Here is a 57,671-nt window from a genome sequence, read left to right on the forward strand (position 1 = left end):
CTGACGCTAAAGAATATTACCAGTGATGCCAATCTGAAGGATGCCTGTGCTGATGGAGCCAGTCCGGGCTGTATCAAGGAGATGAAACTGGCGCTTGCTGCCAAAGACAGCTATCTAGGTTATGCCGAGTACCAGACCTATTACGACTTACGTGACCAGTACCCAGATGAAATGGCGAAGTTCGGTGATCTCATTGGTGACTACACGCACGATCTGGTAAAGCTGATTGAGCAAGGCTATACAAAAGAGCAAGCCCAAACTAAGCTGGCGCAAGATGCGGCCTACGCAGCCAAATATCAGAAAGCCATTGATGAGGTACCTGGATGGGCCAAGATAGCGGTGACCATCCAGGATACAGTCGGGATGGTTTATGGTGCCAAGGCTGCAGGGGTTAGTCTTGAGAGGTTGGCTGCGAATGGGGCTGCGGGCAACAAAGCACCTGTACTAACAAAGAATGCAGATGGAATTTATGAAGTCACTGTTAATAAAACTCTACTTGAGGCACATGATCGTCTTAATACCCCTGCTCTTGGAGGAAGTGGCAAATTAAAACCTGCTGAAGCCGCATCTGCCGCACAGTTAGAGCCTACTCTCGGTACAATGGAGCGTTATACACCACCACCTGGGATGATCACTGATAAAACACCTGACTTTGTGATTACGTCAGGCCCCAATAAAGGTAAAACCGTCGATGCCATGTATACGACAGATAGACTGTCACAGAAAGAAATAGACGGATTAAATAAGTTTTATGAGAAAAACATGAGTGCTGGTAGTGGAAGAGATGTTATCCAAAATCATTTGCAAAAAGCTGACTTTGTTCCTGTTGACTTTAGAGTGCTAACGCCTGCTAACCAAAAAATCTTCATGGACTATATAAAAACACTACCTAAAGTACAGCAAGATAAAATTATTATTATGAGGTAATGACATGGGAGCAAGTATTTTTTTTCGTAGAGATGAAACTATCGAAAAACCGGAAGATAGATTGACCTCTGCATTTATTCATAGCAGTTATTGGGATGCCTTGGGCGATCTGCTGGATGCTGTTTTTTTACCAGACTACCCACAGTTACATGAAATAATTAAGTCTGAAGAAGGTGAATATCTAAAGTTTTATTCATTTATTGAGTTAGATAAGGCAGATTTTAACCATGCTGTTAAGCTAATCAGGGATTACATTGCAAAGCAACAAAATCCGACGAAATGGCAACAGATGGCGAATGTTGTGTGGGAAGATGTTGCAAAGCCTTACATTATTCAGGATAAGCGTTATCAGCCTGATTAATGAGTAAATAAAACCCCAGCTTCGGCCGGGGTTACAACATCTAAGCCCTAAATCCGCCCTCTTCCCGCCGCTGCACCCGGATCACCCCCGGTGCAGCGGTAACCTCCAGTTGTTCAGCGTTGGTAATGCCGCTCTCGGTCAGCCAGTCGCCAGCGATCACCAACTCGCCGTTCTCCTGTACCCAACGGGCGGTCTTGGCTGGCTGCGCACAATGCTTGCCAGGTGAGATCATCGGCCACGGTTGGCCCTTGATAAGGCCTAACTGCCTCAGTCATTGATAGTCAGTTACGGCAACGGATTTAGCCTGCCGCTGGTGGTTCTGTCATCCACAATGCTCTTGCGCGTTTGAGGTGTGGCGGGTTGTGATATATCTAAAGACACTAACACTCTCGTACCATGGCTACGTATTGATACATGGCTGAACAATAATTACTGATGGTTTTTGGTGCAACAATTCCTTTCAGCCGAGTTTTGATGCACTCGACATCTTCTACATTTCTGAGCGTTTGGGAGCTAATCTCTATCTCAAGGTGACGAGCTACAGAGTTGAGGGATGACACGTAAGAATCCACCGAACTTGCAACCTCCTGCGGTCAAAATTGGCTCCCGCTCTGTGGCATGCGGGAAAGCGAAATAAACAAATGGATCGCTGAACGTATCAACAAACGCGAGGAGACGCGCAAATGATACATTCTTATTTTTTTCTGGCGGGCCATTTACGATATAATGCTGATGCTGCGGCAAAATCCGCAGCCGGAATTGGCGTTCCGAACAAAAGTCTGGGGCCTGAATATACGCGTCATGCGTATTGTTATTCAGGCAAGCATTGAGTCATGCCTTCAATGGTGGCTCGTGCGGGGCTCCCGAAAGGGAGGCCGGTAGCCAGACTGTCCGGTAACGCCAACCCTGCACGGGCTACCACCCAAGAGGTTGGCGTCTCTGGTGGTAGCTATCTACGAAGCTACAGTCTGGAGGCGGCCCTATGGCTACTACCCTTCCTTTTTTATACCTGCAATTCTTCAGTTCTTCTGCGGGGGTGCATCATGTATGACCCCACACCACTTACGCTGAAAGAACTCGCCGATCAGTGCCGAGCGTTGGCTTATGCCATCATCGAACTGAGTAATCCCCTCGCTAAAGAACTGCTGACATTTATCCTGTGGGAGCGGCTCAACCAGTTGAATCAATCACTGGAAACGGAGGTGCCTAGCGATGAGTAAATTTATCTCGGGTACCCACTCTTCTTCTCTGCTTGACCGCACAACAAAAAATGCGCATCAGCGGCATTACCTTTGATGAGGGGAACCTTCTGTTAACGCTGCATCGTGCTTCCGGTGAGCACATCACACCGTTACCACACCGAAACAAAGTAGGGGATTAACTGGGGGACAAGTGGGGGAATCTGGCTATTGGGTCATGATATTTGGCATGTTCCCCCACTTCCCAGATGTATATATACGCTAAGTGAGGGAAACTTTATGATCGTTTGCCTTGCTCACTCACCATTTGATGACTGCCCTGCCTAGAGGACGAATTGTTTCTCTTATTTACGATGCTATTCCTGTAACCGACCACATTGTTGCCGCATACCATCAAAAATACATTCCGCAAGCTCTAGTGGAAACGACTCTGGTAGCAACGCAGATACACGTTCAATAACCTCAGGTGTTCTGGATATAATTTCATTTATCATGGATTCAACCTGTAATCTGCCCAAGCCGGTTAATGCACCCTGCTTGATCCAATGCCGCCGTTGAATTCTATACAACTGGTAATAATTACTGCTACCACGGACTGCCATTGCCAGTTTGCACTTCTGCCAAGAAATCTGGTTATTATCAGAGCCAATGACTGGCCATGCCGATAAAACATCATACAGAGGCGTAAGGTGATAACGACCTTGTGGCTCAATAGCGATACTGAAATTTTTGGCATGCCCATCCGTGGCCGCTATCAGCCAGAAAATAATTTGCGCCATAAAGAACAACGCTTTGTCCCGTTCAGCCCGGTCTGAATGACTCAGTATATCCATAATATCGGAAATACCCGGCCCACCATCAGACTGGTATTTTCGGAGTGGAGAAACCCCCAGAGCCTGACACATATCCTCTTGTGGCAAGCGAACGATCCATTGCCGATCCCCCGACCATCTCCTGTCAAAACGCTCAACAACCAATGCTTTCTGTTCTTCAAACTGCGCGATCTGCGTTTTTGCTACAGGGAGCCTATATTCCTCAAGGATCAAAGAACATAGCCATTCATTTTCAACCGAGGTACTCATATTCGTTTTCATATTACCAACCAGCCCGAGTGGTAACTTGAAAATATGCGTCGTTGGGGTGCTACCTTCTGGCAAACACCATTGTTCTTCATGCCACAGTAAAGCCGTTTTTTCTTGCGCTCCGGCAATTGATAAGCGCAAATCGTCAGTATCGTCCTGCCGACCGGGTAACAAAGCTTCCGTGGTATTACGCAATCTTGTGGCTATCTTTGCATCAGAAAGCGGACGATAGTTTATGGAGAATAAATCTGTCGGTTCTTCATCAACATTCAATAACTGTATCGCACCAACACAATCTCTTCCCAACTCAGCCAACAGATCAAAAGGATCAAGGCTTGCTGCCTGGTAACGCATGGCTAAACGCCTGCGAATACCTTCGCTGTCAGGCAATAAATTATCAAAATAGTCGCGTACCACGTTGCCGCGCCAAAGCTGATTGCCGGGAGTGAAAAGCAAAGAGAGCGATAAAGGTCTGCCCTGTTCATCAGCAATCCATTCCGGGAGGTATTGCAGACGATCTTCGCCTTTGACCTTTTCCCAGAATCCAACCTGGATCCCATTCATCCATAGAGCTAAACGCTGTTGTGTACGACGCATATCATCACCATTTTTCCCGTCGGGCGGGGGAATCTATTGGTTTTTCTGCCTCTTCCATTGTTGAAGATGACGCAGATAACAGCCCTCTTGGTTCAGAAGAGAGCACCACTTCAACCCCCAGTAAAGTAAGCACCTTAAACAAACGCTCAATACTGGCGCTTCCAGGGTTTGCTTCCAGACGGGCATAGGTTTGCTGTGTGACACCTAACCTTTCAGACACTTCTTTTTGCGTCAGCCCATTCGCCTTGCGAAAGCCAATCAGCAATGGACGCAACTGATTCAAGGTTTTCAACGGATAAACAGTATTCATAATGCAATTACCATTGTTTTAGACGCTTATACATACTATAGGCTGTTTTTGAACAATACACCCTATAAGCTGTAAATAAATAAAACAGCTTATAGGATGTAAAGATGGAGTGACTTAATAAATTTGCTCACGGCTTAACAGATAGTAATTGATTGATAGAAGGCACGGGTTTCATGTTTAGAAGGGGGGTGACAACTATGCTGACACTGAGGGGGACAAGGCCGCATAAGTAATCCAACAGCACAACATCACGTTGCTGGCTACCCATTCGCACGCCACAGACTCAAACGTATGTTCCAGCGTTATCGCAAAAGGAATGGCATTGAATTTTATTTATTATTAAACAATAAGATATGGATGTTAATGGAATATTTCAGCCATAAAAAAAGCCACCCGAAGGTAGCTTGATTTCATACTAATGGTGCGAAGGCCGGACTCGTACCATAAATACAATTTATTGAAATTATTGATTTTAAATTATAGTAAAATTTTTACCGACCCCCATCCTGACCCCTACACAGTTTTTCGATAGAAATTATTGCATAAAAAATAAACTCTACGATTGCAAATCGTATCCTTTGGGATACACTAAAGACCATAAATATACTAATTCGCACCGCCGAGTTTGATACTTGGTTAAGACAGTTGAAAGATGCCAAAGGAAAGGCGCGGATCTTGGCACGTCTGCGTTCTGCTGAGCAGGGTAACTTTGGTGATTGTGAACCTGTTGGGCAAGGCATCAGTGAGATGCGGATCCATACTGGCCCTGGCTACAGGGTTTATTACACGCGGCGTGACAATGTGATTTACTTGCTTCTGAATGGTGGTGATAAATCCGCACAAAGCAAAGATATCAAACATGCCAAACAACTCCTCGTAACTCTGGAGAATAAAGAATGAAAAACCTCAACTTAGCACCATTCGATGCTGCTGATTATCTGGATAGCGAAGAAGTCATTGCTGAATATCTGAGTGCAGCGATGGAAGACCCTAATCCTGATGTTTTTTTGGCTGCGTTAAAAGATGTCATCAAGGCCAAAGGAATGACTAATGTTGCTCGTGAAGCCGGAATCGGACGCGAAAGTCTGTATAAAACACTGACTCCTGGATCACATCCACGTTATGAGACGATCAGCAAACTGCTTGCGGTGATGGGTGTTAAATTACAGGTGGCGTCAATTTGATGCTTTCTTATACAGCACTATCAAACCAATATCTTCAACCCATGCTTCTGCACCACACTAAGCAGTTTCAGTGACAATCCGCTAGGGCGCTTGATACCACTTTCCCATTTCTGCACCGTGGAAACACTGGTATTCAGGTAGCTGGCAAAAACCGGTTGGCTGACGTTCAGCTTCTCACGCAGTGCCTTTATCTCAACGGGTTGAAGATCTTCCACACTATTGAGACATGCTTTGTCAAAGTTGCGCATGGTTTCCTGTCGGATAGCATCAACGCTGAATAATCCAGAAGCCGCGCTGTGGATTGCTTCAAATGCAGGACTCTTGAATTTAGTTTTTGCGGTCATGGCAAATCTCCACCAGTTCTTTATTCTTAATTAGTGCCGTAATCTTTTCGTCAGCAAGAGCTGCATAATGCTTTGCCAACTCTCGGAATCCAGACAGTTCGCCATAATTGGGGGTCAACTCCTAATCGAAGTGGGCTGCCCCTCATCTTGACCCCCAAATCATCTGGCTGTCAATGGACGGGGAAAGACCATGGCGGATAAAACAGACAAATCAGGAAGGAATGCCATAGAATTTTATTTGTTATTAAACAATAAAATATGGATGTCAGCGGAAGATTATGGACATAAAAAAAGCCACCCGAAGGTAGCTTGATTTCATACTAATGGTGCCGAAGGCCGGACTCGAACCGGCACACCCGAAGGCGGTTGATTTTGAATCAACTGCGTCTACCGATTTCGCCACTTCGGCACTGAAGTAGTATGCGGAAAACGTGGGCATTATACCTGCCCGCCTCTCGCACGCAACACTTATCAAGCATTCAATGAATTGAATGTTGAAAAAAACGTCACCCGTCGAATTTTCCCGCTGATCACGTCTATTTTTTGTGCCAAATCACCCGAATTGCCAATAACGCGCATAAAAACTGCAGAAGAGATCACATTTGCCAGAATACGCTCTTTTTAAATGCATATGAAAACAAGTAAGGTGCAAATACAAAATCAAATGAAAGCAAAAGAGAGATATCGATAATGAATGAAACTACAAAACGTATGGCAAGGCTGATCGACCTCAGTGCGGTGCAAGCCACCAATACCGAAGCCGATGTTCGCCACTGTGCCGAGCTGGCTAACCGTTATCGCATCATTTCGGTTCATGTGTTGCCCTGCTGGACGCGCTTTCTAAGCACCCTACTGCCAGAGCAAGGTCGTGCCGATGTGATGATCGGGGGGCCGGTCGGTTTCCCCAGTGGCGGGCATGCGACCGATATTAAAGTGCAAGAGGTTCGCCAACTGATTACTGATGGCGCGCGTGAAGTGGATATGGTGGTGAATATCGGCAAGGTACTGTCTGGCGATTATGACTATGTGCGCCAAGACTTGCGCCGTGTGGTGGAGGCTGCGGCCCCCATTCCTGCCAAGGTGATTCTAGAAACCCACTATCTGAATGAGGAGCAGATCCGCAAGGTGTGTGATATCGCGGTGGAAGTGGGTATGGCCTGGGTAAAAACCTCTACCGGCTGGGCACCTACCGGGGCGACAACCGAAAAAGTCGCCATCATTGCCGATCAGTTGCGTGGCCGCATTCAGATCAAAGGGGCCGGTGGCATCCGTGATCTGGACACCGTGCGGGCACTGTATCGCCTTGGGGTACGCCGTTTCGGTATGAGCGCTGCCGCCACCGAAAAAGTGCTGGAACAGTTGGAACAAGACCCTGGTCTGTTCCCGGAACTGAACGATAACTAACTCCCCATGCGCTATGCGCTGTCTTTAGCGCTCCAGTTTAACGCTTCTCGGGGTGGTTCACGCTGCCCCCACCAGGAGTGATAATAATATGAAAGACTTACTTCTTACCCTTGATATTGGCACCGGCAGTACACGCGCCGGGCTGGTGATGTGCACCGGAGAAATCCTCGGCTTCGCCCAGCGTGAATACGATCAAATTACCCCTCAGGCAGGCTGGGCAGAACAGCCGCCATCACTCTGGTGGCAAAGTGCCTGTGAGTGTACGCAAGAGTTACTGGCCCGCTTTGCCGAGTATCGCCCACGCATTGCTGCCGTAGGGGTTTGTGGTCAAATGCATGGCACCGTGTTGCTGGATGCCGATGGTAACTTGGTGGTTGACCGCGCCCTGTTGTGGAACGACAAACGTTCCCAGCCGCAGGTCGAACACTTTAAGCAGCAGCAAGACTCTGCGCCTTGGCTGGCACTGCTCAATAACCCCCCCACTGCCGCTTGGCCCGCCTTCAAGCTGCGCTGGTTGCAAGAAAACCATCCTGAACTGTGGGCCCGTGTTGCCACCGTTTTAATGCCCAAGGACTACATCAATTTCCAGCTGTGTGGCGTGCGTGCCACTGATTACAGTGAAGCCTCCTGCTACTACCTGATGGATAGCAACACCCTCGACTGGTCAGCCACTGCACTTGAGCAATTCAATGTGCGGCGTGATCAGTTACCCGCCCTGCATCTCTCCAGCGAGGTCATCGGCCAGATCAGTCAGGATGCTTCTGCCGCCACCGGCTTACCGCTGGGGATACCCGTTGTTGTAGGTGCCGCAGATATGGCCGCTACCTTACTAGGGTCCGGGGTTTATCAGCCAGGAACAGCGTCAGACAGTACCGGCACCTCCACTTTATTAACCATGGTCGCCAAGCAACCCTTGCTCGACCCATGGGTAAATAACCTGCACTTGGCCAACCCGGCTTGGGGGGGCTTTACCATTCTGGATGCAGGTGGCGATGCAATGCGCTGGGCACGGATGGCATTGAACGATAGTCGGCTCAACCACCAGCAGATGTTAGAGCTGGCGGCACAGGTCAAACCGGGGGCTGAAGGGTTGTTGTTCCTGCCTTATCTTACCGGCGAACGCCTGGCTGAGCAGACCAATTCCCGGGCGCAATTCTTCGGCCTGCAGCGCAAACACCGGCAGGAACATCTCTATCGCGCAGTACTGGAAGGGGTGGCGCTGGCTTCACTGCGTAACTTGCAACAACTACGGCGCTGTGGTCAGGAACCGGACGCGATGATCGCCTCCGGCGGTGGTGCGCGCAGTGCCCTGTGGCTGCAAATCAAAGCCTCCGCCTATAACCTGCCCATCCTGCAAACCCGTAAGCAGGAAAATGGCACTACCGGTTGCGCCATTATCGCCGGAGTCGGGGTCGGTCTGTTCAGCAGCTTTGCACAAGGGGTGAGCCGTACCGTCAGTGTAGAACGGGAATTTATGCCAGACCCCAGGCTGCATCAACTCTACCTGCAATGTTTTGAGCTTTTTGAACAGCTCTATCGTCAGGCTCAACCCTTATACCAACAGCTTGATGCTATTAGCTCTTTCTCTTTTTCTACGGATAAAGGAACAACACCATTATGAGCGAATCCCTAATCAGTAAAACCACAACGGAACAACAAACCGCAGCGGAACATATTGATCGCAGTGCCTATCTCCCTGCGACCCCTTGGCTGCAACTGATGCTGGTTTGCTGTCTGTTTGCCCTGTGGGGCATGGCAGGCAACCTGAACGATATTCTCATCGCCCAGTTCAAGAAGGGGTTTGACCTGAGCGATACCCAAACAGCACTGGTGCAATCCATCTTCTTTCTTGGTTATTTCCTGGTGGCGCTACCAGCAGCGGCGGTGATCAAGCGTTACTCTTACAAAGTCGCCATTATTATTGGCTTGTGCCTGTATGCCCTCGGTTGTTTCCTGTTTATTCCTGCCGCACAAATCATGACCTATGGCGCTTTTCTGGCCTGTCTGGGGGTGATCGCTTCCGGTTTATCATTCCTGGAAACCTCCGCCAATACTTATTCCAGTTTGTTAGGGCCACTGGAAACCTCTACCCAGCGGATTAACTTCTCGCAGATTTTTAACTCGTTGGGGGTGATCTTTGGTGTGCTCATCGGCCAGCAACTGGTATTTAGCAAAAACGACCCAACGCACGAGCAACTACTGCAAATGCCTGCCGAACTGGCTGAAGCAGCACGTACTCAGATGGTATCGCAAGTCGTCACCCCTTATCTGATCATCGGGTCTGTTTTAGTGGTACTGGCGCTGATCTTTGTCGCCGTGAAATTTCCCGCCTGTAAAACCCAACACTCAGCAGGGGGAACCGGTAAGCCGCTCTCTCAGTCATTACGCATCCTGCTGGCAATGCCACGTTTTCGTCTCGGGGTTCTGTCCCAGTTTTTGTATGTGGGTGCCCAGGTGGGGCTGTGGAGTTTTACCATTCGCTTTGTGCAGATGATTGAGCATGGCACCACCGAGCACTCCGCCACGTATTGGCTGATCGCCACGCTGATTTGCTACTCGGCGGGTAAAGTGGTCACGACGGCATTAATGAAGAAGTTTAATCCGGCGCTGCTGCTGGGTGTGTTCTGCTCTATCTGCGTGCTGTTACTGTTGTTGGCGGTCAATATTCATAGTCTGTTCGCCGTTGTGGCCATTATGGGTGCCAACTTCTGCATGGCGCTGTGCTGGCCCACCAACTTCGGCCTGACCATCAAAGGGCTGGGGGAAGAAACCCAAGTGGCGGGTTCCATTGTGGTGATGTCGATTATTGGTGGTGCGGTAGTGCCGTTGGTCATGGGGATGATTTCCGACGCTAACGGCGGCAATATGCAAATTGCCTTCTCGGTGCCTTTGGTCTGCTTCGCTTATGTCGCCTTTTATGGCTTCTATTGTGTGAAGAAGGGGGTCTAACATGGCGTCGTTGATTTCTGGTCTGGCACATATTGGTTTGCGCAGTGCAGATATTGAACGCGCGACTCGTTTTTATCACTCATTGGGGTTTACCACTCAACAGTCACTGACCTCGGACTCGCCGCAAGGCTGCATTGAAGTGCGTTTTCTGGCATTGGGTGAGTTGGTTCTGGAACTGTATCAGCTGCCTTGGCCGGGTAAGCAACGGGATGCGGCGAGCTTCGGCATCGACCATGTGGCATTGCGGGTGAACGACCTGGCGGCAAGCCAGCAATGGGTGGAACAGCTTGGTTACCCGGTAATCGAAGGGCCCACCCATCAACCCAGCGGGCGCAACGGTGTGCGTTACTTTATGATTGCCGGGCCAGATGGTGAAAGGGTCGAATTTAGCCAACCCTTGTAGGTTATCGCCAGTCTATTCAAGTTGCAGCGCTCTTGCTGCAACTTGAATGATCACGGTTTAGCTGGTTTTACCTCGGCTTTTACCTTTCTGCAGCGGCTTTTTCGCGGCTGGTGCAGCGGGGTTCCGCTGGCGAGTTATATCCGTATGCTTGGTCAATGCCGGGCGGGTGTTGCGCTGCAAACGCTTGGCTTCACGCTGTTCATCAAGCGTCGGCGCGGGCACTAGGCATTCACGGCGGCTGCCAATCAAATGTTTCAGTCCCATCTCTTCCAGCGTGCTGCGGATCAACGGCCAGTTAAGCGGATCATGGTAACGCAGCAGCGCTTTTTGCAAACGGCGTTGGCGCTCACCCCGAGGGATAAACACCTCTTCGCTTTTATACCCCACCTTGCTTAACGGGTTCTTACCGCTGTAATACATGGTGGTGGCGTTAGCCATCGGTGAAGGGTAAAAATTCTGTACCTGGTCGAGCCGGAAACGGTTTTTCTTCAGCCACAGAGCCAAATTCACCATATCTTCATCACGGGTGCCCGGGTGCGCAGAGATAAAGTAAGGAATAAGGTACTGTTCTTTACCCGCCTGCTTGGAAAACTGATCGAACAACTGTTTGAAGCGATCATAGCTGCCCATGCCCGGCTTCATCATTTTAGACAGTGGCCCTGACTCGGTATGCTCCGGGGCAATCTTGAGGTAGCCGCCCACATGATGGGTCGCCAGCTCTTTAATATAACGGGGATCTTCCACCGCCAAGTCGTAACGTACCCCAGATGCAATCAGGATCTTTTTGATCCCTTTAAGCGCACGAGCCCGGCGATAAAGCTTGATGGTGGGCTCATGGTTGGTATCCATATAGGTACAAATTTCTGGATAGACGCAAGATGCTCGGCGACAAGTCTGCTCTGCACGGGGGTTGGTGCAGCGCAACATATACATATTGGCAGTTGGGCCACCCAGATCTGAAATCACCCCAGTAAAGCCCGGTACTTTGTCGCGGATCTCTTCGATCTCACGCACGATCGACTCTTCTGAGCGGCTCTGGATAATGCGCCCTTCGTGCTCGGTAATCGAACAGAACGAACAGCCACCATAGCAACCACGCATGATATTCACCGAAAAACGGATCATATCATAAGCAGGAATACGCTCTTCACCATAAGCAGGGTGCGGCACACGCTGATACGGTAGCCCAAACACGCTGTCCATTTCTGAAGTGCTGAGCGGGATAGCTGGTGGGTTAATCCATACATAGCGATCGCCATGCTTTTGCATCAAGGCACGGGCACAACCTGGGTTAGTTTCGTGGTGCAGAATGCGTGAGGTGTGGGCATAAAGCACTTTGTCTGCTTTCACTTTCTCAAAAGAAGGCAGCAGGACATAGGTTTTTTCCCATGGCTTCGGTTTAGCCGCGCGTACGGTGATGGGCTTGACCTCCGGCTCTGGCGTACTGCCATCAGCACAGGGGAGATTTTCACCATAAGGGTTAAGAATAGGTTCAATGCGCCCCGGCTGGTCAAGGCGGGTTGAATCGACACCCGACCACCCTATCAATGCCTGCTTGCGCATGATCGCCGTGTTGCGAATATCATTGATATCCTCAATTTTTTCACCGGCAGCCAAGCGGTGAGCCAACTCCACCAGCGGGCGTTCACCATTGCCGTAGATCAGCATATCGGCTTTGGAATCTACCAATACCGAACGGCGCACCGTATCAGACCAGTAATCATAGTGGGCAATACGCCGTAAACTGGCTTCAATCCCCCCGAGGATAATCGGCACATCTTTATAGGCTTCGCGGCAGCGCTGGCTATAGACTAAGCTCGCCCGATCCGGACGTTTGCCCCCCACATTGCCAGGGGTGTAAGCATCATCATGGCGCAATTTACGATCAGCGGTATAACGGTTGATCATCGAATCCATATTGCCCGCGGTAACACCAAAGAATAGGTTCGGTTTACCCAAACGCATAAAATCGTCTTTGTTGCTCCAATCAGGTTGGGCAATGATCCCCACTCTGAAACCCTGCGCTTCCAGCATGCGCCCGATGATCGCCATACCAAAGCTCGGGTGGTCAACATAGGCGTCACCGCTGATGATGATCACATCACAGCTATCCCAACCCAGTTGCTCCATCTCTTCGCGCGACATGGGTAAAAATGGCGCAGGGCCGAAACATTCCGCCCAATAAGGCGGGTAGGAAAACAACTCTCGTTCAGGTTGGATCAGGCTTGTGGTGCTCATGACAGGTGCTCTTGTACCGATTAATTTATCGCCGGGCGGCGATTATACGCACTCATGGCAAAAAAGTACGGATATTTATGCTCAAGTTGATTGAAGTTGCGGTCAGTTGACAAGCACGGCCCTGAAGCAAGAACCACAACAATCGTTGGCGACGGTGATTGATGCCATCATTTTTCCTGGGCACGACTGGCAATCACTCCTCATTAATCACCTGATACAGGGGGATCATTGCCGCTCCGTGGGAAGCGCTCAGAGCTCCCATTGAGGAGGCCACTAACCTGACTTTTGGGCGATGTGGATCAAGCTTTATAGCCAGACGTTGATTTATCGCCTGTACCAATCGCGCCAGGACCGGCTGCGGCATTGCACCACCAAGCACAATCAGTTGTGGATCTATCCATTGCAGACAACCCAGTACTGTTTGCTCTACCTGACTACAACAACGGTTAAACCAGGCCTCCAACACCGGATGCTGTTGCTCAATCAATTGAAGTAACTGCGCTTCCATCAACCCTTCGCTTTCGAGAGTGGCCAGCAAATCTTTATACGATGGCCGTGGCAAACCGGATGGGAACGCCATCCCCACTTCTCCCGCATTATAAAAACCACCGTGCAGTAATCGATGACCAACGACCATTCCTGCGCCAATACCATAACCGAGATCAATAAAGGTCAAATCGCTGTAATCGTTCCACTCGCCACTGTATAGCTCGCCAATCGCTGATGCATTGGCATTGTTTTCCACCCAGGTCGGCCACGGCAAATTATCGGAAAACGCCTGCAACAGATCCACGTCACGCCAACTTTCCAACCAAGATACACAATGGCGTTTCTTACCATCGGCCTTCAAGAAACCGGGGACCGCATAGCCAATACCCAAAATACGTGCATGCTGTAACTGTCGTTTCTTCAACGTCTGTTCAACCAACGTTTTGATCTGTATCAGCGTCGTATCCAGTGGCTGGTTTTCTTGATGTACTTCGCGGAGCGATAACAACTGGCGACCACTCAGATCCACCACGGTCATATCAATACAACCAGGGCTGAACGACAACCCGATAGCGCAGCCCCCGCCTGGATTAAGCCGCAACGGCAGCGATGGTTGCCCGCGCTGTCCGGTGTTACGTTCACCCTCTACCACCAAGCCGGAAAAAATCAACTCTCTGCATTGTTGAGTAATGGCCCCGGCGGTCAGCTTCGATAACCGTGCCAACTGCGCACGGGTAACAGGGGCATGACGACGGATCAGCTCTAATAACAGGCGCTGCGAACCGCGCAGATCCAGGGGGTCAGATTGGGGATTCATTGTCGTTATTGTCCTGTCATCAAAATCATTCTCGCCACCGGGGGCAACAAAACAGCGCTCGCTAAGCACATCCTCACACAAGCGACCCTCTACGCGAGAAATCTGCACACCGCAGCCTTATGTGTTATATCCAATGCATCGGCGTAAAATAGCCCACTGCAGCATTAAGTTTACTCGCAACGTAGGCCAGCCTCTTTAATCAACCCTTGTAAATACGGGATATCGTCGTGGCTGAGCATATCAATCAACCCCTCTCGTAACCATCCAAGGATCTCAGGGTGGCTATCATAACCGAATTTATGTTGATACTGGGCCAGCGGGTCCATGTTGTTTTTCACTTCATGTAAATACATACGAGTGCCCAAGCCCGCTTTTTTGTACGCTCGCAAATCATCAACATGAGCAAATTCATATTCAAAGCATACGCAACTGGCGTTTGATTGCTGTACCGCAGCCAATTGATTATTGTAACGCTCCAATGTCACCACCTGTAACGCTAGGGTCGGGATCTGCGCTTTCACCCGGTTAATCAGCACATGGTTAAAACCCAGCAATTGAATATGGCCAATGGCTTCAGGCAACGTCTGTAGTAAGGTTACCAACGCCGCGACAAATTCATCATGACGGCGACGTTGCTTAGCTTCGACAATCAACCCCATGTCATTTTCCACCGCCCAACGCAATACATCAGCCAATAATGGGATGCGAGTTTCAGCAAATTTCGCGTGATACTTCACGCCAAAATCACTGGTCAGCAGCTGTGAATAACTTAGCTGTTCAACGAATCCCTGCCCGGTGGACACCCGATCAATACGATGGTCATGAGTCACAACCAACTGATCATCTGCCGTGAGGTGGATATCAATCTCAATACTGTGAGTTCCCGCTTGGCGGGCCGCTTCAAAAGCGGGAAACGTATTCTCCGGTGAACAGCTGGAATACCCTCGGTGACTATTGGCTAACACAATCCCTTCAGCAGCCCGGTGGAAGTTAAACGCCATTTTCAGTTTCTCCTGATACGATATGAATATTAACTTTAATACCTTAACTTAAATTATGAAGCATTTTTTGCGATCAAGGTACTAGTATTTTGTTTTTATTGGAAAAATAATTATTTTTACCTATTTTTTATTTTAATGACAACTGTCACATAAAGTTAATATTTAGTGTGTAAACTTAATATCCAACTTAAATCAAACAGAAAACAGGCATATGTCAAAACTGGTTCTGGAACAGATCAGCAAAAAATTCGGCGATTTTCATGCCGCCAAAGAGATTTCGTTTTGCGCAGAAGAAGGGGAATTTGTCACTCTGCTCGGGCCCAGTGGTTGCGGCAAAACTACCCTGCTGAAAATGGTTGCTGGCTTTCACCAGCCAGACAGTGGCAACATCCTGATTGGCGGGAAGGTGGTCAATAACATGCCACCAGAAAAACGTAACACCGCCATGTGCTTCCAGTCCTATGCCTTATTTCCACACCTTAATGTGGCACATAACATCTGCTTTGGTCTGAAGCAGAAAAAGGTGAGTTCCAGTGAACAGCAATCCCGGCTGGCTGAAGCACTCAAGCAGGTTGGGATGGAGAGTCAGCGACTGAAAATGCCCGGCGAACTCTCTGGTGGGCAACAGCAACGGGTCGCGCTGGCCCGTGCCATGATCACTCGCCCAGATGTGATCCTATTCGATGAACCACTTTCTAATCTTGATGCCAAGCTGCGTGAAAGCGTGCGTTTTGAAATCAAAGAACTGCAACGGCAATACCAGCTTACCTCGATTTATGTTACCCATGACCAAGCTGAAGCGCTGGCTATGTCGGATAAAATCGTCGTACTTAACGCGGGTAGCGTGGAGCAAATCGGTAAGCCAGATGAGATTTACTACCGTCCAACCAGCCGTTTTGTGGCGGATTTTATCGGTGCAGCCAATATTGATAAGGCACAAGTCACCCCTGCAGAGCAGCCTGGTTATTACCGGGTACGCTGTGGACTAGGCGAATTTTATGTCCATTCTGAGCTGCCACCCCGTGCAGAATACTGCTATATCTGCTGGCGGCCTGAGGACGCGCAGTATGTCGGTTCAGTCGCCACCTGCGATAATCATTTCACTCTCACCATGGATAAAATGGCGTTTATGGGCAATCTCACTGAAGCCTGGGGCCACAATGATGCCGGGCTGTCCGTGAGATTACAGCTGATCAAAAAACCCCCTGTAGCACCGGGTGAACGTGCTGGTTTCCGCCTGGCAGAAAATGCCATTCACTTTCTGGAACCCACATCATGAAGAGCTGGCGCAATGACCTGTTTGCCTGGCTGCTGATGCTCAGCGGACTAGGTACCATTCTGCTGTTGATGGGCTCTACCTTTTATATGGTGGTGGTACAAAGCCTGGGTTGGTTTAATCTTTCGGGAGAGAGTCATTTCTCGTTAGAGCACTGGCGCAATATGCTGCAGGACCCAGTACTACATAGCTCCTTACTCTATTCGATACGTGTTTCATTGTTAGGTGCCTTTGGTTCCGTGCTGTTTGCCTATCCGCTGGCACTGTGGCTACGCCAACCTCTTCCCATGAAGGAAGGTATTATCGCCATATTGCGTGCGCCGATGTTTATCCCTGGGCTGGTAGCGGCGTTTCTATTCGTTAATATCATCGCTTATCACGGCATCATTAACGAATTGCTTATCGCACTGAGGATCATTAACCAACCGCTACGCATGCAGAACGACGATTTCGGCTGGGGTGTGGTGATCCTGCAAATCTGGAAGAACCTGCCTTTCGCGCTCATCTTGGTGGGGGGGGCTGTCAATGCCATTCGCAACGATATCCTTGACGCTGCCAACAATTTAGGTGCAAACCGCTGGCAACGCTTTACCAATGTCATCGTGCCACTGACGCTACCCGCCGTGCAGGTTACTCTGATCCTGGTTTTTATCGGTGCACTCGGTGACTTTGCTTTCTACTCGATAGCCGGGCCGCGCAACACCTACTCACTGGCAAAACTGATGCAAACCACCTCAATGGAATATGGCGAATGGAATAACGCCGCCGTCATTGCCGTGATAATCATGATCACCGCTGCACTCTGCACATTGCTGATCACCTCATTGATTAAGCCATTTAGCACCCGTAAAGGAGACATCAAATGAGCCACACGGCCAATGGGCGACGGATCGTCTCAATTTCGCTGATTTTCTTTGCCATCGCCAACTTGGTCTGGCTAGGGATACCCTTTGGCATGGCGATCCTCTGGTCGCTGGTAGATCCTGACCACCCGTGGAGCTATCCCGATATTTTCCCACCGGTATTGTCTTTCAGCCGCTGGCTACTGATGTGGGAAAAAACCTCGCTCGCCGAAGCATTATTTAATAGTTACACCATTGCCCCGACAGTGGCAGTGCTCAGTCTACTGTTGTCACTGCCCACGGCGTATGCCTTTGGGCGCATGAATTTTCGCGGCAAAGCCATTGCTGAAATGCTAACGCTCATCCCATTAGTGATTCCCGCAATGGTTATCGGTATTTTCTTTAGCGCCATGTTGATAAACCTCAACATCGACAACGCATTTATCAGTATTGTCATCGGCCATACCGTGTTAACCCTACCTTACTCAATCCGCATTATGTCGGCGGGGTTCAAGTCGGTACCGCAAGATCTTATCGATGCCAGCCGTGACCTGGGCTCAGGCCCATGGGGGACTTTCTGCAATGCCTACCTGCCAATGCTAAAACCGAGTTTTCTGGCTGCACTGATCTTTTGTCTGGTGAAAAGCCTGGAGGAATTCAGTATTTCATACGTCTTGGGTGCCCCTGATTTTATCACCGTCCCAACCATTCTTTACTCATTCCTTGGCTATTCCTTTGTGCGTCCTGACGCTGCAGTAGTATCAATGATTTTGGTCATCCCTAACGTCATTCTGATGATCATTATCGAGAGGCTGTTGAAGGGGAACTATCTGTCACAATCAACGGGAAAAGCCTGACGCTTTATAGGAGATAATACGATGAAAAAAGCAGTGATGATATTAGCCGGTGGATTACTGTGCAGCTCGCTCGCCTATGCCGCCAACAACAGTGATTGGGATGCGGTAGTTGCCCAAGCAAAGCAAGAAGGCAGTGTCACCTTTAATGTTTGGTATCTACAGCCGCAATGGCGTAACTTTGTGAAGGATTTTGAGCAACAGTACGGGATTCAAGTGCGCATTCCAGAAGGCACTATGGATGGCAATATGAATAAATTGCTAGCAGAGTCACGCAAGAAAACCGGAAAAATTGATGTTGTTGCCCTGTCCATAGCGCAATTGCCAATCGCTATGGGAGCAAAATCACTGATAAGCTTAAATGAGCTGCCCAATTACGCTCAGGCCTATCACCAAATTCAGAATGTCGATACCCAAGGCTATGCCGTTGCATTCTGGGGGAACCAAACGGGTTTTGCGTATGATCCCCAACAGATAGGTGATCAAGCACTCCCGCAGACCTTAGAACAATTACAACATTTCATTGATGCCAACCCGAAGAAGTTTGGCTATAACGACCCGAATAACGGCGGTGCTGGGGAGGCCTTTATCCAACGTATCGTTACCACGCAAAGTGGTCACTTTGCTAGCCAGACCGATAATATCGACCCTGCTGTAGTAAAAAACTGGCAGAAAGGCTGGCAGTGGTTCAGCGCCAATAACGACAAAATCACTCGCACGGCATCGGGGGCTGACAGCCTAACACGTCTTAATGATGGTGAGCTGATGCTGATCCCCGCTTGGGAAGACCATATGACTGGGTTACAAAAAACCGGGGCGATAACTTCCCGTCTGAAATTTTATGTTCCTGAGTTTGGTATGCCCGGTGGTGGTAATATCGCAGCGATTGCCGCCAACAGCCCTCATCCGGCCGCTTCACAGGTCTTTCTCAACTGGCTGATTACAGCCGACACTCAGAAAGCACTACACAAAACCTTTGGTTCCAGACCATTAAACAAACAGATTACCCCTGAATTACTACATACCGATGACCAAATACAATTTTATGGTAAAGCCTATAGTATGCAGCTTAAGAAAGAGTATGCACGCCAAGTCATGATGAAATAAATCTGTATATATACCCGCCGTCATGCAAACTGCGGTTGATGGTGCAGGTGCTGCGGTTGATAGTGCTGCACTTGGGATGACGCCGGGTATATCAGACCGCTTAGCTATTCACTTCAAATTCATACACATCACTACGGCACAGGGTTTCACAAAACTCCAAGACTTGCCCTTGTGTATTACGGCTGATTTTTACAATGCACAACAGGGGCATGCCACTGGGTATATTGAGCAAGTGGGCATATTCATCATTACAGGCCACCGCCTTCAACAAGAAATGTCGCCCTTGGGGTGTAATGCCTTGCGACTGCCATAAAGCATAGAGCGAATGTTCCAGTTTTTCCGGCTCAGGTAAAAAATGGGGGGGAATATAGGTGGTTTCCAACGAAACCGGGTGACCATCCAGCAACCGCAGGCAGTGTAATTTAACCACGGTGCTACCCATGTCCATTTCCAATGCTTTGGCTACCTCCGTTGTTGCTGGCATATAGGTGCGCAGCAACCATTGATTACTGACACAGCCACCATTACACAGTACCTGGGCGGTAAAACCATGATCTTGATTAAGGCAGTAATCTATCCGCATCGCGACACAGGTCCCCACCCCTTGCTGCCGCCAAACTAATGCCTTTTCTTCCAGTAATTTCATTGCCTTGCTGACTGTCACTCTTGACAACACCAACCCTTCTGCCAGAACACGCTCAGGGGGCAGAAAATCACCCACCACGATCACCCGTTGCTTGATGGCACTTTCAATCAGTGAAGCTAATTGTCTATAACGTGGTGCTGCTGCCGTCTGGGACAAGTGTTGACGTATCCAGGCAATAAAATTATTCATTTATTCGCATCCTCTTATGATTCCATCACTCTAAGCGCCCTCTTATTTTCACCAGAACTGTCACATTCTATACCATGACACCCTAAGGGATTACATTGGAATTCGATTGATATCACAATTCAAAACTATTGGCATTTAATTGGATCACATTAAAGAATAACATTAGCATTATTGATGTTTTTATCAGTAAACAGCGACACCAGGGAATACTCATCCATAAAAAAATCCTCACCACCCATGCTGGGCACACTTTATGGGAAAGCCGTTGACGATGTTATGGGAAGTGATGGGGATGCCGTCAGAATTATGGCCACACCAACAGATAGGTGATTATTTTGGCTGGATCAGCCATTTTCTGCTTGGTCGAGAACCGAATGGTAACGGAAGAAGAGAAGAGTAGCGGAATGGGTTAGCGATAAAATCGCGGTCAGCAGTCACTTTTTGTAGAGTCTGTCTGACCGGATAGGTTTTTCCTGGTGTTGGCTAAATTGGCTACCTGACCATAATGGTCAGTTCTTTACCACTGGCCTAACGTAGATATTATAGACAAAAGCTGGCAATGGGTAAGTTATACTTAAGTCTTGTTTTTACCTGACCTTAAGTACAGCTTATCTGTAGAAGGATGCTTAGCTTCTCAGGGAGTTGATATGCTTTCAGTCCTCGATAAAAATCAGATAATAACCGAAACGCTGCAGGATTATATTGATAGAAAACTCTCTTCTATCGGTAGCCCTAAGTACGCCTATACCGTAATCAACAAGAAAAACCCTTCAGATATACTTGTCATCTCCAACTACCCTGACGAGTGGATTAAATTTTACCGCACTAACAATTTACAGCTTAGCGACCCGGTTATACTGGCGGCATTTAAACGAACCTCACCCTTTGCCTGGGACGAAAATATCACGCTAATGACGGACAAGATATTCTCCTTCGCCAAACGCTACAATATCGTCAACGGCTTCACCTTCGTGTTGCACGACCATATGAACAACTTGGCGCTGTTATCGGTTATTATCCCTGACAATTTGCCCGGAGCATTGGGTTCGCCTGTTTCTGCCGAACGCGGGGCCATGCAAATACTGCTGATCGACATTAATGAACAGATGTATCGCCTGGCGAATTGCATCCTGTCCAGTGGGCAGAGCAAGGCGGCAAACAGCGATAAAGCCATTTTTACCTCGCGGGAAAATGAGGTGCTCTATTGGGCCAGTATGGGGAAAACCTATGCGGAAATTGCATCCATCACCAATATTTCCACCAGCACCGTCAAGTTCCATGTGAATAATGTTGTCGTCAAGCTGGGGGTTAGCAACGTTCGCCAAGCGATACGCTTGGGGGTAGAGCTGGCTCTGATCACCCCAACAGCAGCTCTAGCCAGATAAGCGCCCACCCGCGAGTGGGCCCCTAGAACCTGAGCAGTCCTTCATATTTCGCTCAAAGGTTCACACTATTAACCGTGGCCAGCTTTTATTGGCCAGTTTTTATTGACTACGACAGACCTCACCACCGCTCTCTTCTGGGCGATGCTGATAGTGGAAAGTGAAAGCAAAGATAACCCCCAGCAACAGCGTATAAGATGCAAAAACCAGCCAGATGCTCTGCCAGTCTTTCACCCCTTCATGAGTAAAGAAATCGACGACCTTACCGCTGACAATCGCCCCCACATAAGCACCCACACCGTTAACCATGCTCATAAACAACCCTTGGGCACTGGCACGAATGCGGCTATCCGTCTCTTTCTCCACAAAGATGGCACCCGAGATATTGAAAAAGTCGAAAGCACAGCCGTAAACAATCATCGAAAGCAGCAACAGCAGAAAACCGAACCCGGCGGGAGTACCATAAGCCAGAAACAGGAAGCGTAATGTCCAGGCCGCCATGCTGATCAGCATCACCTGTTTAATGCCATACTTACGTAGGAAAAATGGAATGGTGAGAATGAAAAACACCTCTGATATTTGCGACAGAGAAAGCAGCACCGAAGGATAGCGCACGCTAAAGCTATCTTGATATTGTGGGTTAATAGCAAAATCATGCAGGAACGGGTTACCAAAGGTATTAGTAATCTGTAACGCCGCCCCCAATAGCATGGCAAACAACAAAAACACCGCCATCCGTCTTTGTTTAAACAAGACAAAGGCATCCAACCCCAATATGCTGACCCAACTTTGTGAACGCTTGGCGTTACTGGTGGGGCATTGGGGTAAGGTCAGCGAATAGCCGGCCAATAACAGCGAGACGGCTGACGCCAAGTAGAGTTGCATATTGCTTAGTTCAATCTTGCTGAAGCTGATCAGCCACATTGCCAGAATAAAGCCAATCGTGCCGAACACCCGTACCGGTGGAAAATCCTTCACCGTATCGTACCCGTGCTTCTCCAGGCAGAAGTAAGAAATGGCGTTGGAAAGCGCCATGGTGGGCATATAGACCATCGCGTTAAACAACATCACCCAGAACATCACCATCGGCTGTTCAACCTGGGCAGCATAATAGAGCGCTATTGCCCCCAGTAGATGGCAAAAACCATAGAGGTAATTGGCCCTAACCCAGCGGTCAGCGATAATCCCCGCCAAACTGGGCATAATCAACGCCGCCAAGCCTTTGGAGCTGTAGACCATCCCCACTTGTAGCCCAGTGAAATGCAGGGTGTTAATCATGTAGGAACCCAGGGTAACCAGCCAGGCACCCCAGATAAAGAACTGGAGGAAAATCATTATTTTTAAGCGTGTTTTGATTGCCATTACCATCACCTTTATTATTCTGATCGAAACGATGATTGACGCGGCAAGTCTGGCCTGCCGCGGGCTAGTCTAGTCAGTGAAGTTCCCGGCTCATGCAAGTGTCAGGCAATCCTCCCTCGACTTAAATGGCGACGGGTAGAGGTCGTCACGACAAGGTTTTGAAAAACTCACGGATCAGGCGCATAAAGTCATCTGCCGCCATCGCTGCACAACTCAGCGTCTGTTCATGGGAAAGAGGAGTTTCTGATAACCCTTCGGCATAGTTGGTCATTGCGGAAACCACCAGCACCTTTAGGCCACAATGGCGGGCAGAAAGCACTTCAGGCACGATGGACATCCCCACCACATCGCAACCCAAGGTCTGCATCATGCGAATTTCTGCTGGGGTTTCAAAATTTGGGCCGGTGTAGGCGGCAAATACCCCGTCAGCCAACGGGATGCCCGCTTTGATAGCTACCGCTGCCAGTTGCGCACGCAAGTCACGGTCATAAGCATTGGCTAAACTGAAAAAGCGTGGGCCAAAACGTTCATCGTTTTCCCCCACCAAAGGTGACTCCGGCATAAAGTTGATGTGATCTGTCAGTGCCACCAAGCTACCTGGTGCTACTGATTTACGCAGTGAACCCGCCGCATTGGTCGCCAGCAAGAATTCACAGCCCAGTAGTTTGAAGGTGCGTATCGCGGTGGTCATCACCTGCATACCGCGGCCTTCATAGAAATGCCCGCGCCCTTTCATGCACACCACCGGCACACCTTCTAACCAACCCGCCACCAGTTGCCCAGCATGGCCAACCACACTACTTACCGGGAAGCCGGGCAGTTCGTTGTAATCGATAGTCACGGTGTCTGTCATCACCTCGGCTAACGCCCCTAAGCCAGAGCCTAGAATCAAGGCGGCGCGTGGTTGGAAGCCAGGTAATCGGCTACGTAATATTTCCGCACAGGAAAAAGCATCTTCTTGATTAAACGTATTTTTTTATTAACTCTATCTTTTTGATTAAGCATGACGTTCTCATCTGTAGTAGGGTTATGCCAACGGTCATCCCCTCTGTCACTCGCATCTTGGCAGGATGACCGAGGGGTATAGATAATCTCCATAGTAGGGAGCGGTGACCAATACATTGTTACCCATTGATTTATTCCGTTTGACTATAAATCTCACTTTACAAGGAGGTAGCAAAAGCGATGAAACAACCATTACCCGACCCAGGCAGGATCAACTTTCGCCTACTGCACTATTTCCGCATTGTGGCTGAAGAGATGAACTTCACCCTGGCCGCCCAACGGCTGAATATCTCGCAACCGCCACTGAGCAAACATATTAAAGAGCTGGAAAAGCAGTTAGGGGTGGAACTGTTTAAGCGCACCACGCGTTCCATGGCATTGACACAGGCTGGCCACACGTTGTTTCGTAACGTAGAAAGGTTGTTGGATCAGGCCGGCAATGCACTGCATCAGGTACAGCAGTTAGGCCGTGGTGAAACCGGTCATATGGTGATTGGTATGGTAGGGACTTCTGCCTGGGGCGGGTTGCTCCCGGCACTAAAACGCTTTACCGCACAGGCAGAGAAGATAACCTGGACATTAAACGAACAAACACCGAGCCAGCAAATTATTTCATTGCAAAAGCGTCATATCGATATGGGTGTCTGGCGCGAGGCTCAGCAACAGTCGCTGCCAGGGCTCGCCTGCCAACTGTTGGCACGGGAAAATATTGCGGTGGTGTTGCCAGTCAATCATCCATTAGCGAATGGAAAGGCAGTGGCCTTGCCCGCTTTACAACATGAGCAGTTTATTGTGTTACCCGCCAGCGAAGCCAGTCTGGGGCTGTATCTGCATAATCTGTGCCTGCAACATGGCTTTGCCCCCAATATTGCTCATCAGGTCAATGAGCCACAAACATTGATGGCGCTGGTAGCGGAAGGATTTGGTATTACGCTGTTGCCGGAGAGTTACGGATGCATTCCGTGGCCTGGCGTGAGCTTCTGCCCGCTACAAGCGGCACCTTCAGCCGACCTGTATGCGATTTACCAGGCAGAAAGCGCCACCCCAGTGGTACAGGCGTTCCTGCAAATGTTGCGAACACCCACGGTGGTTTAAGAAGCCCCTCGGGCCACAAACTGGCCAATAGAGCCACGGTCAGCCATTTCCAGCGTCTGGCTATAGTACAGAAACGGGAAGTGCTCTGAAGAGACCTGGTTAAAATAAACCAGCAGCTCAACGGTGCCATCAACCCAGACCGTATCCTTCCAACTACGGTCTTCCACCATCGGTTGAGCACCATTGACTCGTTTGATCAGGAATTTCACGCCCTGAATATGGAACGCCTGAGGCTTGTCGGCGCGTATAGTCCAACGTTCCCAACTCCCCTGCAAGGTTTGTACATCGATACGCTGCATATCCCAAAGGGCGCCATTAATACCAGCCATCGTGTCATCCAATTGGAATTCCCGCGAACGACTGGCGTTCCCTTCTATTAACTGATCTGCCAGTAACCGCGTCGGCAAGGTGTCGGTCACCAACGGTAACAACCCGGTCGGTTTTAAGGTCAATACCTGGGTGGAGATCAAAAGGTTCGAAGGTTCAAACAGACCACGCAGGCGATCCATCAGGCCTGCCGCTTCACCCGCAGTGAGAGAAACCTCTGTCCCTTGCGACATATCGATCAACACTTCACGACGTTCCCCCGGAGCCAGTGACAGCTGTTGCACCGCAACCGGGGCTGGCAGGAACCCTTGATCATTGGCGATCACATGGATTGGCCGGCCATCACTCAGTTGCAATCTATAGCGCCGTGAGTTGGAAGCATTCAGTAAACGCAGGCGTACCCAACCGCGGGACACTTCAACAAACGGGTTCTGTGCCCCATTCACCAATAGCGTATCGCCAATAAACCCCCCATGTGCTGGCGGATTATATTCAGGTACACCAAAGTTATCCAAGCGCTTGTCTTGAATAATCAACGGGAAATCATCAACACCATAATGATTCGGCAATGGCAGGTTTTTGCTGATTTCATCTTCAACCAACCATAAACCCGCCAGACCGTTATAGATATGGGGCCCCATACGATTCGGCGTATTAGCATGATACCAACAGGTCGCTGCGGCCTGGCGCACCGGTATCACTGGCGACCAGTCTACGTTAGGTGACATCATCCGTGGTACGCCACCCATCAGCACCCCCGGTACCTGCAGACCACTGATGGTCATCGATACTGGCTCATTCAGACGATTACTGTAGATCAGTTTGACGTCATCACCGTTGTACACCTTTACTGTTGGCCCCAGATAGATGCCATTAAGGCCCCATACAGAGGTTTTGCGGTTATCTGCAAAAGCCCAATGGGTACGTTGTAAGGTTAAAAACAGTGGTTGCCCACGGAGAGATTCCAACAACGGTGGTATCGGTAAGGGAGTTTGATTTCCGCTCGCCTCCGCCCTCAGCGGCACAGCCCCTGCACAGCAAGCCAAACCCGATGCCTGTATGAACTGACGTCGACTGAGTGACATGATCTCTCCATCAAAATAAAGCCAAGTCTGGTAAACAGCCCCGAGTAATCGGGGTACAAAAGGCATCATGCCGGATCAAAATATACCCTTCCTACTTCAAGTTACTTGGGTGTTAGCAGCGCTCTGTCACCCCAGTCACATAGTTGTCTATGCTCCTGGGGACTCCATTGCTTGCCGCCTACAAGAAACTCGAATTATTTTGGGTATAGCCATTAATGGCCTACCCAAATTTATTTTTTACCGGCGTCCAGCTCAGCGACTTCCGCATCCAACTGTTCAATTTTTGCCTTCATCAACTCATGGCAATGGGCGGCCAGTTCACGCACCTGTTCCTTACTGTAACCACTGGAGTCAATCGGTTCCAACATCTCGATAATGACATGACCATTGTTCCAGCGGTTTAAATTAATCTTGCCGCTGGTGGTGGAGATACAGATCGGCACAATCGGCACACCTGCCGCAATAGCGGCGTGAAAGGCACCGGTTTTAAAGGGCAGCAAGCCGCGCCCACGGCTGCGGGTCCCTTCAGGAAACATCCAGATTGAAATCTCTTGTTTCTCAAAAGCCTCAACCACCTGGGCAATAGTGCCATGGGCTTTGGCACGGTTATCTCTGTCAATCAGCAGGTTACCCGCCAGCCAATAAAGCTGACCAAAAAACGGGATCCACATCAGGCTTTTTTTACCTACGGTCACCGTCCGCGGTTGCACAACTTTCGCTGCCGTCACCATATCGTAGTTGTTCTGGTGGTTAGCAATATAGATGCACTTGCCAAAATTGGCGGCATTGGCAGGTTTACGGATTTCAACCTTCAAACCAAATACCGACGACAGGCGCCCAAACAGATGACCAAAAGTGGCCACATGACGCGGATTCCGTGGGCTAAACAGGCAGTAAACAGAGCCCAGCAAGCACACCAGAAGGCAATACACCGTGACAATAATTGCACGTAATATTAATAACATACCAACCTCATTCACATACAGCCGCCACAGCAGCCCCTTACTCTTCGCTATCCCCAAGGGACAGTGACTCCGGCATATCCAATTCAACCCGGTCAATACGTTGCAGACCACGTGGGAGCAAGGTGCCTTTACGGCCACGCTCAGCACGGAATTTCTGCAAATCCTCCGGCCGCAGCTTCAACTTACGTTTACCGACATGCAAGGTGAGCGCCGTCTGCGGTGGTAACACAAACAACCAAGCCAGTTTGTCTTCACCGCTCGCCGCCTGAGCGGCTGGAATAGAGATAATCTTGTTGCCTTTCCCTTTTGAAAGCTGCGGCAGATCCGCGACAGGGAACAACAGCATCCTGCCAGCAGTACTGATAGACAACAACATATCGTCATCACTGTTGATCACCATCGGCGGCAGGACGCTCGCGTTATCCGGCAAGGTAATCATGATTTTACCCGCACGGTTACGGGCCACCAGATCGTTGAAGGTACACACAAATCCGTAACCCGCATCCGAGGCCATCAACAATTTCTGCTCGTCAGCCGCCATCAACACCTGTTCAATGGTCGCCCCTGGTGGTGGTGTCAGTTTGCCGGTCAACGGTTCACCTTGCCCACGTGCTGAAGGCAATGTCATTGGGTCAAGGGCATAGCTGCGCCCGGTGGAGTCAATAAACACCACAGGTTGGTTGCTCTTGCCGCGTGTAGCCGCACGGAAGCTGTCTCCAGCTTTGTAGCTCAAGCCACTTGGGTCGATATCATGGCCTTTGGCACTGCGTACCCAGCCCATTTGCGACAAGACAATGGTCACCGGTTCGGAAGGCACAAAGTCATGCTCACTCATCGCCTTGGCTTCTTCACGTTCTGTCAATGGCGAACGGCGATCATCACCATAAGCCTGCGCATCTGCCTGGATCTCTTTTTTGATCAAGTTATTCAGTTTGCGCTCAGAGGCTAACAAGGCCTGCAGATGGTCGCGCTCTTTCGCCAGTTCATCCTGTTCGGCGCGGATCTTCACCTCTTCCAGTTTGGCCAGATGACGCAGTTTCAGCTCCAGAATGGCTTCTGCCTGCGTGTCGGAGATGCCAAAACGCTGGATCAAGACCGGTTTGGGTTCATCTTCACTGCGGATAATGTGGATCACTTCATCAATATTAAGGAACGCTATCAGTAAGCCTTCCAAAATATGTAACCGCTTAAGCACCTTCTCCAAGCGATAATTCAACCGGCGACGCACCGTCTCACGGCGGAAGCTCAGCCATTCAGTCAGGATTTCCACCAACCCTTTAACCTGGGGGCGATTATCCAGACCAATCATGTTCATATTGATACGGTAGCTGCGTTCCAGATCAGTGGTGACAAACAGGTGGTTCATTACCTGCTCCAAGTCAATCCGGTTAGAACGCGGCACAATCACCAGGCGGGTTGGGTTTTCGTGATCGGACTCATCACGCAGATCCTCCACCATCGGCAGTTTTTTGGCGCGCATCTGGCTGGCAATCTGCTCCAACACCTTGGCACCAGAAACCTGGTGTGGCAAAGCGGTGATTACCGCACTGCCATCCTCTTTTTTCCACACCGCGCGCATCCGCACCGAACCACGACCCTGCTGGTAAATTTTGCGGATCTCTTCGCTGGGGGTGATGATCTCCGCTTCCGTCGGGTAGTCCGGCCCTTGTACGAACGCCAGCAGATCGTCCAGTGAAGCACCCGGTTTGTCGATCAATGCCACAACAGCGGCCGCCACTTCGCGCACGTTGTGTGGCGGAATATCCGTTGCCATCCCCACCGCAATACCGGTGGTGCCGTTCAGCAGGATATTCGGCAAACGCGCAGGCAACATCTTGGGTTCTTGCATGGTGCCATCAAAGTTCGGCCCCCATTCCACCGTCCCCTGGCCCAGTTCACCCAGTAGCACTTCCGCATATTTTGACAGGCGAGATTCGGTATAACGCATGGCGGCAAAGGATTTTGGATCATCCGGTGCCCCCCAGTTCCCTTGCCCATCCACCAACGGATAGCGGTAAGAGAAGGGCTGTGCCATCAGCACCATGGCTTCATAGCAAGCGCTATCACCATGGGGATGGTATTTACCCAGCACGTCACCGACGGTACGGGCGGATTTTTTGAATTTGGCGCTATTACTCAGCCCCAGTTCCGACATGGCATAGATAATGCGACGCTGTACTGGCTTTAAACCATCACCAATATAAGGCAGCGCCCGATCCATGATGACGTACATGGAGTAGTCAAGATAGGCTTTTTCAGTGAATGTGTGCAGCGGTAGACGCTCAACACCATCATGAGTCAATTCACTCATTACTCAAATGTCCTCAGACGACAAAAGGTCGATTCTGCCGGCGATAGTAACTCATCTACCGGGTGGCTGTCACAGTTGACGCATGGTTAGTGCAATGATGTCACTGATCTCGCCGTTATATTGACTAATAGTCAACACTGTTATGCTTCACATCACATTTTTTTCTGTTTACTGAAGGATTACACTGCCAACCATCCTATGGCCTGACACCTGGTGATGTGCCATAACATTTTTTTCTTCTGACAGGACCCGTTATCCATGAGCAATATTCTGATCATTAATGCCAAGAAGCAATTCGGCCATTCCAACGGGCAACTGAACCAGACACTGAGCGACATTGCAGAAAGTTATCTGCGTGATGCCAGGCACCAGGTTCAGGTGACGGTGGTTGATGATGGCTATGATATCGACGCTGAGGTAGCAAAGTTCCTCTGGGCCGATACCGTTATTTACCAGATGCCCGGTTGGTGGATGGGGGAACCGTGGATCCTGAAAAAGTATATCGATGAGGTGTTCACCGCAGGCCACGGCACACTTTACGCCAGCGATGGGCGGACGCGTTCCGACGACAGTAAAAAATATGGCTCCGGCGGCCTGGTTCATGGGAAAAAGTATATGCTGAGCCTGACCTGGAACGCCCCCTTAGAAGCATTTACCGACCCGGATCAGTTCTTCCACGGAGTCGGTGTTGATGGGGTTTACCTGCACTTCCACAAAGCCAACCAGTTCTTGGGGATGGAAGCACTACCGACCTTTATCTGTAACAACGTAATTAAACAGCCGGATGTTGCCAGTGATATCGCCCGTTGGCGTGCCCATCTGGGTGAGGTTTTTGCTTAACACGCGGAAAATCCACTGGACTTGACTGAGTAAACCAGCAGGCAATTCTGATTGTTTTAAGTGATCATTTGCCCATTGACATCCTCCCCGCCCTAAAGGGCGAGGATCCCTACAGCGTTCAGACCGAAGCCTGACTCGCCTCGGTGGGTTCCTGCTTCATCGAGCGGCCTAAAGCTGCCATCTCTCCACAGGCTAACGCGGCGTGCCCCGCCGCTAAAATATTACGAGCGCCGTTTATATCGGCGTTCTCTGTATAGCCACATTCCAGACACTCGAACTGACTTTGTGACTGGCGGTTTTCTTTCGCTGTATGACCACAGCAAGCGCATTTCTGACTGGTGTAGGCTGGATTAATCGCCAGCACCAGCCCACCGCGCCAGAGCTGTTTGTACTCAAGCTGGCGGCGAAGTTCGTACCACCCCTGACCTAATATCGAACGGTTTAAGCCTGATTTTGCACGGACGTTGCGCCCATGCTGGATTACCGTACCCGCTGCCGACTTTGACATGTTGGCAACTTTCAAGTCTTCAATGACGATCATTGCGTGGTTTTTGCTGATTGTCGTACTGACTTTGTGAAGGTAGTCGCGGCGAATATTTGCGATACGAGAGTGCAGGTTTTGTACTTTGCGTTTTGCCTTCTTCCAGTTGTTGCTGAACTTCACCTTACGGCTCATTTCACGCTGAAGTTTGGCAACTTTCTTCTGATTGGTTTTAAAGCTGTTTACAGGCTCAAACACAGTGCCATCAGAGAGCGTAGCGAGTTTTGCTACGCCAGCATCAAGACCTACCATCGATGTTGAGGTATGAGCCGGTTCAGTGACTTCGTATTCAGTCTGAATACTCATGTACCACTTACCGCATGACTGGCTAACCGTGACGTTTTTCACCTCGCCAACAACCTCACGGCTGTTGCGGTAGCTTATCCAGCCCAGTTTTGGCAACGATATACGGTTATTTTCCTGATCGAGCTTCACACCTTGCGGATAGCGGAATGAATCACTTTGACCACGTTTTTTAAGCCGTGGGAATGAGGCTCTTTTTTGGAAGAAGTTTTTATAGGCTCGCTCAAGGTCTTTTAACGCCTGCTGTAAAGACTGAGAAGGTGACTCTTTCAACCAGTGAGTTTCAGGTTCTTTTTTCCACTCAACCAGCCATGCGGCCATTTTTACCTAGGGAAGGTATTTGTTTCCCGCCTCATGATTTTCATTCTGTAACGCCAGTGCGCGGTTAAAAACAAAACGACAAGCCCCAGAGAAGCGCCGCATATCACGCTCTTGCTGACCATTGGGTCTTAACTGGAATTTAAAGGCTTGCAGTCGCTTCATTCCCACAATTATACTCTTGGCCTATGACAAAAGAAATTGATATTCGTCGAGGAAGACATTGTACTTTCCTGATGCATGTTCACTTGGTCTTTGTTACCAAGTATCGACGCAGAGTATTTGATCAGGATGCTATCGAGAAGCTACGAAATTACTTTGCCAGTGTATGCGCTGATTTCGAGGTTGAACTGGTCGAGATGGACGGCGAAGGCGATCACGTTCACCTGCTGATTAACTACCCACCAAAGTTAGCGGTATCAAATCTTGTTAACAGCCTCAAGGGTGTGTCTAGCCGATTACTTCGTCGTGATCGCCCTGACATTGCAGCTCAGTATTACTACAAAGGTGTTCTGTGGGCGCCGAGCTACTTTGCCAGTAGCTGCGGCGGATCGCCAATATCCATCATCAGGCAATACATTGAGCAACAGCAAACACCAAGTTAGGTAGAAAACCGTGCCTTATATCCTCGCCCTGAAGGACGGGGTTTTACGGCACACCGGATAAAATCGGACAAATGATCGCCAAAAACAGGTTAATCGGTTTCCATATGATACAATAAAACCTATTAACTGGTTTTTTCCCGGGGGATTTATGCCTAGCATCATTCATAGCAACACGACGGCCAGTATCACTGAGCTCAAAACAAACCCCATGGCGACGGTCAATGCAGGTGATGGGTATCCGGTAGCCATTCTGAATCGTAACCAGCCGGCATTCTACTGTGTCCCTGCAAAACTTTACGAACAGATGCTGGAGTATATTGATGACCAGGATCTGGCTAATCTGGTCAAACAGCGTTCAGAACAGGCATTACATGACATCGACCTAGATAGCTATCTATGAGCTACAGAGTCAGGTTCAGAACGGATGCACTTAAGGAATGGGGTAATCTTGACCAATCCATACAGCAGCAGTTTGCGAAAAAGCTGAAAAAATGCACGGAAAACCCCCATATCCCTTCGGCAAAGCTGAGGGGAATGCCGGGCTGTTACAAAATTAAACTTCGAGCATCCGGCTTTAGGCTGGTATATCAGGTAATCGATAATGAATTAATTATTGCCGTAGTCGCCGTGGGTAAACGTGAAGACAGTGAGGTCTATAACCTGGCAAGTAAACGACTCAGATAAACGGAGATCGTAATGAAATATCTGGCGTTTTTTTTTGCCGTTATTGGGCTCCACTTCAACGCAAATGCCGCACCAGTCGCACATCCGCCACTCGAATGCGGTGACTTTTTACATCAGCTCGGCCTGTCACGTCCTGACGTCAAATTCCAAGGCTGTGCCAAACACCATGATAGAAACACCGATTATCTTGAAGCAACCTATCGCGTAACGGGTAACGATTTACCCCAAGTGGAAGCCTGGGCTATCCAGACATTCAACCTCAAGCCATTAAAATTTGTCTGCTGTGGCTGGGAATCCCGCACCGTCGCTTATCGTAGCAAGGATGGAGCCGAGTACTATATCGGTATGGGTGGTGAGACACTCATCAACGAGCGTCAAGCATGGTCGAAAATTCCCTATTTGACTCTGTCTATGACGCACTACATCAATGATCCCTGATACCCTGCCCCCGACGATATAAACAGCAACTCCATGACTGATTTGGCTCATCACGCCATCACCCGGCAACCAGCAAGGTGATGGCGATAAACATCAACCGTTAATCTCGGCACTGACTGGCCGGGGTATCAGTAGTGAAGATAATAGCGCCATCACAGTAATTATTAGCCCCACCAACATGCCATTAAAGTAGCCTTCACTCGGGCTATCACTGACCATTTGCACCGCAGGTAAAATAGCGAAGCTTAAACCGGCCCCCAGATTAAATGCACCGGCATTCATACCCGGCAGAAACCCTGGGTTATCTTTGGGGGATAACACAATCCCTAGACCATTCAGCATGATATTGCCGGTTCCCGCATAGGTAATGCCGATCAATACCGCGCAGGTCACTAGCATGGTTAACGAGTTCAGGCCGAAGAACATCATCAAGGCAATGGCGATAATACTGCCCACCAGCCCTAGGCGTAATACGGTGTTATAACCGATTCCCGGCGCAAAACGACCAGAGAATGGCCCGACCAACCAGCCTACTAACGCATAAGGTGTGAGTAAAATTAACGATGCCCAGTCCGCTTCCAGCGCAAAACCCACCTCTTTGTTTTGTGCGTAAGACATCACCAAACCATTAATCACCGCAAATATACCGGTCATGGTGAGTGTCGTGGTCAGCAGTAGCGCCCAGGTGCTGCGCTGTTTTAAATGCGCGGTGGTCACCAGCGGTTGCACTAAGTGAGTTTCCACTTTCCAGAAGAGCATAAACAGCAGCAAAGCAACGATAACCAGCCCGCTGATCATCAAGCCGTTTGCCTGAGCCAACTTACCGGCTTCATTCAGTGCCAGTAATAAACATGCCAAGGAACCCACCAACAGGGTGACCCCAAGCCAATCCATTTTGCTGCCCGCTGAAGGTTTAGATTCAGGCGCCCATTTGGCGACACAACCCGCAGCCACCACTGCGACCACCGTAATCAACCAGAATACCGAGCGAAAACCAAAGTGGGTGGCCAATACGCCCCCTAAAAAGGCATCGATGCCCGCAATCCCGCCGTTAACTGCCGTCACCACCCCCATCAACATGCCATATTTCTTAGGGTCAGCAATCTCATGGCGCAACATCAGCAAGCACAGCGGCACAACCGGGCCGGATACCCCTTGAATAATACGCGCGATATAGAGCACGGTAATATTGGGGGCTATCGCTGCCAACACCGTGCCCAATGTCATGATCACCAACATCCAGATCAGGACTTTTTTACGCCCAATAATGTCGCTTAACCGTGGGAGAAACAGGGAAAACAACGCAGCGGCGGTAAAAAATGCCGTCTGAGATAAGCCCACGGCGGCATCGTTGGTGTTTAATTCCTTGGCGATCGTCACCAATACCGGGCTTAACATACTGGCGTTTAACTGGAATGCGGTACAGGCTGCCAGTAATGCGACCATTAATGCACTAATACTGACGGAGTTAGCTGATGAGTTCTGCATTAGGTCGTTACCTCACCAATATGTTCTAGCGCGTCCACCACCATCTGCCAGAAATAATCATGGTCGAGTTTAACGGCGACTTGGGTATGACAATCCGCCGCCGGTGGAGAACGGAAATCGGCCACGGTCATTCCCAAGGTTAACGTACCGGTCAGCTCGATATCCACTGGCACTTTTTTTACGGTGATCACATTGGGGTCGATAACATAGGCGACAGCACAAGGATCATGCACCGGTGGGTAGTCAAAGCCCTGCGCCTGTTTATAGGTGGTACTGAAAAACTCCAATAACTCAACGACAAACTGTGCGGGCAATGTGCCAACCGCTTTAATTTTCTCCACCACCTCTGGCGTTGCCAGGGCTTGGTGTGTCAGGTCGAGCCCCACCATGGTCAGTGGCCACTTCTCATTGAAGACAATATGGGCCGCTTCAGGATCGATCTTGATATTAAACTCGGCCACGGCACTCCAGTTACCCACATGGTAACCGCCCCCCATCAACACAACTTCTTTGACTCGTTCAACGATGCGCGGCTCTTTTCTTGCCGCCAGGGCGATATTCGTCAAGCCACCGGTTGGCACTAAGGTAATCGTCCCTGCTGGGTGAGACATGATGGTCTCGATAATCAAATCCACAGCATGGCGGGGATCCAGCGCTAAGGTCGGTGCGGGCAATACCGGGCCATCCATGCCCGACTCCCCATGAATGTCGGGTGCCAGCTCAATTTGACGTACCAGTGGGCGTGGGCACCCGGCAGCAAAAGGCACCCCAGTAATATTGGCAATACGGGCCACCGCCAAGGCATTGCGGGTCACCTTTTCCAGCGTCTGATTACCCACTACCGTGGTCACCGCCAGTAACTCAATATCTGGATTGCCATGAGCCAATAATATGGCGATCGCGTCATCATGACCTGGGTCGCAGTCTAAAATGATTTTTTTTGTCATCTTTATCGTCTCTTTTTATTTGTTGGCTTATATATGAAGCATTAATGCTGTGATAAACGCTGTAACACCGACTGGTGAGACGGCATATTGGACGCCCCCTCCCGTTCCACTGCCAGCGAGGCAAATGCCGTGGCATAGACTGCCGCCTGATGGATATTTTTCCCTTTGGCGATTGCAGCGCTCAAAGCCCCATTAAAAGCATCCCCCGCGCCAGTGGTATCAACAGCCAGCGCCGGCAATGCGGGAATATGGCTGAATTTGTTATTTTCATACAATAATGAGCCCTTACTCCCAAGGGTAATAAGCACCGTATTCACCCCGTGGCTGGCGATCACCTCTGCCGCTTGACGGGCACTGTTTAAATCACAAACTTGGATTCCAGACAGTAATGAGGCCTCGGTCTCATTAGGGGTGACAATATCGACTTGATGTAAATACGGTAATATTCCGTCAGAGTATGGTGCGGGATTAAGAATAACCTTAACCCCTAACGCTTTAGCTAACATAATCGCGTTAATGGTTGCATCAATATTATTCTCCAACTGCACTAACAAGATCCCCGCTTGTTTTAAATGGGGCTCTAACCGTGCCACCTCATCTTCGGTTACGGTTTTATTTGCACCAGAATCAATCGCAATCATATTCTCGCCATTTTGCTCCGAGACAAAAATGACTGCACTTCCAGTTGGCTGAGTCGCCGATTTATAAAGCGTTAAACTGTCAATATTTGAGGATGAGAGATGCTCATAAGCCAGTTGACCGAATTGGTCATCCCCCACTTTACAGGCAAAGTGAACGTTAGCATCAGCAAAGCTGGCGGCCAGTGCCTGGTTTGCCCCCTTGCCACCGGGGCACAACGTGTTGCTGGTGGCCATGATCGACTCCCCGCCATGAGGAAAACGAGCCACCTTCGATACAATATCCATATTGAACGAACCTAAAATACAGACCTGTCCGGTCATTTTATCTCCCCGTGCTGTTTTTTGATTTATCGCTTTCTGGCTGTTAATTTTCTTCAGTAACGCCTCAATATTTAACTGATTCGCCTTACTGATTTCTGACAGTAGTACCCGGCGTAATATTCTCGCCCCACCATGATAACGTTGAATAACGCCCTTTTCAGCCAACTCACTTAAGTCTTTACGAATGGTTTCTTTGGAAATAAAAAAGAACCTGGCCAAGTAATTAACACTCAAACTTTCATTTTTATCCAACAACCCCAGAATGACTTCCTGCCTTTTTTCTCTAAACATCATAATAAAATTCTTTCCACCAGATAATAACCGGATGTAATAATAAAAAAGTGACAACACTCATGTATTGTTATAGAAAACGGAAGTAAACGGAAGCCAAAATAAATCATTCATTTAAATGATAAATAAATAACATTCATTATGATTTTGGATGAATAATGAAGAATTATCTATAACGTCTGCTCATTAATATGAGTGCTGACATAATCGAGAAAACAGGTAATGCGTGCCGCTAGTGGGGTATTACGGTAATAGACAGCATTGATCGGCTGCCGTACTACCAGCGTTTCTTCCGTCAATAGTGGGATCAACCGTCCAGCTTGCTGATCTTGCCGCGGCAGAAAGGCCAATCACCAGCCTCATCCTCCTGCTTAAGAGGTCTGAGCTTGCCCTTTGTTACTTGTTCTGCAAGCGTAAATGTATAGTGCCCCAGCATATTGATATGCGCATGCCGCAGTGGCGAAAGCCGGACTTCATCTTCTTCATTAATGACTTCGCCCTCATCACGCAAATGTGCCAGTGCGGCCTGCATATAAATGGTATTCCAGTTCGGCAGCCAGTGCCTTGAGTTTCTTTTCGTCCATAATTTGTCTGTCTCCATTGTTAGGAAGAACATACCAAAAACAGGCAATTACCCAATTTTAATTACAGGCTCGGCAACAGATATGCCTGACCTGCAAAATTACCGCGCCACATCTCGACTCTATTCGATATCCAAACTGCCCTGTTAGAAGCTACACAGCAAGTACAGTTTTGGTGACGAATTCCCACTAAGATTCCGGTTACCGACCAGTTCTGAGAGTTTCCAGCTCAAGGTTCTGGCTTAAAAATCCGCCTTACGGCGGTTTTTTTCGTTTCTGAGCAAGAGATTGCTCGCAGAGTAAAAGGATCTCAAGGATCCTTTTTCGAACATAGCAGTTCACTAGTAGCATATTTAGTCGCCATACCCGGCATCCAACCAGATGGAATCCCATTGCATTTAATATATCCTTTATTGCTAATTGCGCTAATATAATAATAATTAAACACCAATGACAATAAAACAATAAAACACAAACCAAACACAATGCATTTTGCTACTTTCTTCTGGAATTCAATGCTCGATTGAAACCCTATATATATAGGACTGAATGACAAGGTCAATATTGGAATTGATATCATAAAAAACAACACCGAGAAAACCGAGAAAACCGAGAAAACAAAGAAATCCGGATATGAAAAATAAGTAAAAAACCGTTCAAATCCAAAGTAAAATGAAACGACGGTAACTAAAACCAACATCAAATCAAAAAAAACAAACCAAAATCGATTAATAAAAGAAAACTTCATCATTGAAAGTGCCTCGGTATTATATCTTTAAATGATTCTCGCATGTATTTTCTAACCTCATACTCAATAACTTCCTTTCCTTTATCTAACATTCTATCTGCAAGCATAGCTCCCAGATCCCAGAACCCATTTTCTATCTCTCGAGCCTTCTCAACAAACTCCTGTTGAGAACGCTCTATGTATGCAACAACCTTATCAGTAATTCCAAACTTTTCATCTAACTCATTAAGAACTACCGCTGTAACAAGACCAATCGCAACAACAGCGATCAAAGGAACAGAAACTACTGCGGTAAAAGCAGTAATAGCACTCACAGAGCCCCAACTAATAGCGGAAACGAGCCCTATTTTCACCACATCAGTTGCCAGCGAACCTATAAACTGAGCAAGACGCGTCTCATCATTCAATATAAAATCAAGCGTTCTGTATGCCGCAGCGACATAAAAAGTTAAACGGGCACCTTCAACAATTGATTTACCAAGACCATATTTACCTATGCCAAGATCTACCACCTTTGGATTTTTCAATGCAAAAACCGGGGCATTTAATACCTTCCTGATCCCAGGATATCCCGTCAACTTAATTAGCTCGGTCCCCTTATGGTTAAGGTAAACCGTCGCCCTTATACCAAAACTCCCTAGCTTCGAAATTATCATCGACGTGGTTACAACGTCTTTTCCGTTCACGCCATAGTTAACCAGAACCTGCCCCACATCTGACTGTGTAGTTTCCACCCACACTGTTTTTGTATCATTCCAGCCCCACGACTGGAGCACCTCAAAAGCTTCTGAAATTGTGATCAGCATCACATCATTATTATTCTGTGACAGCATGCCCCGCAGATTTTCATCCGGAAATTCCTGCGTATTTCGTAAAACAGGGTAGTCAGGGACAAAACCAGATTCTGTTTTCTCACCTGTAAGATAGGACGGTGGGTTTGCGCTTTTGGCAGTCTGAGCATGCTGTTCTGGCTCAGCAGAGACTGATGCTCTCTGAGGAGCATGATAAGGCCCATGTGACATAAAGGTCTGCGAGGGGATAAAAAATGCCTTACACGGACAGGTTGAACGGCTGTACAGCGTGCTCGCAGCATAACTTCCATGAATGATCTCGCCCGGATAACCTCCCCCCACGCTGTAAGTCCCGGGGTGCTTGCCGCAGGACACCGGGCTACCGTTCACTGCGACATAGTTGTTATTTTTACCTATTTTTTTTTCGGGACGTCCGTTCAGAACACTGCCGCCACAACTGGTCTTGTCCCCCTTCACTATCCAATATCCGAATCCCATTATTTACACTCCGGCACGGGAACCAGAAAATCATCCGGCAGGGGTTCGCAATTGTCCCACTGTGCTAGCAGAACATCAGGCAGAGGCGTACTGATAATCTCATCGCCGTTATCAAGTCGGCTGCCAACAAGCGCAAAAGATACACCGTCCCCGTTCATAGCCGCATACCCGGATCCGGAGATAATACGGGCACGTGAACCATCAGGATAAATAACGAAGTCCCCGACCATCGCCCGGCTCAGTACACGGCCGTCTGGAAGATGAAATTGATCGTCAGCACTGCCTTGTTCAATTAGCCCCCCCTGACGACTAAGAGCTCCGTCCGTAGCAAAACGCCAGATGCCCTCCAGAGTGCAGGGGGCCATTTCCCTGATATGTTCTTCAAACACGGTTCGCTGTTCTTCGCCCATTTGAGCCATTTCCGCCGCAGAGTAAGGCGCTTTCATCTGAGCAATCAGCTCACGGGTGATATCGTTGGTGTACTGCTTTTCCATGCTGTTCCCTTGTACGTTTGAGTTTGTAAAATCACCTCATAATGTCCCGGACTGGATTAAACCCAAATCACCGCTACATGTCGTCAAATCGCAGCTTCGCTTCCACTGGGCATTGTTGGATGCAGCTTTTGATGAGAACGGTAATCAAATTATACCGCTCTTGGCCCATGTAACTGGAAACGTTGCAGGTCTTGAGAAGCTGTTGGGTCGTTGTGGTTGGCGTTAGAAGTCTATACGATTGAAGATATTCCTTTTCTTGTTAGCATCAGCAAAGCTGGCGGCCAGTGCCTGGTTTGCCCCCTTACCACCGGGGCACAACGTATTGCTGGTGGCCATTATCGACGCCCCACCATGATAACGTTGAATAACGCCCTTTTCAGCCAACTCACTTAAGTCTTTACGAATGGTTTCTTTGGAAATAAAAAAGAACCTGGCCAAGTAATTAACACTCAAACTTTCATTTTTATCCAACAACCCCAGAATGACTTCCTGCCTTTTCTCTCTAAACATCATAATAAAACTCTTTCCACCAGATAATAACCAGATGTAATAATAAAAAAGTGACAACACTCATGTATTGTTATAGAAAACGGAAGTAAACGGAAGCCAAAATAAATCATTCATTTAAATGATAAATAAATAATATTCATTCTGATTTTGGATGGATAATAAAATATACTCTAAATAATTCGAGTTGCTTGTAGGCGGCAACTGAGCGAATCCCTAGGAGCATAGCTAACTATGTGACTAGGGTGAACGAGGGAAGCCAACAACCAAGCAGCTTAAAGTATGACGAGTATATTATCTATAACGTCTGCTCATTAATATGAGTGCTGACATAATCGAGAAAACAGGTAATGCGTGCCGCTAGTGGGGTATTACGGTAATAGACAGCATTGATCGGCTGCCGTACTACCAGCGTTTCTTCCGTCAATAGTGGGATCAACCGCCCAGCTTGCTGATCTTGCCGCGTCATAAAATCAGCCAACCGCACAATGCCCACACCACATAGCGCCAGTTGCCGTAGCGTTTCACCACTGGATGCCGATAAGGTGGGGGTTATGGTAAAGAACTCCGCCTGATGATTACGTAGCGGCCACTGGTTAAGTGATTCAGGTTGGGTAAAGCCCAATAAACAGTGGTGGCTCAAGGCTTCTACACTGTGCGGAGTGCCACAACGGGCAAGGTAATCCGGGCTGGCAAGAATGCGTACCTGGCTGGTGCCCAGCAAACGAGCATGGATGGTGGAGTCACGCAATATGCCGATACGAATGGCAATGTCGGTGCGTTTTTCCACTAAGTCGATAATCCGGTTATCGGTATTCAGTTCTAACTCAATCTGCGGGAAATTTTGCCGAAAACCCGGTACCAGCGGCACGATCACATGTTCCATAAAGGGGGCCGCTGCATTAACTCGCAAGCGGCCTGCCGGGATCTGGCGGCGTAGTGCCATTTGCTCTTCGGCATGATCCACAGCGTTAATAATCTCTCGCGCATGGACTAAAAAACTTTGCCCTTCTTCGGTCATGGTCAGGCGGCGGGTGGTACGGCGTAATAAGGTGGTATCGAGTTTTTTTTCCAAACGGCTAAGGGCACGGCTGATGCCAGAGGTGGTCTGCCCCAACAATTCAGCAGCCGCAGTAACCGAGCCACTGTCGACTACCGTCGTGTAAGCTAATAACTCTTCAAGCGTGATTTTCATACGCCCCACCCTGGGTTACCGGGTTCAGTCACCCTTGCCACTTGAACAGCAACGGAGAGACCGCCCCCACCAGCATCACACGTCAAGTTCGGCCGTGTCGCCTTTATCCTGCAACCAGTTACGCCGATCTTCTGAACGCTTCTTCGCCAGCAACATATCCATAATCGCCATGGTTTGTGCCGTGTTTTCTTCATTGATGGTCAACTGCACCAGACGGCGGGTATTAGGATCCAGTGTGGTTTCACGCAATTGCAGCGGGTTCATTTCACCCAACCCTTTAAACCGCTGTACGTTCGGTTTGCCTTTCTTGCGCTTCAACTGATCCAATACCCCGGCCTTCTCTTCTTCGTCCAGGGCGTAATACACCTCTTTACCCAAGTCGATACGATACAACGGCGGCATCGCCACATAGACATGCCCGCCAACCACCAATGAACGGAAGTGGCGCACAAACAGCGCGCACAGCAGTGTGGCAATGTGCAGACCATCGGAATCCGCATCCGCCAGGATACAGATTTTGCCATAGCGCAATTGGCTCAGATCATCACTGTCGGGATCAATACCGATCGCTACTGAAATATCGTGTACTTCTTGTGAGGCCAGCACCTCGTCGGAAGAGACCTCCCAGGTATTCAGAATCTTGCCTTTTAACGGCATGATCGCTTGGTATTCCCGATCGCGAGCCTGTTTGGCCGAGCCCCCTGCCGAGTCCCCTTCCACCAGGAACAGCTCGGTCATACTCAAATCCTGCGAGGTGCAATCCGCCAGCTTGCCCGGCAATGCCGGCCCACTGGTCAGTTTTTTACGCACCACCTTCTTCGCCGCCCGTAGACGGCGTTGAGCACTGGAGATCGCCAGTTCTGCCAGTTGTTCAGCTGCCTGAACATTCTGGTTCAGCCACAAGCTGAAAGCATCTTTTACCACCCCAGAGACAAAAGCCGCACATTGGCGGGAAGAGAGGCGTTCTTTGGTCTGGCCGGCAAATTGCGGATCCTGCATTTTCACCGAGAGCACATAGGCACAGCGGTCCCAAATATCTTCTGCTGAAAGTTTCACCCCGCGAGGCAGAATATTGCGGAATTCACAAAACTCGCGCATGGCATCCAGTAACCCCTGGCGCAAACCATTAACATGCGTCCCGCCCTGCATGGTCGGGATCAGGTTGACGTAGCTTTCTGTCAACAGCTCCCCGCCTTCCGGTAGCCACAATAGCGCCCAGTCCACCGCTTCGACATCACTGGCAAAATTACCGACAAAGGCGGCTTCCGGCAACGTAACCAAGCCATTCACCGCTTCCATCAGGTAGTCGGTCAGGCCATCTTGATAGCACCAACGCTGCTCGGTATTGTTAATTTTGTCGATAAAGTAGATTTCAACGCCGGGGCACAGTACTGCTTTGGCCTTCAGCAGATGGCTCAAGCGGGAAACCGAGAACCGTGGGCTGTCAAAAAACTGCTCGTCTGGCCAGAAATGAACACTGGTACCGGTATTACGCTTGCCGCAGGTACCCGTCACTTCCAGGTCCTGGACTTTATCGCCATTTTCAAACGCAATACTGTACACATTGCCATCACGGCGAACGTTAACTTCCACCCGTTTCGACAGGGCGTTTACCACAGAGATGCCCACGCCGTGCAAACCACCCGAGAACTGGTAGTTTTTATTGGAAAACTTGCCCCCAGCATGCAAACGACACAAGATCAGCTCCACCGCTGGCACCCCTTCTTCCGGGTGGATATCGACTGGCATACCACGGCCATCATCAATCACTTCCAGCGATTGATCGGCGTGCAGGATCACGTCGATACGCTTGGCATGTCCTGCCAGCGCTTCATCGACGCTGTTATCAATCACCTCTTGACCAAGGTGGTTTGGGCGCGTGGTATCGGTATACATACCGGGACGACGGCGCACTGGTTCTAGGCCACTGAGTACTTCAATGGCATCTGCGTTATAGCTGGATTGAGTCATCGTTGATTATTTTCGTGGTTAAGGTTTCACAGCCCCAAAAAATCCACAATCTGTGGGAAGTAGTGCTCGAAACCGACAAAAGCATGATTGCCACCCGATTCTACTGTTTGGCGACAGGCACTGTAATAAGCCACTGCCTGACCATAATCGAGCACTTCATCGCCGGTTTGCTGCAGCAACCAGATTAAATCTGGCGACTCTAAAGGTTCAATCTGCATCACTTTCAGATCGTAAATATGGCGTGACTCTAACACATATTGCTGCCCGGTGTAGGGGTTCTCGTTAACCCCAAGATAGTCAATCAGCAACTCAAAGGGCTTCACTGCCGGGTTGACCACCACCGCTGGCAGAACAAAACATTGTGATAACCAGGTGGCATAGTAACCCCCTAACGAAGAGCCGACGATCCCCATCGTCTGCCCTGCACGCGACATGACCATATCTTCGAGGATCTCTGCCGCATCGGCTGGATAAGCTGGCAACTGAGGTACCAGCATCTCGATATCAGGGTGATGCTCTGCCAGCCAGGCTTTCAATGAACTCGCTTTGGCAGAGAGCGGGGAACTGTTAAAACCGTGCAAATAGAGTAGTGTTGAAGACATCAGTAACCGTCCGAATCCATATCGGGGCGGAAATCATCGTTCTCCAGCCGGAATACCTGGGTTTCCACCCGGCCATCCGGCAGTAGATCAAGATAGCGCCAACCAGGAGAAACCGCATCAATAGTAAAATTAGTACAATGCGGTTTGAATTGCACACATGTGGAGGGGGAGGCCAATAACCGCCGCCCATACCAATCCAGATCCAACTCCTGATGGATATGCCCACACAATAAGGTATTGACCTTAGGGTAGCGCAACAAAATAGCCGCCAGCACGTGCGGGTTGCGCAGGCCATGTTGATCGAGCCAAGTACAGCCTGAGGGTAACGGATGGTGATGCAGTAGCAACAGGGTATAACGTTCAGGATACGCCTGCAGACAGCGTTCCATCCACCCCAACTGATACTCGCTCAACTCACCGTGAGGCACACCGAACACCTGGCTATCCAGTAACAGAATTTGCCAGTGCTCACCCACCAGTACCTGCTTGGAGGGTGAAATAGCCGCCTCAGCCAGCGCACACACCATGGCGGGTTGAAAATCATGATTACCCGGAAGCCAAACACAAGGCACTGGCAAACGTTTCATGCCCGCAGCAAAGTGCTGATATGCTTCCAACGAATGGTCCTGTGCCAAGTCTCCCGTCGCTACCACCAAATCATATTCACACTGCTGTGCGATGACAGCATCCAGCACGGCGTGATAACTGGAATAAGTGTTAATGCCAAGCAAAGTCTCACTCTGGCTGGCAAAAAGGTGAGTATCAGTTATTTGTAAAATCCTGACCTTGGCCCCACCAGCCACAGGCAGTCTAAACAGGCTTTCCAAATGGTGTCCTTTACTATTTCAGTCTCTCTATACCCGTCGCCATTCAAGCTGCAGCCTAAACCCCACAGGGTACTAAATAACCTGAACCGTCATCTCTCCATGCGCTAAACAGTAACGCAGCCAATCAGCAAGAAACTGGTTAATTTGATGCTTTTCATCACGTTGATGTAACTTTTTATTCGGATAATCATAACTCGCTTTAAACCGATAGATCTGCTGGCTGGAACACACTTCCGCAACCATTGCATCATAATATAGCCGAACCGTCATCCTCGGCAGGCTCCAACTGTTGACTGCGGGCTGGACCTGCTCAATCTGCACTAAAGAGGTATAACGTGTACTTTCCATAATAGTCAAACGGTAGTGAACGCCATTAACCTGATAAGTAACGCTTTCATCAACTTCATCGTTATGTGGCAGCAAACGCCGCAATTGTGCGAAATTCATCGCGCACAATCTCATCATTTCAGGAAAATCAGGGGTATAGCGCTTTTGCATTTAGTTGTTCCATTCCGCTTTTAGCTGTTGATGGTGTAATGCCAACCACTGCAATGCAATCACTGAGGCCGCATTATCAATCACCCCTTCTTCAACCCAACGGTAAGCTTGCTCACGGCTGACCACATGAACGCGAATATCTTCATTCTCTTCAGGCAACCCGTGGATCCCTTCAGCCATTAGGGCATCCACTTCGCCGACCATAATCGACAAACGCTCACTGGTCCCCCCTGGGCTTGCCAGATAATTCAATACCGGTTTGCAGCGCCCAACCACCACACCCGCCTCTTCTAACGCTTCACGGCGGCAAACCTCTTCAACACTTTCCCCGGCTTCAATGATACCGGCCACCATTTCCAGTAGCCATGGAGTTTCAGACGTCTCAATGGCGGCGATACGTATCTGTTCAATCAACACCACCTCGTCTCTTACCGGATCATAAGGTAACAAGACTGCCGCATGACCACGCTCTAAAATTTCGCGTGTTACCTCACCACTCATTTCACCATTGAACAGGCGATGGCGAAACCGATATAAATTAAGGGAAAAAAAACCTCGGTATAGCGTCTCTCGTGCAATAATTTCTACCTCTTTCTTACCGAGAGTAACGGGGGAAGGTTGTGAACGGTTCATGTGCCAATTCTCCTGTGCAATGATGCTAAGCTATGTTGGTAACAGAAACAGTAGGGCTATCCTGCCCTACTTTATGCTAGATTGTGAACCATGATATGCAGATGATACCGATGCAAACAGCCAAGTGTCAGTTAACCTGGCAGCGAGAAAAGTAAAAGTTCTGTCAGATGGCACATTAAGTCACATTAAGTAAACTACAGTCTCTGCTAGAATTGGCAACTATTCGTCTATCGTCAGCACTAACGTATCTCGAACTGATACAAGTAGCAGTTCTACAACAAACTCATGAGAGTTCACCTGTTATTTGAGATCGCCATATTGCTGCACAACAAGGAATGCAAATGAAAAAACTGCTCCCCTTTATTATCGGCCTGAGCCTGAGCGGCTTTAGTACCATGAGTTCAGCAGAAAACCTGCTACAAGTTTACAAACAGGCCAGGGAAAGTAACCCGGACCTGCGTAAAAGCGCCGCCGATCGTGATGCTGCCTATGAAGGTATCAATATTTCACGCAGCCCCTTGCTGCCGCAACTGGGACTCACCGCCGGGTATACGCATAACAGCGGTTTTCGTGATGCCAGCAATACCAACAGTAATACCACCGGCGGATCATTGGCGCTCACTCAGACCCTGTTTGACATGTCTAAATGGCGTGCCCTGACAATTCAGGAAAAAAGCGCCGGGATTACTGATGTCGCCTACCAAACCTCAGCCCAACAGTTGATACTCAATACGGCGACAGCCTATTTTGACGTGCTACAAGCCATTGATTCGCTCTCTTTTACTCGGGCGAATAAATTGGCGGTTTACCGGACACTGGATCAAACTACCCAACGTTTTAACGTCGGCTTGGTGGCAATTACCGATGTGCAAGACGCCCGTGCCAACTACGATACCGTTCTGGCCCAAGAAGTCACCGCACGTAACAATCTTGATAACGCATTAGAAGCATTACGCCAAATCACCGGCACCTATTACGCGGAACTCTCTTCACTGGATACGGGCAAGTTCACCACCAAGCGCCCAGATGCCGTCAACAATCTGTTGAAACAGGCTGAAAACCGTAACCTGAATCTATTATCTGCCCGTCTGAGCCAGGATTTGGCGCGCGAACAGATTAAAGCGGCACAGACAGGCTATATGCCAACCGTTGATTTAACCGCCTCCAGTGGGATCACCAATACCCGAACTGGTGGTTCGCAAAACTACACACCTGACTCAGATATTGGTCAGAACAAGATTGGGGTTAATCTCAGCGTGCCAATCTATAACGGTGGGATAACCAACGCCCAAGTACAACAGGCGCAGTACAATTTTGTCGGGGCCAGTGAGCAGTTGGAAAGTGCGCACCGCAGTGTGATACAAACGGTTCGTTCCTCTTTCAACAATATTTCTGCATCCATCAGTAGTATCAGTGCCTATAAGCAGGTAGAAGTCTCTGCCCAGAGCTCATTGGATGCAACAGAGGCCGGTTATGAGGTGGGAACACGGACGATTGTTGACGTGTTGAATGCCACTACAGCGCTGTATAACGCCAAGCAACAGCTTTCCAAGGCACGCTACGACTATCTGACCAATCAGTTGAGAATTCAATTGGCCCAGGGCACCTTGAATGAAAATGATCTGATGATGTTGAACGGAGCTTTGGGCAAACCGATCTCAACCTCGCCAGAGGCGGTCGCACCCTCAACGGCTGAGCAAGATGCCTATGCCGCTGGTGCCACCACCACCAGACCAGAAAACAGCCGCACCACCGCGCCAACCCGCTGATCACCTCCATCACGGGGCTAGCCTTGGCTAGCTCCGTTTTGTACTTTTTGCTTAGCCCTTTTTGCTTAATACGTTGCTGCCCTCATTCTACTATTCAGTGTTATTATTCTCCTCCGATGATTTCAAGGCTGGATAAGAACTGATGGAGAACGCTTCTCGCTGGCAACGCCTGATCGCCGAAGGTACCCTAACACTAGCAGATCAACCCTCACCGGCCATTTATGCTTCCTGGTTACGTTGCCGTACTCTGATGCAACCCACGGTCTGGAGAGCGCCTCACTGTGCGTTGGGGACCACTTTCAATTCCATCTTCCAGCGTAAAGACGACTTCATCACCCTCGGTCAGGCAGCATTAGAAGATGCTTGGGAATATATGGAGCAGCGTCATTGTGTGCTGATGATCCTCGATGAGAGCAATTGTACACTCTGGCAATGTGGCGATGACACCACCCGTGAACAACTGCTCGAACTGGGTTTTACTGCTGGCGCATACTGGACGGAAGGGGATATTGGCACCAATGCCCCTGCACTGGCAGTATCAGAAGGTCACCCAATACAAGTTTACGGGAGTGAGCATGTCCGCCAGGCATTGCACAATTGGTCATTTTGCGCCGCCCCGGTTTATGATAACAATGGTCGGCAGCGCGGTACGTTGGCACTCGGTTGCCAACTGGCTGACTCTAGTGCCAGCGACCTCTCACTGATCCTGGCCATTGCCAGAGAGATTGGTAACGCCCTGAGCGCCGATAGTTTGCTGGCTGAATCCAACCGCCATCTGAATCAGCTCAATGGATTGCTCGATAGCGTTGACGATGGCGTTATGGCTTGGGATCACCGTGGTTATCTGCAATACATCAACCACCGTGCCGCCACTATGCTGAAACTGCATGAACAGCAAAGCCAGGGTAAACCACTCTCTCAGTTGCTGACCTTGCCTGCGTTGCTGAACCGGGCTATTGCTCAACGCCAGGCATTGCAACATGTTGAAGTCACCTTCGAGAATCAGGGGCAGTTTATCGCCACCTTATTAACGCTTAAACCGATCCCTGATGGGGAACATTGCAGCTTTATTGCTCTGTTACATCCGTTTGAGCGGCTGCATCAATATGTCAGTAGCCAAATCAGCCGGGTGAGTCACACCTTCGAACAGATGCCTTCAGGTACACAAGAGATGCGCCGCTTGATCCGCTATGGTCAGCAAGCGGCTAAAGGCCATCACCCTATTTTGCTGTGTGGTGAAGAAGGCGTAGGTAAAGAGCTGGTGAGTCAATCTATTCATAACGCCAGCGACAGGGCGGCTGGGCCCTATATCGCGCTGAATTGCCAGTTACTGCCAGAAGAACAAGGGCTAAAAGAACTGCTGGGTAGTGATGCTAGTGAAGAGGAAGCGGGTCAGCTCAGCAAATTTGAACTGGCCAACGGGGGTACGCTGTATCTTGAGCAGATCGAATATCTGCCGCTGACGATGCAATCCGCCCTGTTACAGATTTTAAAAACCGGCGTGGTCATGCGTATGAATTCCAGTCACGTGATCCCGGTGAATGTCCGGGTGATTGCCGCCAGCGCTGCTAATCTGCCAGTCTTGGTGCAACAGAATCGTTTCCGCCGCCAACTGTTCTATAGTCTGCAGGCATTCGAAATTCAAATCCCGCCACTACGTCAGCGCCTTAGTGACATTCCATTGCTGGTACTCCACCATCTACGTGCGTTGGAACAACACTTTCAATGCCGCTTTCGGGTGGATGATGAAGTGATGACTCAATTAGGATTGTATCTGTGGCCAGGGAACGATTTAGAACTGAAAGGGGTGATAGAGCGTGCGGCCATGATTTGCCACAATCATCATATTCAACTGGCGGATTTACCCTCTCACTTACTCAGTCAACAACCCTTACTGGAAAGTGATACGCAACCCGTCATGCCCTTGTTGACGCTGGCAGAAATGGAACGGCAGGCTATTATCCGTGTGGCGAATGTCAGCCATGGGCAACTCAATGAGATGGCGCAGCTACTGGGGATCAGCCGCACCACTCTCTGGCGGAAAATCAAACAACTGCAAATTGATATCCGCCAGTTCAAACAGCGTGCTTAATGACTCAGCTGTAATGTTCCACGCGCTGCATCCAACATTGCCTTCTGGCCGCTGTGGGTTTTGTTCATGCACTCTTCTACGCCAACAACCATCGGTATCCCCATGGTTTTAGCCAAAATAGCCGCATGAGACAACGCACTACCGCCACTCAGGCAAATACCCAGTACCCGGCGACGTTCCAGCATCACCACCTCTGAAGGCATCAATTCATCCGTCACCAGAATCGAAGGCTCACTGAGTGTGATCGCTTGAATCGGCTGCTGTTGCAGGTGGCATAAGCTACGGCGCAAGACATCACGCACGTCCAGTTCACGTGCCCGCAAATAGTCATCATCCAATGCCCGGTAATCAGCGGCTACCTGCTCCAGCTCCTGTTGCCATGCCTGTTCAGCGGTACATAGCTGTTCGGCAATACGGTTATAGGCTGCCTGCTGCAGGTCAGGATCATCAAGTAACATACTGTGCGCGGCAAAGATCGCCGCCTGTGTGCTACCGATAAGCTGAGCCGCATGATCCGCCAGTTGGTCAAGGTCATTGAGCGTGTGCTGCAGTGCAGTACGCAGACGCTGTTGCTCATTGAGCACGTCATCAACACCTATCTTGCGCGACTCGACTTGAGGCCAAAAACTGCGGTTTTGGAATATCGGACCGCTGATCACACTTTCCGCCACCGGAATACCATGCAACGAAGGCTGCTGTTGCTCGGAAACCGTTTCACCGAAATGCTGTTCCGCCAATACTTTGAAAGCAGCCAGGGCTTCATCTGCCTGGTTACCATCAGCAATCAGACGGATAGTATCACCATGACGAACCTGTAACATCGCCAGTTGATTCAGGCTACGTGGGTTGGCACACTGCCCCTGTTTTTCCAGCACCAGTTCAGCATCAAAGGGCGCTAATGCCTCTGCCAAGCGAGCGGCAGGGCGGGCATGTAACCCATGTGGATTCTGCACCTGCCAACTCAGGCTCTTACCCTGATTCAATGGCAGACTTATCGGTTTGCTGGCAACGGGCTGTTCACCCAGTTGTGCCTGTTTACCCTGTAACGCACCCTGCGCTTCCGCCAGCACCTGTTCCAGGTTACCGCCGGCATTGGCCGCCACAACGGCAGCCAAAGTCCCTTCAACCAAAGGGGCTGAGCACAATGTCACTCGTGCAGACAATTCTGGATCAAGCAGTTCCAGTGCGGTTTCAGCACTCAATAGCGCACTGCCAAGATCCATCAGCACAACGATCCCGGCCGCATCAGACACCGATTCGATCGCTTCCATCACCTTAATCGCATCGGTACCGATCGGGTGTTCTTCATCATCAACCCCCGCCGCCAGTGCCAGTTTACACCCCTCGCTGTTCATCATCTGACGGGCAAGCTGCTCAATACCTTGAGCCAACCGAGCACTGTGCGAAACCACAACAATATTAATCATCCAGCAGCCCCCACGACTTCAGCCAATGTTTGCATCATCAACATGGCGGAAGTCGCACCCGGATCCTGGTGGCCAATACTACGCTCCCCAAGATAGCTAGCACGCCCTTTACGGGCCTGCATGGTGATGGTGGCTTGTGCTGCTTGTTCGGCACGTACTGCAGCTTGTTGCAACGCTTGTGGCAGACTCAACTGCTGTTCTAGTGACTGGTTCAGGCTCTCTACCACCGGCCCCCAGACATCACACATGGTTTTATCGCCCGGTTCGGCTTTACCACGCATCATGACCCCTTCAGCCCCTTCCTGGATCATCTGCTTCAATTCCGCCAGATCCAGACTCTGCTTGGCATTAGCCTCTTGAGCAGCACGGATAAAGAAGGTACCAAACAGCGGGCCACTGGCGCCCCCGACACTGGAAAGCAGCGTCATACCGGTATTCTTGAGAATAAAGCCGATATCCTTGTCCGCCACAGAAGGCAGTTTCTCTACCACCTTGTTAAAACCACGGTTCATGTTCAGGCCATGGTCGCCATCACCGATATCGGTATCCAACTGGGTCAGAAAATCACGCTCACGGGTAAACACTTCACCGCACTGCATCAACCACTCGACAACCTGTTGTTTGCTTAACGTCATCTTTCTGCTCCTCAGCCCCAGCACAGCGCAGGGGTTTTCACCGGCGCATCCCATAGTGACAACAACTCATCATCCACTTGCAGTAAGGTGATGGAAACACCCTGCATATCCAGCGAAGTACAGTACGAGCCAATCAGATTACGTTCGATGGTGATCCCGGCTTCCGCACAGCGTTCAACCAGGCGATGATAGACACCGTACAGCTCGGAAACCGGCGTTGCCCCCAGGTTGTTCACCAGGGCAATGACTCGGTCACCTCGGGTCAGTGCACGCTTACTCTGCTGCTGATCAAGCCATTCACCGGCTTGACGATCCCAAACACGGACCGTGCGCTGATAAGGACCATGCTCAATCAGGGTATGGAACATTTCATCCACGGTATTATCAAGGGAAGTGAACAAGCGCCGTTCGATGCCCGGTTCACCATGGATGCCGACACCGAACTCCATCTCATTATCCGCTAAAATAAACGATGGCTTACCGGCTGCTGGCACAGTGCACGCACCTAACGCAACCCCAAGAGAGTGCCCTTGATTGTTGATTTTGTGGCCCAGCGCCACTATCGCATCCAGGTCATCCCCTCTGACTGCCGCAGCACCGAGCAGTTTTTCCATCAGCACCGTGTTGGCTACACCACGCCGCCCAGCGGTAAACAGACTATCTTTAACTGCCACATCGTCATCAACCAGCACGGTGGCTACCGCAACACCGCTGTCATGCAGCAATTCGGTCGCGGTCTCAAAATTCAATACATCACCGGTATAGTTCTTGATGATGAGCAATACGCCGGCACCACCATCAATCGCCAGACCACAGTCATACATTTTGTCAGGCGTAGGTGAGGTAAAAATCTCCCCAGGGCAAGCGCCATCAAGCATCCCTTCACCGACAAAACCGCAGTGCATTGGCTCATGACCACTGCCACCACCAGAGAGAATCGCCACTTTCCCCATGGTCGGGCCTGCTTTGCGGGTGACAAATAACGGCTCCTGATGGACGACCAGTTCTGGATGTGCTTCTGCTATCCCCAGTAACTGTTCGTCAAGTACTGACTCAACTTTATTGATAAGTTTTTTCACCATTCATTCCTCGATTGGCAACAGCAAGTCCCAGAAGTACGCCCGCTATTGTCATGCAAACTGTAGGGGTCATGACTTGCCCAATCCTTGGGCGTTGTTTCATCCCTGACCCATCAATTGATGGCTGTTAGGGATTACTCCCCCTGGAGCCAGGCGGTACCCAGCTTATCGGCAGTCAAAATAGCGGCCAGCACCATATCTGGTGTTACGGTGAATGGCATGTTGTGAATGGTTTCACCTTTGGCGCAACTCGCCTCTGCCACTTTGCTGATCTTCTCTTTCAGCTCACCCTTGACGCCCATTTGAGCCAGTGTGATCGGCAACCCTACCTGCTGGCAGAAATCCATCACGGTTTCAATCTGCTCCATGGAGCTGTTTTGCAATACCAACTGAGACAGGGTACCGAATGCCACTTTCTCACCGTGATACAGGTGGTGACACTCTTCCAGCACGGTGAAACCGTTATGGATGGCGTGTGCAGCGGCCAAACCACTACTTTCAAAACCAATCCCACTCAGGTAGGTATTGGCTTCAATAACGCGTTCTACGGCTTCGGTAACCACACCCGATTCTGCCGCTAACTTGGCTTTAACGCCCTCGGCCAGCAAGGTGTCATAGCAAAGACGGGCCAGGTTAAGTGCTGCCAGAGTCGATTTCCCCCCTGCCATACTGGTGGCCTGGGAATCTAAACACGCTTTGGCTTCAAAATAAGTCGAAAGTGCATCCCCCATCCCCGCTACCAGCAGACGAACCGGTGCTTTAGCAATAATGGCACTGTCCATCACCACCATATTGGGGTTGGCTGGGTAGATCAGATACTCTTCGAACTCACCCGAATCGGTGTAGATCACCGACAAAGCACTGGTCGGTGCATCGGTTGATGCAATGGTAGGCATCAATACCACTGGCAAATGTTGGAAGTAGGCAACCGCCTTGGCAGTATCCAGGGTTTTACCCCCACCGATGCCAATCACGCCTTTGCAGCCATGCTTCTGTAACTCTTCGCCCAAACGCTTGATTTCTTTATGGCTACATTCACCATTGAAAACACAGGCGTGATTTTTCACCCCTTGTTGCTGCAGACTGCCCAGAACGGTCTCACCGACCAGTTTCATCACGAAATCGTCGGCAATCACAAAGTAATTATCGGCAAGTGATTTAGCATATTCACCAACAGAGGCTGAGGCATTTGGACCTTGAATGTATTTGCTTGGTGATTGAATGATTCTCAACATAACTGACTCCTTGAAGGAAAGTTAACGATTGTAATGTTCAGGTATCGGCTTAAAGCAGATGCATTTCAATACCTGCATCTTGGTGTATTCCCGACTATACGTCCTGCATACGGTCCGGCGAATAGCAGTAAAAAACGTTACGTAATGGAACACTCTACGCCTAAAAATGTTCCATTATGTAACATTAAAATGTTATTTTTACCCATAAAGCGAACTGGCGCACACACCAACGTATAACTGCGTAAAGAGACCATTTCAGCTTTAATTGTGAACGTATTTCCCCTATCCTTACGGACAATAACTGAGTAACGGCGAATACCGCCTGAATGACGGGATAACAACCATGAAACGGACAAAACAAATCAACCAAGAAACCTTCCGCAAATCCTGGCGCAACTACCGTGTTGCACCGGTAGCTTTGGCAATCAGCGCAGTCTTTATGTTGGCTGGCTGCGAACAAGCGGATGAAACCGTCTCTTTATACCAAAACGCTGACGATTGTTCCCACGCGAATCCATCAATGAGTGAACAATGTACCACCGCCTACAATAATGCCCTGAAAGAAGCAGAGAAAACCGCCCCAAAATATGCCAACCGTGAAGATTGCGTTGCCGAATTTGGTGAGTCGCAATGTACTCAGGCTCCGGCTCAGGCAGGCATGGCAGCACAATCACAAAGCAGCGGCAGCTTCTGGATGCCACTGATGGCTGGCTATATGATGGGCCGTATGATGGGTGGCGGTTATGCCCAACAACCGCTCTTTACCTCTAAAAATGCCGCCAGCCCGGCAAATGGCAAGTTCGTTGATGCCAGCGGCAAGAATTATGGTGCGGCAACCGCGGGTGGCCGTACCATGACGGTGCCGAAAACCGCCATGGCCCCCAAACCTGCAGTAACCAACACCATCACCCGTGGTGGCTTTGGTGAAACCGTTGCCAAACAAACCAGTATGCAGCGCAGCAGTAGCGCTAGCTCTTCGAGCTCACGCAGCATGGGCGGTTAATGCATGAAACGCATTGCAATTACCGAACGCCCCGACTGGCGGGAAAGAGCTACTGAATTTGGTTTCAACTTCCACACCATGTATGGCGAGCCCTACTGGTGTGAAGATGCTTATTATCAGTTCACCCTGGCGCAAATCGAAGAGATTGAAGAGGCCACTGCCGAACTGCACCAGATGTGCCTGAAAGTGGTGGAAAAAGTGGTCAACAGCGATGAGCTGATGACCAAATTCCGTATTCCAAAGCATACCTGGGATTTCGTGCGCAACTCTTGGCGTACCCATCAGCCATCACTCTATTCGCGGCTGGACCTGGCTTATGATGGGGTCAACCCACCCAAACTGCTGGAGAACAACGCCGATACGCCAACCTCGCTGTATGAGTCGGCCTTTTTCCAATGGTTATGGTTGGAAGACCAAATCAATGCCGGTAAGTTGGACCCGCAATCCGACCAATACAACAGTCTGCAAGAAAAACTGATTGAGCGTTTTGCCGATCTGCAAGTCCACCATGGCTTTAGCCTATTGCATCTGGCCTGCTGCCAAGACAGCGAGGAAGATCGCGGCACAGTGCAATATCTGCAGGACTGTGCTTTAGAAGCCGGGCTACCGACCGAATTCCTGTTTATGGAGGAGATTGGTCTGGGTGAGAAAGGCCAGTTTACTGACCAGCAAGACCAAGTGATCAGTAACCTGTTCAAACTCTACCCTTGGGAGTTTATGCTGCGGGAAATGTTTTCTACCAAGCTGGAAGATGCCGGTGTACGCTGGTTAGAACCCGCCTGGAAGAGCATTATTTCCAACAAAGCACTCTTACCGCTGTTGTGGGAGATGTTCCCCGACCACCCGAATCTGTTGCCTGCTTATTTCGCCGAAGATGATCATCCACCGATGGAACACTACGTCACCAAGCCGTTGTTTTCCCGTGAAGGAGCCAATATCCAGATCGTGAAAAATGGCCAGGAAGTGGTGCGTGTTGATGGGCCTTATGGCGAAGAAGGCATGATTGTGCAGCAATTCTGTCCACTACCGCAGTTTGAAGGCAGCTATACGCTGATCGGTAGTTGGCTGGTGAATGATCAACCTTGTGGTATTGGTCTGCGTGAAGACCGTGAATTGATCACTCAGGATCTGTCGCGTTTTTATCCGCATATTATTCTTGGTTGATGACTATCCTTTAAATAATTCGAGTTGTTGTTCAAAACGCCAAGCGTTTTGAACAACACTTGCGTTAGCCCGTAAGGGGTAGCCTCATAAATGAGGTTCACTGCCACCAGGAGCATTGTCCACTATATAACTGGTACAGCGAATATATAACTGGTGCGGCAATGTGGCGGCGATTATAGCAAGCATAAAATAATGCCCTGATAAACCGCCCATTTTCGGCGGGTCCAGATTGTATACACTAAATAATTCAAGTTGCGTGTAGGCAGCCAGCGATGGAGTCCCCAGGAGCATAGCTGACTATGTGACTGGGGTGACAGAGTGCAGCTAACACCCAGGCAGCTTGAAGTATGACGAGTATAGACAACATGCAAGTTTCCCCTCTCAAATGCACACTTAACAACCTGCAGAAATAAAGTCACCATTTAAGCTGACTGGAATCACTGAGTTGAATAAAACTAACGCAAACAACATTAATATGATCCCACCGAGCATCATGATCACTCGAGCAACCTGCGGAAAATAAACATTAAAAACTGTGCTACTGGTATTAATAAAACGCTCCCGCAGATGGTGCACAAGGGTTGCCAGAATCATGATTGATAGCGCGGTACCCAACGCCATACTCATGGCGGAAATAACCCCCCAAGTAAATATGCCCATTGCATTCGCAAAAACCAGGAGCATGATCGCACCACTACAAGGGCGGACACCTATAGCGGCAATGACCCAAAGGGTATGGCGCCAATCACCCGCC

The 57,671-nt window shown here is 49.5% G+C and carries 53 protein-coding genes, 1 tRNA gene and 6 pseudogenes (1 of these 60 running past the window's edge); 25 read left to right on the top strand and 35 right to left on the bottom strand.

What is annotated here, in order from left to right:
* On the top strand, positions 1-927 hold a 927-nt coding region (locus tag IO95_RS25540), incomplete at its 5' end, for a DUF6862 domain-containing protein (protein WP_037384586.1).
* A 4-nt stretch (positions 928-931) separates the two neighbouring features.
* Positions 932-1,288 (top strand): hypothetical protein, encoded by a 357-nt coding sequence (locus tag IO95_RS07050; RefSeq protein WP_037384588.1) that lies wholly within the window; start codon positions 932-934, stop codon positions 1,286-1,288.
* A gap of 40 nt (positions 1,289-1,328) precedes the next feature.
* Here IO95_RS07050 and IO95_RS23945 read toward each other — a convergent pair whose 3' ends face one another.
* Positions 1,329-1,520, bottom strand: coding sequence for a SymE family type I addiction module toxin (locus tag IO95_RS23945; protein ID WP_023491169.1), 192 nt, complete (start codon positions 1,518-1,520; stop codon positions 1,329-1,331).
* Positions 1,521-1,971: 451 nt separating this feature from the next.
* Here IO95_RS23945 and IO95_RS23950 point away from each other — a divergent pair.
* Positions 1,972-2,508, top strand: a pseudogene (locus tag IO95_RS23950) (ash family protein).
* A gap of 335 nt (positions 2,509-2,843) precedes the next feature.
* On the opposite strand, the gene IO95_RS07060 reads toward IO95_RS23950, so the two are convergent.
* Together IO95_RS07060 and IO95_RS07065 are read right to left on the bottom strand one after the other, a co-directional pair.
* A complete protein-coding gene (locus IO95_RS07060; RefSeq protein ID WP_037384591.1) occupies positions 2,844-4,166 on the bottom strand; it encodes a type II toxin-antitoxin system HipA family toxin in 1,323 nt (440 codons plus the stop codon).
* A 4-nt stretch (positions 4,167-4,170) separates the two neighbouring features.
* Positions 4,171-4,476 (bottom strand): helix-turn-helix transcriptional regulator, encoded by a 306-nt coding sequence (locus IO95_RS07065; protein ID WP_037384594.1) that lies wholly within the window; start codon positions 4,474-4,476, stop codon positions 4,171-4,173.
* Between the two features lie 597 nt (positions 4,477-5,073).
* On the opposite strand from IO95_RS07065, the gene IO95_RS07070 reads away from it, so the two are divergent.
* Both IO95_RS07070 and IO95_RS07075 read left to right on the top strand, forming a co-directional pair.
* A complete protein-coding gene (locus IO95_RS07070; RefSeq protein WP_037384597.1) occupies positions 5,074-5,376 on the top strand; it encodes a type II toxin-antitoxin system RelE/ParE family toxin in 303 nt (100 codons plus the stop codon).
* The gene (locus IO95_RS07075) at positions 5,373-5,660 is read left to right on the top strand and encodes an addiction module antidote protein (RefSeq protein WP_037384599.1); all 288 of its coding nucleotides are present in this window, start codon (positions 5,373-5,375) and stop codon (positions 5,658-5,660) included. Before IO95_RS07070 ends, IO95_RS07075 begins: the two co-directional genes overlap by 4 nt.
* Before the next feature lie 20 nt (positions 5,661-5,680).
* Here the strand turns inward: IO95_RS07075 and IO95_RS07080 are convergent, their stop codons facing one another.
* From IO95_RS07080 to IO95_RS07085, 3 genes and pseudogenes are all read right to left on the bottom strand, one after another.
* Positions 5,681-6,004, bottom strand: coding sequence for a DNA-binding transcriptional regulator (locus tag IO95_RS07080; protein ID WP_023491125.1), 324 nt, complete (start codon positions 6,002-6,004; stop codon positions 5,681-5,683).
* A pseudogene (locus IO95_RS26015) lies at positions 5,988-6,113 on the bottom strand (type II toxin-antitoxin system RelE/ParE family toxin); the annotation flags it as partial. The pseudogene IO95_RS26015 and the gene IO95_RS07080, both read right to left, overlap by 17 nt.
* Before the next feature lie 215 nt (positions 6,114-6,328).
* Positions 6,329-6,413: transfer RNA gene (locus tag IO95_RS07085), tRNA-Leu, on the bottom strand.
* Positions 6,414-6,694: 281 nt separating this feature from the next.
* On the opposite strand from IO95_RS07085, the gene deoC reads away from it, so the two are divergent.
* From deoC to IO95_RS07105, 4 genes are all read left to right on the top strand, one after another.
* Positions 6,695-7,408 carry a deoxyribose-phosphate aldolase gene (deoC, locus tag IO95_RS07090; protein WP_023491129.1) on the top strand — a complete coding sequence of 238 codons (714 nt, stop codon included), beginning with the start codon at positions 6,695-6,697 and terminating at the stop codon, positions 7,406-7,408.
* 88 nt (positions 7,409-7,496) lie between these two features.
* The gene (locus IO95_RS07095) at positions 7,497-9,029 is read left to right on the top strand and encodes an FGGY-family carbohydrate kinase (RefSeq protein WP_023491130.1); all 1,533 of its coding nucleotides are present in this window, start codon (positions 7,497-7,499) and stop codon (positions 9,027-9,029) included.
* A complete protein-coding gene (gene fucP / locus IO95_RS07100) occupies positions 9,026-10,357 on the top strand; it encodes an L-fucose:H+ symporter permease (RefSeq protein ID WP_023491132.1) in 1,332 nt (443 codons plus the stop codon). The genes IO95_RS07095 and fucP overlap by 4 nt, the downstream gene beginning before the upstream one ends.
* A gap of 1 nt (position 10,358) precedes the next feature.
* Complete coding sequence (locus IO95_RS07105) at positions 10,359-10,760, top strand: VOC family protein (protein ID WP_023491133.1); 402 nt, start codon at positions 10,359-10,361, stop codon at positions 10,758-10,760.
* Positions 10,761-10,817: 57 nt separating this feature from the next.
* On the opposite strand, the gene IO95_RS07110 is transcribed toward IO95_RS07105, so the two are convergent.
* From IO95_RS07110 to IO95_RS07120, 3 genes are all read right to left on the bottom strand, one after another.
* Positions 10,818-12,998, bottom strand: coding sequence for a YgiQ family radical SAM protein (locus tag IO95_RS07110; protein WP_023491134.1), 2,181 nt, complete (start codon positions 12,996-12,998; stop codon positions 10,818-10,820).
* Between the two features lie 193 nt (positions 12,999-13,191).
* The gene (locus tag IO95_RS07115; RefSeq protein WP_037384602.1) at positions 13,192-14,304 is read right to left on the bottom strand and encodes an ROK family transcriptional regulator; all 1,113 of its coding nucleotides are present in this window, start codon (positions 14,302-14,304) and stop codon (positions 13,192-13,194) included.
* A gap of 170 nt (positions 14,305-14,474) precedes the next feature.
* Positions 14,475-15,305 carry a glycerophosphodiester phosphodiesterase family protein gene (locus tag IO95_RS07120; RefSeq protein WP_023491136.1) on the bottom strand — a complete coding sequence of 277 codons (831 nt, stop codon included), beginning with the start codon at positions 15,303-15,305 and terminating at the stop codon, positions 14,475-14,477.
* 211 nt (positions 15,306-15,516) lie between these two features.
* Between IO95_RS07120 and IO95_RS07125 the strand changes: the two genes are divergently transcribed.
* The 4 genes from IO95_RS07125 to IO95_RS07140 are packed head-to-tail and all read left to right on the top strand — an operon-like array spanning position 15,517 to position 19,384.
* Complete coding sequence (locus tag IO95_RS07125) at positions 15,517-16,584, top strand: ABC transporter ATP-binding protein (protein ID WP_023491137.1); 1,068 nt, start codon at positions 15,517-15,519, stop codon at positions 16,582-16,584.
* Positions 16,581-17,447, top strand: a complete 867-nt coding sequence (locus IO95_RS07130) for an ABC transporter permease (RefSeq protein WP_023491138.1) — start codon at positions 16,581-16,583, stop codon at positions 17,445-17,447. Before IO95_RS07125 ends, IO95_RS07130 begins: the two co-directional genes overlap by 4 nt.
* The gene (locus IO95_RS07135; protein ID WP_023491139.1) at positions 17,444-18,280 is read left to right on the top strand and encodes an ABC transporter permease; all 837 of its coding nucleotides are present in this window, start codon (positions 17,444-17,446) and stop codon (positions 18,278-18,280) included. Before IO95_RS07130 ends, IO95_RS07135 begins: the two co-directional genes overlap by 4 nt.
* Before the next feature lie 21 nt (positions 18,281-18,301).
* Positions 18,302-19,384, top strand: a complete 1,083-nt coding sequence (locus IO95_RS07140) for an extracellular solute-binding protein (RefSeq protein ID WP_023491140.1) — start codon at positions 18,302-18,304, stop codon at positions 19,382-19,384.
* 100 nt (positions 19,385-19,484) lie between these two features.
* Here the strand turns inward: IO95_RS07140 and IO95_RS07145 are convergent, their stop codons facing one another.
* Positions 19,485-20,219, bottom strand: coding sequence for a GntR family transcriptional regulator (locus IO95_RS07145; protein WP_023491141.1), 735 nt, complete (start codon positions 20,217-20,219; stop codon positions 19,485-19,487).
* 253 nt (positions 20,220-20,472) lie between these two features.
* Here IO95_RS07145 and IO95_RS25545 point away from each other — a divergent pair, with 253 nt between their 5' ends.
* Positions 20,473-20,619, top strand: coding sequence for a hypothetical protein (locus IO95_RS25545; RefSeq protein WP_160165612.1), 147 nt, complete (start codon positions 20,473-20,475; stop codon positions 20,617-20,619).
* Between the two features lie 247 nt (positions 20,620-20,866).
* Entirely contained in the window at positions 20,867-21,604 is a 738-nt protein-coding gene (locus IO95_RS07150) for a LuxR family transcriptional regulator (RefSeq protein WP_037384605.1), read from the top strand.
* A 99-nt stretch (positions 21,605-21,703) separates the two neighbouring features.
* Here the strand turns inward: IO95_RS07150 and IO95_RS07155 are convergent, their stop codons facing one another.
* Positions 21,704-22,963, bottom strand: coding sequence for a nucleoside permease (locus IO95_RS07155; RefSeq protein ID WP_023489894.1), 1,260 nt, complete (start codon positions 22,961-22,963; stop codon positions 21,704-21,706).
* 145 nt (positions 22,964-23,108) lie between these two features.
* Positions 23,109-23,930 (bottom strand): annotated as a pseudogene (gene xapA, locus IO95_RS07160) (xanthosine phosphorylase); the annotation flags it as partial.
* Positions 23,931-24,148: 218 nt separating this feature from the next.
* On the opposite strand from xapA, the gene IO95_RS07170 reads away from it, so the two are divergent.
* Complete coding sequence (locus IO95_RS07170; RefSeq protein WP_023489892.1) at positions 24,149-25,063, top strand: LysR family transcriptional regulator; 915 nt, start codon at positions 24,149-24,151, stop codon at positions 25,061-25,063.
* On the opposite strand, the gene ftsP is transcribed toward IO95_RS07170, so the two are convergent.
* The 3 genes from ftsP to parC form a co-directional block, all read right to left on the bottom strand.
* Positions 25,060-26,475, bottom strand: coding sequence for a cell division protein FtsP (gene ftsP, locus IO95_RS07175; protein ID WP_023489891.1), 1,416 nt, complete (start codon positions 26,473-26,475; stop codon positions 25,060-25,062). The genes IO95_RS07170 and ftsP overlap by 4 nt on opposite strands.
* A 230-nt stretch (positions 26,476-26,705) precedes the next feature.
* Complete coding sequence (locus tag IO95_RS07180; RefSeq protein WP_023489890.1) at positions 26,706-27,440, bottom strand: 1-acylglycerol-3-phosphate O-acyltransferase; 735 nt, start codon at positions 27,438-27,440, stop codon at positions 26,706-26,708.
* 37 nt (positions 27,441-27,477) lie between these two features.
* Positions 27,478-29,751 carry a DNA topoisomerase IV subunit A gene (gene parC, locus IO95_RS07185; RefSeq protein ID WP_023489889.1) on the bottom strand — a complete coding sequence of 758 codons (2,274 nt, stop codon included), beginning with the start codon at positions 29,749-29,751 and terminating at the stop codon, positions 27,478-27,480.
* Between the two features lie 258 nt (positions 29,752-30,009).
* Here parC and IO95_RS07190 point away from each other — a divergent pair, with 258 nt between their 5' ends.
* Positions 30,010-30,591: an NAD(P)H-dependent oxidoreductase gene (locus IO95_RS07190; RefSeq protein ID WP_023489888.1), complete on the top strand. Its 582-nt coding sequence runs from the start codon at positions 30,010-30,012 to the stop codon at positions 30,589-30,591.
* 118 nt (positions 30,592-30,709) lie between these two features.
* On the opposite strand, the pseudogene IO95_RS07195 reads toward IO95_RS07190, so the two are convergent.
* A pseudogene (locus tag IO95_RS07195) lies at positions 30,710-31,918 on the bottom strand (RNA-guided endonuclease InsQ/TnpB family protein).
* A gap of 23 nt (positions 31,919-31,941) precedes the next feature.
* Between IO95_RS07195 and tnpA the strand changes: the two are divergent.
* The 4 genes from tnpA to IO95_RS23450 all read left to right on the top strand — a co-directional run bounded on the left by tnpA (position 31,942) and on the right by IO95_RS23450 (position 33,480).
* Positions 31,942-32,358, top strand: coding sequence for an IS200/IS605 family transposase (gene tnpA / locus IO95_RS07200; protein ID WP_023492913.1), 417 nt, complete (start codon positions 31,942-31,944; stop codon positions 32,356-32,358).
* A gap of 148 nt (positions 32,359-32,506) precedes the next feature.
* Complete coding sequence (locus IO95_RS07205; RefSeq protein ID WP_037384612.1) at positions 32,507-32,758, top strand: type II toxin-antitoxin system Phd/YefM family antitoxin; 252 nt, start codon at positions 32,507-32,509, stop codon at positions 32,756-32,758.
* Positions 32,755-33,042 carry a type II toxin-antitoxin system RelE/ParE family toxin gene (locus IO95_RS07210; RefSeq protein ID WP_023489185.1) on the top strand — a complete coding sequence of 96 codons (288 nt, stop codon included), beginning with the start codon at positions 32,755-32,757 and terminating at the stop codon, positions 33,040-33,042. Before IO95_RS07205 ends, IO95_RS07210 begins: the two co-directional genes overlap by 4 nt.
* A gap of 12 nt (positions 33,043-33,054) precedes the next feature.
* Positions 33,055-33,480 carry a DUF4952 domain-containing protein gene (locus IO95_RS23450; protein ID WP_023489184.1) on the top strand — a complete coding sequence of 142 codons (426 nt, stop codon included), beginning with the start codon at positions 33,055-33,057 and terminating at the stop codon, positions 33,478-33,480.
* A 93-nt stretch (positions 33,481-33,573) separates the two neighbouring features.
* On the opposite strand, the gene IO95_RS07220 is transcribed toward IO95_RS23450, so the two are convergent.
* From IO95_RS07220 to nudF, 14 genes and pseudogenes are all read right to left on the bottom strand, one after another.
* Positions 33,574-34,968 (bottom strand): MFS transporter, encoded by a 1,395-nt coding sequence (locus IO95_RS07220; protein WP_023489183.1) that lies wholly within the window; start codon positions 34,966-34,968, stop codon positions 33,574-33,576.
* Complete coding sequence (locus tag IO95_RS07225) at positions 34,968-35,915, bottom strand: nucleoside hydrolase (RefSeq protein WP_023489182.1); 948 nt, start codon at positions 35,913-35,915, stop codon at positions 34,968-34,970. The genes IO95_RS07220 and IO95_RS07225 overlap by 1 nt, the downstream gene beginning before the upstream one ends.
* Positions 35,916-35,956: 41 nt before the next feature.
* Entirely contained in the window at positions 35,957-37,168 is a 1,212-nt protein-coding gene (gene rbsK, locus IO95_RS07230; protein WP_037384670.1) for a ribokinase, read from the bottom strand.
* 170 nt (positions 37,169-37,338) lie between these two features.
* Positions 37,339-37,512: pseudogene (locus IO95_RS25090) on the bottom strand (LysR family transcriptional regulator); the annotation flags it as partial.
* Positions 37,476-37,715: pseudogene (locus tag IO95_RS07235) on the bottom strand (Tn3 family transposase); the annotation flags it as partial. The pseudogenes IO95_RS07235 and IO95_RS25090, both read right to left, overlap by 37 nt.
* Positions 37,716-38,496: 781 nt before the next feature.
* Complete coding sequence (locus tag IO95_RS07245; RefSeq protein ID WP_037384617.1) at positions 38,497-39,786, bottom strand: PAAR domain-containing protein; 1,290 nt, start codon at positions 39,784-39,786, stop codon at positions 38,497-38,499.
* The gene (locus IO95_RS07250) at positions 39,786-40,280 is read right to left on the bottom strand and encodes a hypothetical protein (protein WP_023490290.1); all 495 of its coding nucleotides are present in this window, start codon (positions 40,278-40,280) and stop codon (positions 39,786-39,788) included. The genes IO95_RS07245 and IO95_RS07250 overlap by 1 nt, the downstream gene beginning before the upstream one ends.
* A 222-nt stretch (positions 40,281-40,502) precedes the next feature.
* Positions 40,503-40,793, bottom strand: a complete 291-nt coding sequence (locus tag IO95_RS07260) for a DeoR family transcriptional regulator (RefSeq protein ID WP_037384623.1) — start codon at positions 40,791-40,793, stop codon at positions 40,503-40,505.
* A gap of 292 nt (positions 40,794-41,085) precedes the next feature.
* Complete coding sequence (locus IO95_RS07265; RefSeq protein ID WP_037384625.1) at positions 41,086-41,982, bottom strand: LysR substrate-binding domain-containing protein; 897 nt, start codon at positions 41,980-41,982, stop codon at positions 41,086-41,088.
* A 75-nt stretch (positions 41,983-42,057) separates the two neighbouring features.
* Positions 42,058-43,953, bottom strand: coding sequence for a DNA topoisomerase IV subunit B (parE, locus tag IO95_RS07270; protein WP_023490680.1), 1,896 nt, complete (start codon positions 43,951-43,953; stop codon positions 42,058-42,060).
* 26 nt (positions 43,954-43,979) lie between these two features.
* Positions 43,980-44,555, bottom strand: coding sequence for an esterase YqiA (gene yqiA, locus IO95_RS07275; protein ID WP_023490681.1), 576 nt, complete (start codon positions 44,553-44,555; stop codon positions 43,980-43,982).
* Positions 44,555-45,382, bottom strand: coding sequence for a 3',5'-cyclic-AMP phosphodiesterase (gene cpdA / locus IO95_RS07280; RefSeq protein ID WP_023490682.1), 828 nt, complete (start codon positions 45,380-45,382; stop codon positions 44,555-44,557). Before cpdA ends, yqiA begins: the two co-directional genes overlap by 1 nt.
* Before the next feature lie 72 nt (positions 45,383-45,454).
* A complete protein-coding gene (locus IO95_RS07285; RefSeq protein WP_023490683.1) occupies positions 45,455-45,880 on the bottom strand; it encodes a DUF1249 family protein in 426 nt (141 codons plus the stop codon).
* Entirely contained in the window at positions 45,881-46,513 is a 633-nt protein-coding gene (gene nudF / locus IO95_RS07290) for an ADP-ribose diphosphatase (RefSeq protein ID WP_023490684.1), read from the bottom strand. It abuts the gene before it with no gap.
* A gap of 341 nt (positions 46,514-46,854) precedes the next feature.
* On the opposite strand from nudF, the gene tolC reads away from it, so the two are divergent.
* Both tolC and dhaR read left to right on the top strand, forming a co-directional pair.
* Positions 46,855-48,282 carry an outer membrane channel protein TolC gene (tolC, locus tag IO95_RS07295; RefSeq protein ID WP_023489699.1) on the top strand — a complete coding sequence of 476 codons (1,428 nt, stop codon included), beginning with the start codon at positions 46,855-46,857 and terminating at the stop codon, positions 48,280-48,282.
* Positions 48,283-48,424: 142 nt separating this feature from the next.
* Positions 48,425-50,374 carry a dihydroxyacetone kinase operon transcriptional regulator DhaR gene (gene dhaR / locus IO95_RS07300; protein ID WP_023489698.1) on the top strand — a complete coding sequence of 650 codons (1,950 nt, stop codon included), beginning with the start codon at positions 48,425-48,427 and terminating at the stop codon, positions 50,372-50,374.
* On the opposite strand, the gene dhaM is transcribed toward dhaR, so the two are convergent.
* The 4 genes from dhaM to IO95_RS07320 form a co-directional block, all read right to left on the bottom strand.
* Positions 50,371-51,801: a dihydroxyacetone kinase phosphoryl donor subunit DhaM gene (dhaM, locus tag IO95_RS07305; RefSeq protein WP_023489697.1), complete on the bottom strand. Its 1,431-nt coding sequence runs from the start codon at positions 51,799-51,801 to the stop codon at positions 50,371-50,373. The genes dhaR and dhaM overlap by 4 nt on opposite strands.
* A complete protein-coding gene (dhaL, locus tag IO95_RS07310; protein WP_023489696.1) occupies positions 51,798-52,436 on the bottom strand; it encodes a dihydroxyacetone kinase subunit DhaL in 639 nt (212 codons plus the stop codon). The genes dhaM and dhaL overlap by 4 nt, the downstream gene beginning before the upstream one ends.
* Positions 52,437-52,447: 11 nt before the next feature.
* A complete protein-coding gene (dhaK, locus tag IO95_RS07315; protein ID WP_037384675.1) occupies positions 52,448-53,515 on the bottom strand; it encodes a dihydroxyacetone kinase subunit DhaK in 1,068 nt (355 codons plus the stop codon).
* 134 nt (positions 53,516-53,649) lie between these two features.
* On the bottom strand, positions 53,650-54,750 hold the full coding sequence (locus IO95_RS07320; RefSeq protein WP_023489694.1) for a glycerol dehydrogenase: 1,101 nt from the start codon (positions 54,748-54,750) through the stop codon (positions 53,650-53,652).
* Between the two features lie 343 nt (positions 54,751-55,093).
* Between IO95_RS07320 and IO95_RS07325 the strand changes: the two genes are divergently transcribed.
* The gene (locus IO95_RS07325) at positions 55,094-55,753 is read left to right on the top strand and encodes a DUF1190 family protein (RefSeq protein WP_023492423.1); all 660 of its coding nucleotides are present in this window, start codon (positions 55,094-55,096) and stop codon (positions 55,751-55,753) included.
* 3 nt (positions 55,754-55,756) lie between these two features.
* Complete coding sequence (locus IO95_RS07330) at positions 55,757-56,917, top strand: glutathionylspermidine synthase family protein (RefSeq protein ID WP_023492421.1); 1,161 nt, start codon at positions 55,757-55,759, stop codon at positions 56,915-56,917.
* Positions 56,918-57,310: 393 nt separating this feature from the next.
* Here IO95_RS07330 and IO95_RS07335 read toward each other — a convergent pair whose 3' ends face one another.
* Positions 57,311-57,671 carry the end of a nickel/cobalt transporter gene (locus tag IO95_RS07335; RefSeq protein WP_037384629.1) on the bottom strand. Its footprint extends 653 nt past the window's final position, so 361 of the gene's 1,014 nt are visible here — the last part of the coding sequence; its start codon lies off the right edge, out of view; its stop codon occupies positions 57,311-57,313.

The sequence above is a fragment of the Serratia sp. DD3 genome, from assembly GCF_000496755.2.

What these genes read in the sequence shown, in the direction of transcription:
- IO95_RS07320 (WP_023489694.1), bottom strand. Translation starts at nt 54,750, where the DNA reads ATGTTGAGAATCATTCAATCACCAAGCAAATACATTCAAGGTCCAAAT.
- deoC (WP_023491129.1), top strand. Translation starts at nt 6,695, where the DNA reads ATGAATGAAACTACAAAACGTATGGCAAGGCTGATCGACCTCAGTGCG.
- IO95_RS07220 (WP_023489183.1), bottom strand. Translation starts at nt 34,968, where the DNA reads ATGCAGAACTCATCAGCTAACTCCGTCAGTATTAGTGCATTAATGGTC.
- IO95_RS23450 (WP_023489184.1), top strand. Translation starts at nt 33,055, where the DNA reads ATGAAATATCTGGCGTTTTTTTTTGCCGTTATTGGGCTCCACTTCAAC.
- IO95_RS07145 (WP_023491141.1), bottom strand. Translation starts at nt 20,219, where the DNA reads ATGAATAATTTTATTGCCTGGATACGTCAACACTTGTCCCAGACGGCA.
- IO95_RS07285 (WP_023490683.1), bottom strand. Translation starts at nt 45,880, where the DNA reads ATGCAAAAGCGCTATACCCCTGATTTTCCTGAAATGATGAGATTGTGC.
- yqiA (WP_023490681.1), bottom strand. Translation starts at nt 44,555, where the DNA reads ATGTCTTCAACACTACTCTATTTGCACGGTTTTAACAGTTCCCCGCTC.
- dhaR (WP_023489698.1), top strand. Translation starts at nt 48,425, where the DNA reads ATGGAGAACGCTTCTCGCTGGCAACGCCTGATCGCCGAAGGTACCCTA.
- IO95_RS07050 (WP_037384588.1), top strand. Translation starts at nt 932, where the DNA reads ATGGGAGCAAGTATTTTTTTTCGTAGAGATGAAACTATCGAAAAACCG.
- IO95_RS07180 (WP_023489890.1), bottom strand. Translation starts at nt 27,440, where the DNA reads ATGTTATTAATATTACGTGCAATTATTGTCACGGTGTATTGCCTTCTG.
- IO95_RS07330 (WP_023492421.1), top strand. Translation starts at nt 55,757, where the DNA reads ATGAAACGCATTGCAATTACCGAACGCCCCGACTGGCGGGAAAGAGCT.
- IO95_RS07095 (WP_023491130.1), top strand. Translation starts at nt 7,497, where the DNA reads ATGAAAGACTTACTTCTTACCCTTGATATTGGCACCGGCAGTACACGC.
- IO95_RS07130 (WP_023491138.1), top strand. Translation starts at nt 16,581, where the DNA reads ATGAAGAGCTGGCGCAATGACCTGTTTGCCTGGCTGCTGATGCTCAGC.
- IO95_RS07075 (WP_037384599.1), top strand. Translation starts at nt 5,373, where the DNA reads ATGAAAAACCTCAACTTAGCACCATTCGATGCTGCTGATTATCTGGAT.
- IO95_RS07245 (WP_037384617.1), bottom strand. Translation starts at nt 39,786, where the DNA reads ATGGGATTCGGATATTGGATAGTGAAGGGGGACAAGACCAGTTGTGGC.
- parC (WP_023489889.1), bottom strand. Translation starts at nt 29,751, where the DNA reads ATGAGTGAATTGACTCATGATGGTGTTGAGCGTCTACCGCTGCACACA.
- IO95_RS07225 (WP_023489182.1), bottom strand. Translation starts at nt 35,915, where the DNA reads ATGACAAAAAAAATCATTTTAGACTGCGACCCAGGTCATGATGACGCG.
- IO95_RS25545 (WP_160165612.1), top strand. Translation starts at nt 20,473, where the DNA reads ATGGGAAAGCCGTTGACGATGTTATGGGAAGTGATGGGGATGCCGTCA.
- IO95_RS07205 (WP_037384612.1), top strand. Translation starts at nt 32,507, where the DNA reads ATGCCTAGCATCATTCATAGCAACACGACGGCCAGTATCACTGAGCTC.
- IO95_RS07115 (WP_037384602.1), bottom strand. Translation starts at nt 14,304, where the DNA reads ATGAATCCCCAATCTGACCCCCTGGATCTGCGCGGTTCGCAGCGCCTG.
- parE (WP_023490680.1), bottom strand. Translation starts at nt 43,953, where the DNA reads ATGACTCAATCCAGCTATAACGCAGATGCCATTGAAGTACTCAGTGGC.
- ftsP (WP_023489891.1), bottom strand. Translation starts at nt 26,475, where the DNA reads ATGTCACTCAGTCGACGTCAGTTCATACAGGCATCGGGTTTGGCTTGC.
- IO95_RS23945 (WP_023491169.1), bottom strand. Translation starts at nt 1,520, where the DNA reads ATGATCTCACCTGGCAAGCATTGTGCGCAGCCAGCCAAGACCGCCCGT.
- IO95_RS07325 (WP_023492423.1), top strand. Translation starts at nt 55,094, where the DNA reads ATGAAACGGACAAAACAAATCAACCAAGAAACCTTCCGCAAATCCTGG.
- fucP (WP_023491132.1), top strand. Translation starts at nt 9,026, where the DNA reads ATGAGCGAATCCCTAATCAGTAAAACCACAACGGAACAACAAACCGCA.
- IO95_RS07155 (WP_023489894.1), bottom strand. Translation starts at nt 22,963, where the DNA reads ATGGCAATCAAAACACGCTTAAAAATAATGATTTTCCTCCAGTTCTTT.
- IO95_RS07210 (WP_023489185.1), top strand. Translation starts at nt 32,755, where the DNA reads ATGAGCTACAGAGTCAGGTTCAGAACGGATGCACTTAAGGAATGGGGT.
- IO95_RS07080 (WP_023491125.1), bottom strand. Translation starts at nt 6,004, where the DNA reads ATGACCGCAAAAACTAAATTCAAGAGTCCTGCATTTGAAGCAATCCAC.
- IO95_RS07125 (WP_023491137.1), top strand. Translation starts at nt 15,517, where the DNA reads ATGTCAAAACTGGTTCTGGAACAGATCAGCAAAAAATTCGGCGATTTT.
- IO95_RS07265 (WP_037384625.1), bottom strand. Translation starts at nt 41,982, where the DNA reads ATGAAAATCACGCTTGAAGAGTTATTAGCTTACACGACGGTAGTCGAC.
- IO95_RS07190 (WP_023489888.1), top strand. Translation starts at nt 30,010, where the DNA reads ATGAGCAATATTCTGATCATTAATGCCAAGAAGCAATTCGGCCATTCC.
- IO95_RS07260 (WP_037384623.1), bottom strand. Translation starts at nt 40,793, where the DNA reads ATGATGTTTAGAGAGAAAAGGCAGGAAGTCATTCTGGGGTTGTTGGAT.
- IO95_RS07170 (WP_023489892.1), top strand. Translation starts at nt 24,149, where the DNA reads ATGAAACAACCATTACCCGACCCAGGCAGGATCAACTTTCGCCTACTG.
- IO95_RS07105 (WP_023491133.1), top strand. Translation starts at nt 10,359, where the DNA reads ATGGCGTCGTTGATTTCTGGTCTGGCACATATTGGTTTGCGCAGTGCA.
- tolC (WP_023489699.1), top strand. Translation starts at nt 46,855, where the DNA reads ATGAAAAAACTGCTCCCCTTTATTATCGGCCTGAGCCTGAGCGGCTTT.
- dhaL (WP_023489696.1), bottom strand. Translation starts at nt 52,436, where the DNA reads ATGACGTTAAGCAAACAACAGGTTGTCGAGTGGTTGATGCAGTGCGGT.
- IO95_RS07065 (WP_037384594.1), bottom strand. Translation starts at nt 4,476, where the DNA reads ATGAATACTGTTTATCCGTTGAAAACCTTGAATCAGTTGCGTCCATTG.
- IO95_RS07140 (WP_023491140.1), top strand. Translation starts at nt 18,302, where the DNA reads ATGAAAAAAGCAGTGATGATATTAGCCGGTGGATTACTGTGCAGCTCG.
- nudF (WP_023490684.1), bottom strand. Translation starts at nt 46,513, where the DNA reads ATGAACCGTTCACAACCTTCCCCCGTTACTCTCGGTAAGAAAGAGGTA.
- IO95_RS07120 (WP_023491136.1), bottom strand. Translation starts at nt 15,305, where the DNA reads ATGGCGTTTAACTTCCACCGGGCTGCTGAAGGGATTGTGTTAGCCAAT.
- IO95_RS07135 (WP_023491139.1), top strand. Translation starts at nt 17,444, where the DNA reads ATGAGCCACACGGCCAATGGGCGACGGATCGTCTCAATTTCGCTGATT.
- IO95_RS07110 (WP_023491134.1), bottom strand. Translation starts at nt 12,998, where the DNA reads ATGAGCACCACAAGCCTGATCCAACCTGAACGAGAGTTGTTTTCCTAC.
- IO95_RS07150 (WP_037384605.1), top strand. Translation starts at nt 20,867, where the DNA reads ATGCTTTCAGTCCTCGATAAAAATCAGATAATAACCGAAACGCTGCAG.
- IO95_RS07250 (WP_023490290.1), bottom strand. Translation starts at nt 40,280, where the DNA reads ATGGAAAAGCAGTACACCAACGATATCACCCGTGAGCTGATTGCTCAG.
- IO95_RS07060 (WP_037384591.1), bottom strand. Translation starts at nt 4,166, where the DNA reads ATGCGTCGTACACAACAGCGTTTAGCTCTATGGATGAATGGGATCCAG.
- dhaM (WP_023489697.1), bottom strand. Translation starts at nt 51,801, where the DNA reads ATGATTAATATTGTTGTGGTTTCGCACAGTGCTCGGTTGGCTCAAGGT.
- rbsK (WP_037384670.1), bottom strand. Translation starts at nt 37,168, where the DNA reads ATGTTTAGAGAAAAAAGGCAGGAAGTCATTCTGGGGTTGTTGGATAAA.
- tnpA (WP_023492913.1), top strand. Translation starts at nt 31,942, where the DNA reads ATGACAAAAGAAATTGATATTCGTCGAGGAAGACATTGTACTTTCCTG.